Annotated in this window: 55 protein-coding genes; 22 read left to right on the forward strand and 33 right to left on the reverse strand. The window is 62.6% G+C overall.

Annotated elements, in window-relative coordinates:
* Positions 1-57: 57 nt before the first annotated feature.
* The 7 genes from QRN04_RS16870 to QRN04_RS16900 form a co-directional block, all read right to left on the reverse strand.
* Positions 58-1,503 (reverse strand): GMC family oxidoreductase, encoded by a 1,446-nt coding sequence (locus QRN04_RS16870; protein WP_284977185.1) that lies wholly within the window; start codon positions 1,501-1,503, stop codon positions 58-60.
* A complete protein-coding gene (locus QRN04_RS16875) occupies positions 1,500-2,018 on the reverse strand; it encodes a tautomerase family protein (RefSeq protein ID WP_284977186.1) in 519 nt (172 codons plus the stop codon). Before QRN04_RS16875 ends, QRN04_RS16870 begins: the two co-directional genes overlap by 4 nt.
* 142 nt (positions 2,019-2,160) lie before the next feature.
* Positions 2,161-3,132, reverse strand: a complete 972-nt coding sequence (locus QRN04_RS16880) for an ABC transporter substrate-binding protein (RefSeq protein WP_284977187.1) — start codon at positions 3,130-3,132, stop codon at positions 2,161-2,163.
* A 265-nt stretch (positions 3,133-3,397) separates the two neighbouring features.
* Complete coding sequence (gene dmpG, locus QRN04_RS16885) at positions 3,398-4,426, reverse strand: 4-hydroxy-2-oxovalerate aldolase (protein WP_284977188.1); 1,029 nt, start codon at positions 4,424-4,426, stop codon at positions 3,398-3,400.
* The gene (locus QRN04_RS16890; RefSeq protein WP_284977189.1) at positions 4,423-5,379 is read right to left on the reverse strand and encodes an acetaldehyde dehydrogenase (acetylating); all 957 of its coding nucleotides are present in this window, start codon (positions 5,377-5,379) and stop codon (positions 4,423-4,425) included. The genes dmpG and QRN04_RS16890 overlap by 4 nt, the downstream gene beginning before the upstream one ends.
* Positions 5,376-6,176, reverse strand: coding sequence for a 2-keto-4-pentenoate hydratase (locus tag QRN04_RS16895; RefSeq protein ID WP_284977190.1), 801 nt, complete (start codon positions 6,174-6,176; stop codon positions 5,376-5,378). The genes QRN04_RS16890 and QRN04_RS16895 overlap by 4 nt, the downstream gene beginning before the upstream one ends.
* 32 nt (positions 6,177-6,208) lie before the next feature.
* Complete coding sequence (locus QRN04_RS16900) at positions 6,209-7,069, reverse strand: alpha/beta fold hydrolase (RefSeq protein WP_284977191.1); 861 nt, start codon at positions 7,067-7,069, stop codon at positions 6,209-6,211.
* Between the two features lie 121 nt (positions 7,070-7,190).
* Here QRN04_RS16900 and QRN04_RS16905 point away from each other — a divergent pair, with 121 nt between their 5' ends.
* Together QRN04_RS16905 and QRN04_RS16910 are read left to right on the forward strand one after the other, a co-directional pair.
* Entirely contained in the window at positions 7,191-7,955 is a 765-nt protein-coding gene (locus QRN04_RS16905; protein ID WP_284977192.1) for an SDR family NAD(P)-dependent oxidoreductase, read from the forward strand.
* A 16-nt stretch (positions 7,956-7,971) separates the two neighbouring features.
* Positions 7,972-9,171, forward strand: coding sequence for an MFS transporter (locus tag QRN04_RS16910; RefSeq protein ID WP_284977193.1), 1,200 nt, complete (start codon positions 7,972-7,974; stop codon positions 9,169-9,171).
* A 12-nt stretch (positions 9,172-9,183) separates the two neighbouring features.
* Here the strand turns inward: QRN04_RS16910 and QRN04_RS16915 are convergent, their stop codons facing one another.
* The 3 genes from QRN04_RS16915 to QRN04_RS16925 all read right to left on the reverse strand — a co-directional run bounded on the left by QRN04_RS16915 (position 9,184) and on the right by QRN04_RS16925 (position 11,862).
* Complete coding sequence (locus QRN04_RS16915; RefSeq protein WP_284977194.1) at positions 9,184-10,362, reverse strand: alpha-hydroxy acid oxidase; 1,179 nt, start codon at positions 10,360-10,362, stop codon at positions 9,184-9,186.
* A gap of 177 nt (positions 10,363-10,539) precedes the next feature.
* Positions 10,540-11,307 (reverse strand): IclR family transcriptional regulator, encoded by a 768-nt coding sequence (locus QRN04_RS16920; RefSeq protein WP_284977195.1) that lies wholly within the window; start codon positions 11,305-11,307, stop codon positions 10,540-10,542.
* A 9-nt stretch (positions 11,308-11,316) separates the two neighbouring features.
* Positions 11,317-11,862, reverse strand: a complete 546-nt coding sequence (locus QRN04_RS16925) for an IS110 family transposase (protein WP_350224950.1) — start codon at positions 11,860-11,862, stop codon at positions 11,317-11,319.
* A 474-nt stretch (positions 11,863-12,336) separates the two neighbouring features.
* On the opposite strand from QRN04_RS16925, the gene QRN04_RS16930 reads away from it, so the two are divergent.
* Positions 12,337-13,686: a ParB/RepB/Spo0J family partition protein gene (locus QRN04_RS16930; protein ID WP_284977196.1), complete on the forward strand. Its 1,350-nt coding sequence runs from the start codon at positions 12,337-12,339 to the stop codon at positions 13,684-13,686.
* Between the two features lie 325 nt (positions 13,687-14,011).
* Here QRN04_RS16930 and QRN04_RS16935 read toward each other — a convergent pair whose 3' ends face one another.
* Positions 14,012-14,335: a hypothetical protein gene (locus tag QRN04_RS16935; RefSeq protein WP_284977197.1), complete on the reverse strand. Its 324-nt coding sequence runs from the start codon at positions 14,333-14,335 to the stop codon at positions 14,012-14,014.
* Between the two features lie 10 nt (positions 14,336-14,345).
* Entirely contained in the window at positions 14,346-14,606 is a 261-nt protein-coding gene (locus QRN04_RS16940) for a hypothetical protein (RefSeq protein ID WP_284977198.1), read from the reverse strand.
* Positions 14,607-15,026: 420 nt separating this feature from the next.
* Here QRN04_RS16940 and mobC point away from each other — a divergent pair, with 420 nt between their 5' ends.
* The 3 genes from mobC to QRN04_RS16955 are packed head-to-tail and all read left to right on the forward strand — an operon-like array spanning position 15,027 to position 17,785.
* Entirely contained in the window at positions 15,027-15,419 is a 393-nt protein-coding gene (gene mobC, locus QRN04_RS16945; RefSeq protein WP_284977199.1) for a plasmid mobilization relaxosome protein MobC, read from the forward strand.
* On the forward strand, positions 15,419-16,978 hold the full coding sequence (locus tag QRN04_RS16950) for a relaxase/mobilization nuclease domain-containing protein (RefSeq protein ID WP_284977200.1): 1,560 nt from the start codon (positions 15,419-15,421) through the stop codon (positions 16,976-16,978). Before mobC ends, QRN04_RS16950 begins: the two co-directional genes overlap by 1 nt.
* Before the next feature lie 18 nt (positions 16,979-16,996).
* Positions 16,997-17,785, forward strand: coding sequence for a hypothetical protein (locus QRN04_RS16955; RefSeq protein ID WP_284977201.1), 789 nt, complete (start codon positions 16,997-16,999; stop codon positions 17,783-17,785).
* A gap of 62 nt (positions 17,786-17,847) precedes the next feature.
* Here QRN04_RS16955 and QRN04_RS16960 read toward each other — a convergent pair whose 3' ends face one another.
* The 3 genes from QRN04_RS16960 to QRN04_RS16970 all read right to left on the reverse strand — a co-directional run bounded on the left by QRN04_RS16960 (position 17,848) and on the right by QRN04_RS16970 (position 19,802).
* Positions 17,848-18,531 carry a helicase associated domain-containing protein gene (locus tag QRN04_RS16960; protein ID WP_284977202.1) on the reverse strand — a complete coding sequence of 228 codons (684 nt, stop codon included), beginning with the start codon at positions 18,529-18,531 and terminating at the stop codon, positions 17,848-17,850.
* A 169-nt stretch (positions 18,532-18,700) separates the two neighbouring features.
* Positions 18,701-19,405 carry an RES domain-containing protein gene (locus QRN04_RS16965; protein WP_284977203.1) on the reverse strand — a complete coding sequence of 235 codons (705 nt, stop codon included), beginning with the start codon at positions 19,403-19,405 and terminating at the stop codon, positions 18,701-18,703.
* Positions 19,406-19,409: 4 nt separating this feature from the next.
* Positions 19,410-19,802 carry a hypothetical protein gene (locus QRN04_RS16970; RefSeq protein ID WP_284977204.1) on the reverse strand — a complete coding sequence of 131 codons (393 nt, stop codon included), beginning with the start codon at positions 19,800-19,802 and terminating at the stop codon, positions 19,410-19,412.
* Between the two features lie 250 nt (positions 19,803-20,052).
* On the opposite strand from QRN04_RS16970, the gene QRN04_RS16975 reads away from it, so the two are divergent.
* Positions 20,053-20,538 carry a hypothetical protein gene (locus tag QRN04_RS16975; protein ID WP_284977205.1) on the forward strand — a complete coding sequence of 162 codons (486 nt, stop codon included), beginning with the start codon at positions 20,053-20,055 and terminating at the stop codon, positions 20,536-20,538.
* Between the two features lie 41 nt (positions 20,539-20,579).
* On the opposite strand, the gene QRN04_RS16980 is transcribed toward QRN04_RS16975, so the two are convergent.
* The 3 genes from QRN04_RS16980 to QRN04_RS16990 all read right to left on the reverse strand — a co-directional run bounded on the left by QRN04_RS16980 (position 20,580) and on the right by QRN04_RS16990 (position 22,876).
* Positions 20,580-20,978 carry a hypothetical protein gene (locus QRN04_RS16980; RefSeq protein WP_284977206.1) on the reverse strand — a complete coding sequence of 133 codons (399 nt, stop codon included), beginning with the start codon at positions 20,976-20,978 and terminating at the stop codon, positions 20,580-20,582.
* 178 nt (positions 20,979-21,156) lie between these two features.
* Positions 21,157-21,750 (reverse strand): hypothetical protein, encoded by a 594-nt coding sequence (locus QRN04_RS16985; protein ID WP_284977207.1) that lies wholly within the window; start codon positions 21,748-21,750, stop codon positions 21,157-21,159.
* 748 nt (positions 21,751-22,498) lie between these two features.
* The gene (locus QRN04_RS16990; RefSeq protein WP_284977208.1) at positions 22,499-22,876 is read right to left on the reverse strand and encodes a MerR family transcriptional regulator; all 378 of its coding nucleotides are present in this window, start codon (positions 22,874-22,876) and stop codon (positions 22,499-22,501) included.
* Positions 22,877-23,100: 224 nt separating this feature from the next.
* Here QRN04_RS16990 and QRN04_RS16995 point away from each other — a divergent pair, with 224 nt between their 5' ends.
* The gene (locus QRN04_RS16995; RefSeq protein WP_284977209.1) at positions 23,101-23,694 is read left to right on the forward strand and encodes a flavin reductase family protein; all 594 of its coding nucleotides are present in this window, start codon (positions 23,101-23,103) and stop codon (positions 23,692-23,694) included.
* Positions 23,695-23,696: 2 nt separating this feature from the next.
* On the forward strand, positions 23,697-24,269 hold the full coding sequence (locus tag QRN04_RS17000) for a flavin reductase family protein (RefSeq protein WP_284977210.1): 573 nt from the start codon (positions 23,697-23,699) through the stop codon (positions 24,267-24,269).
* Positions 24,270-24,667: 398 nt separating this feature from the next.
* Here the strand turns inward: QRN04_RS17000 and QRN04_RS17005 are convergent, their stop codons facing one another.
* Positions 24,668-27,592 carry an NACHT domain-containing protein gene (locus QRN04_RS17005; RefSeq protein ID WP_284977211.1) on the reverse strand — a complete coding sequence of 975 codons (2,925 nt, stop codon included), beginning with the start codon at positions 27,590-27,592 and terminating at the stop codon, positions 24,668-24,670.
* Positions 27,593-28,159: 567 nt separating this feature from the next.
* Between QRN04_RS17005 and QRN04_RS17010 the strand changes: the two genes are divergently transcribed.
* Positions 28,160-29,266, forward strand: coding sequence for a hypothetical protein (locus QRN04_RS17010; protein ID WP_284977212.1), 1,107 nt, complete (start codon positions 28,160-28,162; stop codon positions 29,264-29,266).
* 94 nt (positions 29,267-29,360) lie between these two features.
* On the opposite strand, the gene QRN04_RS17015 is transcribed toward QRN04_RS17010, so the two are convergent.
* Genes QRN04_RS17015 through QRN04_RS17050 form a run of 8 tightly spaced genes read right to left on the reverse strand, consistent with a single transcriptional unit; the run spans position 29,361 to position 37,608 of the window.
* The gene (locus tag QRN04_RS17015) at positions 29,361-29,783 is read right to left on the reverse strand and encodes a DUF4913 domain-containing protein (RefSeq protein WP_284977213.1); all 423 of its coding nucleotides are present in this window, start codon (positions 29,781-29,783) and stop codon (positions 29,361-29,363) included.
* Entirely contained in the window at positions 29,776-31,545 is a 1,770-nt protein-coding gene (locus tag QRN04_RS17020; RefSeq protein WP_284977214.1) for a type IV secretory system conjugative DNA transfer family protein, read from the reverse strand. The genes QRN04_RS17015 and QRN04_RS17020 overlap by 8 nt, the downstream gene beginning before the upstream one ends.
* A complete protein-coding gene (locus QRN04_RS17025) occupies positions 31,545-33,161 on the reverse strand; it encodes a putative type IV secretion/conjugal transfer ATPase (RefSeq protein ID WP_284977215.1) in 1,617 nt (538 codons plus the stop codon). Before QRN04_RS17025 ends, QRN04_RS17020 begins: the two co-directional genes overlap by 1 nt.
* On the reverse strand, positions 33,161-34,672 hold the full coding sequence (locus QRN04_RS17030; protein WP_284977239.1) for an SCO6880 family protein: 1,512 nt from the start codon (positions 34,670-34,672) through the stop codon (positions 33,161-33,163). The genes QRN04_RS17025 and QRN04_RS17030 overlap by 1 nt, the downstream gene beginning before the upstream one ends.
* Position 34,673: 1 nt before the next feature.
* Entirely contained in the window at positions 34,674-35,975 is a 1,302-nt protein-coding gene (locus tag QRN04_RS17035; RefSeq protein WP_284977216.1) for a TrbL/VirB6 family protein, read from the reverse strand.
* A complete protein-coding gene (locus QRN04_RS17040; RefSeq protein WP_284977217.1) occupies positions 35,975-36,700 on the reverse strand; it encodes a DUF8175 domain-containg protein in 726 nt (241 codons plus the stop codon). The genes QRN04_RS17035 and QRN04_RS17040 overlap by 1 nt, the downstream gene beginning before the upstream one ends.
* A gap of 12 nt (positions 36,701-36,712) precedes the next feature.
* Entirely contained in the window at positions 36,713-37,000 is a 288-nt protein-coding gene (locus QRN04_RS17045; RefSeq protein ID WP_284977218.1) for a hypothetical protein, read from the reverse strand.
* Positions 37,001-37,014: 14 nt separating this feature from the next.
* Entirely contained in the window at positions 37,015-37,608 is a 594-nt protein-coding gene (locus QRN04_RS17050; RefSeq protein WP_284977219.1) for a DUF6668 family protein, read from the reverse strand.
* A gap of 167 nt (positions 37,609-37,775) precedes the next feature.
* Here QRN04_RS17050 and QRN04_RS17055 point away from each other — a divergent pair, with 167 nt between their 5' ends.
* From QRN04_RS17055 to QRN04_RS17090, 8 genes are all read left to right on the forward strand, one after another.
* The gene (locus QRN04_RS17055; protein WP_284977220.1) at positions 37,776-38,048 is read left to right on the forward strand and encodes a helix-turn-helix domain-containing protein; all 273 of its coding nucleotides are present in this window, start codon (positions 37,776-37,778) and stop codon (positions 38,046-38,048) included.
* A gap of 34 nt (positions 38,049-38,082) precedes the next feature.
* Complete coding sequence (locus QRN04_RS17060) at positions 38,083-39,165, forward strand: CHAP domain-containing protein (protein WP_284977221.1); 1,083 nt, start codon at positions 38,083-38,085, stop codon at positions 39,163-39,165.
* Entirely contained in the window at positions 39,162-39,677 is a 516-nt protein-coding gene (locus QRN04_RS17065) for a hypothetical protein (protein ID WP_284977222.1), read from the forward strand. Before QRN04_RS17060 ends, QRN04_RS17065 begins: the two co-directional genes overlap by 4 nt.
* Positions 39,678-39,683: 6 nt before the next feature.
* Positions 39,684-41,135 (forward strand): chromosome partitioning protein ParA, encoded by a 1,452-nt coding sequence (locus QRN04_RS17070; protein WP_284977223.1) that lies wholly within the window; start codon positions 39,684-39,686, stop codon positions 41,133-41,135.
* 1,242 nt (positions 41,136-42,377) lie between these two features.
* Complete coding sequence (locus QRN04_RS17075; RefSeq protein ID WP_284977224.1) at positions 42,378-43,421, forward strand: hypothetical protein; 1,044 nt, start codon at positions 42,378-42,380, stop codon at positions 43,419-43,421.
* A gap of 810 nt (positions 43,422-44,231) precedes the next feature.
* Positions 44,232-45,002 (forward strand): ParA family protein, encoded by a 771-nt coding sequence (locus QRN04_RS17080; RefSeq protein WP_284977225.1) that lies wholly within the window; start codon positions 44,232-44,234, stop codon positions 45,000-45,002.
* Positions 45,003-45,199: 197 nt separating this feature from the next.
* Positions 45,200-45,325 (forward strand): hypothetical protein, encoded by a 126-nt coding sequence (locus tag QRN04_RS17085; protein ID WP_284977226.1) that lies wholly within the window; start codon positions 45,200-45,202, stop codon positions 45,323-45,325.
* A gap of 375 nt (positions 45,326-45,700) precedes the next feature.
* Positions 45,701-45,820 carry a recombinase family protein gene (locus tag QRN04_RS17090; RefSeq protein ID WP_284977227.1) on the forward strand — a complete coding sequence of 40 codons (120 nt, stop codon included), beginning with the start codon at positions 45,701-45,703 and terminating at the stop codon, positions 45,818-45,820.
* A 430-nt stretch (positions 45,821-46,250) separates the two neighbouring features.
* On the opposite strand, the gene QRN04_RS17095 is transcribed toward QRN04_RS17090, so the two are convergent.
* From QRN04_RS17095 to QRN04_RS17120, 6 genes are all read right to left on the reverse strand, one after another.
* Complete coding sequence (locus tag QRN04_RS17095; RefSeq protein WP_284977228.1) at positions 46,251-46,478, reverse strand: hypothetical protein; 228 nt, start codon at positions 46,476-46,478, stop codon at positions 46,251-46,253.
* A 2-nt stretch (positions 46,479-46,480) separates the two neighbouring features.
* A complete protein-coding gene (locus QRN04_RS17100) occupies positions 46,481-46,666 on the reverse strand; it encodes a hypothetical protein (protein ID WP_284977229.1) in 186 nt (61 codons plus the stop codon).
* Positions 46,667-46,901: 235 nt separating this feature from the next.
* Positions 46,902-47,126 carry a hypothetical protein gene (locus tag QRN04_RS17105; protein WP_284977230.1) on the reverse strand — a complete coding sequence of 75 codons (225 nt, stop codon included), beginning with the start codon at positions 47,124-47,126 and terminating at the stop codon, positions 46,902-46,904.
* Positions 47,127-47,262: 136 nt separating this feature from the next.
* Complete coding sequence (locus tag QRN04_RS17110) at positions 47,263-47,601, reverse strand: hypothetical protein (protein WP_284977231.1); 339 nt, start codon at positions 47,599-47,601, stop codon at positions 47,263-47,265.
* A 634-nt stretch (positions 47,602-48,235) separates the two neighbouring features.
* Positions 48,236-49,126, reverse strand: a complete 891-nt coding sequence (locus QRN04_RS17115; protein WP_284977232.1) for an alpha/beta fold hydrolase — start codon at positions 49,124-49,126, stop codon at positions 48,236-48,238.
* Positions 49,123-50,079 carry an alpha/beta fold hydrolase gene (locus tag QRN04_RS17120; RefSeq protein ID WP_284977233.1) on the reverse strand — a complete coding sequence of 319 codons (957 nt, stop codon included), beginning with the start codon at positions 50,077-50,079 and terminating at the stop codon, positions 49,123-49,125. Before QRN04_RS17120 ends, QRN04_RS17115 begins: the two co-directional genes overlap by 4 nt.
* A 215-nt stretch (positions 50,080-50,294) precedes the next feature.
* Between QRN04_RS17120 and QRN04_RS17125 the strand changes: the two genes are divergently transcribed.
* From QRN04_RS17125 to QRN04_RS17140, 4 genes are all read left to right on the forward strand, one after another.
* The gene (locus QRN04_RS17125; RefSeq protein ID WP_284977234.1) at positions 50,295-51,656 is read left to right on the forward strand and encodes a M20 family metallopeptidase; all 1,362 of its coding nucleotides are present in this window, start codon (positions 50,295-50,297) and stop codon (positions 51,654-51,656) included.
* A gap of 63 nt (positions 51,657-51,719) precedes the next feature.
* Positions 51,720-52,265 (forward strand): VOC family protein, encoded by a 546-nt coding sequence (locus QRN04_RS17130; RefSeq protein ID WP_284977235.1) that lies wholly within the window; start codon positions 51,720-51,722, stop codon positions 52,263-52,265.
* Between the two features lie 215 nt (positions 52,266-52,480).
* Positions 52,481-53,344, forward strand: coding sequence for an ABC transporter ATP-binding protein (locus tag QRN04_RS17135; RefSeq protein WP_284977236.1), 864 nt, complete (start codon positions 52,481-52,483; stop codon positions 53,342-53,344).
* Positions 53,341-53,937: ABC transporter permease (locus QRN04_RS17140; protein ID WP_284977237.1), on the forward strand; the 597-nt coding region annotated here is incomplete at its 3' end. The genes QRN04_RS17135 and QRN04_RS17140, both read left to right, overlap by 4 nt.

The following is a 53,937-nucleotide window of genomic DNA, read 5'->3' on the forward strand; positions in this document are numbered from 1 at the left end:
GCCGTTAGCAGGAGGGGCACTTTTCTGGACGTTGCTTTGGTGGCCGGAACAACCAACTCAGGCGATGTCCTCGACTAGGTACTCAGCCAGCCGGGTGGCGAGCATGAGGATGGGGAGGTGCGGGTTCGCCGTGGGGACAACAGGCATGGCTGAGGCGTCGATGACCCAGCAGTTATCCCAGCCGATGACTTTTCCGCGACCGTCGAGTACCGCCTGTGGATCCTCCACCGTTCCCATCCGAGCGGTTCCACCCGCGTGAGCTCCTGACAGTGAGCTCGTGACCCAGGACTGATAGAAGTCCTCATCCCTGAGGCGATGCGCATGGGTTCCGGCGTCGTCGACGCAGGCTTCGGAGACGACCCTGGTGAACTCGTCGGTCTCGAGGAGCCTCATCGCCAGGTCAACGCCCTCGCGCATCGCTGCGCGGTCACGGGCTGTCCCGAGCATGCGCTGGTCAACGCTGGGAGGCTGACACCCGTCGGAGGACGTCAATCTTACGGTGCCACTGGACTCTGCGGCCATTAGCTCGATGATGATGCGACCGTCAAAGCCTCCGGGTGTCCCTGCCGGCAGCCCGTGCACCGGCAGAAGGTGAAGGTCGCTCTGGCCGGACGTCGACGACACACGTAGGGCGGCTCCGATGGTGGGCTTGGTTCTGTCGACGATGCGGAATCCCTCGCGGAGCTTCAGGAGGATGCTCACCGAGGGGTGGTCCAACAGGTTGGACCCCACCCCTGGACGGCTGGAGCCACTGCGCAGGAGAATGGCAGGCGTCTCGAGCGCGCCGGCACAGAGGACGACGAGGTCCGCATCGACCTCGGAACCGTCGACAAGCCGGACCCCAGTGGCTGTGCCATTGCGAACGATGATTCGATCCACCCGTGCGCCCGGTCGAACATCGAGGCGCCCAGATCGCATGGCGGGTTTCAGGTATCGCTCGCGACTAGAGTGCCTTCGCCCCTGAACAGCATTCAGCCAGAGTCGACCAGCACCGTCGTCGGCACCGAGCAGGTCGGCATCGTTTTCGAGTCCCAGCTCGGGGGCGGCTGACAGCAGGGCTTTATCGAGGGGTGTCAACGACGCGTGCGGTGCCACCATGAGGTCGTGTTCCAGCTTCGTGAACACTGGTCCAACCTCTTTCCAGGACCAATCAGACAAGCCAAACTCCGAGGCCCATCGGTCGTAGTCAGCCGGGAGCCCCGGCATCGCGATCATCGCGTTCAGCAAGGCCGTACCCCCCAGACCTCGCCCTCGCCGGTACAGGCGAGGCAGATCAGTAACGTGCCGGCGGGCCGTGAGGTCCGGGACGAAGGCCTCGGTCGCCTCAAGAGCGTCAAGCCAGTTCCAGGACGACAGCTTGGCGTCGACGCTCTCGGTCGAGTGGTCAGGGCCGTCCTCGAGAAGCACGACCCTGAGGTGAGGTTCCTCGCTGAGGCGAGCTGCAACCAAGCACCCTGCGCTCCCAGCGCCGACTACAACGACTCGACGGGTCAAGGCTGTCATCTCGAAGCGTTTCCCCACGTGTCGGCGACGGTGCCGCTGGCCAGAGTCTTCGCGTCGGCGACGATGTCCGCTGCTTCATTGAGGAGCTCTGCGTGCATGCTCATGAACTCCTGCCGAGCCTGCTCCGTGCGCCACCGCTCCATAACGACGAGCCGGTCGGCCTCGTCCTCAGGCAGCACCACCGAGGTCGTCAAGAAGCCTTTGGTGACTGCCAAGTTCGGGTACAACCGCGTTCGTCGCCAGTCGAGATAGCTGTCCCTACGCTCATACCCAACTTCCAAGGAGGTGATGTGCTGATAGGGCATCGAACGGACAGTTGGGGGTGGGGGCTGGCTCTCTGACAGCAGGCGGGGCCCGATGGCCCATGCCTGTCGTTCGAGATCCGTGAAGAGGACGTGAATGCCGTCCGGCGAGACGGCAGCGAACTCAGCGATTGAGTCCACGACCCCTCGCGCGATGAACGCCTTGACCGTCTCGTCACGGCCTGCAGTGAGAGTCACTCTGACGATGGGCACGGTGGCTCCTTGAGTTGCCGACCTCCCGGACGAGAGGGCGAGTGGACGTACACCTGGGCCGAGACGACGAGTCTTGGCCCAGGTGCTCAGGCTTCGCCTGATTTCGATTTTTCAGGGACAGAGGAAAAAGTCGCGGTTCGGCCTACTTCACGTGCTGCGGGTACCAGCCCTTGAGGATCTGCGAATCGGTAGGACCCGCCTTGATCTTTCCTTGGCTGACGAAGAATTCAGTTGCCGATTTCACCTGCTCCGCATCCTTTACACTAAAATCGCGGAAGGTAAAGTCCGTGCTCTTGAGCACCCTGAGGGCCTCCTCCGTGGGCATTCCGAGCTTCTTAGCAGTCAGGGCTGCGGCCTCGTTAGGGGATGCCTGGACGTACTTGCTCGCGTCCTGCAACGCGCCGAACACGCCAGCTGCCTCGTCCTGGTGGGTCGCGAGCCACTTGTTCGAGGTCGATAGCCACAGGGCGTAGTACGCGCCGTAGTCACCAATGTCGCCCACGATCTTTCCGCCTGCCTGGGCGACGATACGGTCGGCCCACGGCTGGATCGCAATAGTGGCATCCGCATCACCGCGGTTGATGATTGCGGGGATATCGGGAAAGGCGGCTGTGACCAAGTGAATGCTCTTCGGGTCGATGCCCTGGCTCTTGAGGTATTTGTCCGTCATGTATGCCGCCGAACCAGGCACCACTGCCATGGTCTTGATGTCCGATGCAGCCTTGATGTTCTTGCTGAACACGGTGAAGAAATTGGTGCTCGACTGCCCGACCACGCCGAGGGCGACAAGGTCCGGGTTGGCGCCCATGTTGCTCACCGAGGTCAGGTCCGTCCCGTACGCGAAGTCGGCCTGGCCTCCGGAAATGGCCTGGATCATCGACGGCCCGCCCTCGGTCTGGACCAACGCCGCATCGACCCCGTGCTTTTTGAAGTAGCCCTGTTCCTGCGCAACGTAGACCAGCGCGTACGTCGGATCGAGTCCTACGGCGATTCGCGCCGGCTTCAGGGCGGCGGCCGCCGTAGTGCTCGGTACCCCGGCGCCACACGCGCTGGTGAGCAGGACTGACGCGATCAGCGCACCCGAGAGAACCGTCGCTTTGATCGTTTTGAGCATGTGTACTCCTGTAAATTCCTATACCGCACATTGCATTCACATTGCGCGGGTGGCGCACTAATGGGATTTGTTTGCCCTGCTTTTGTGTTTCGAGCACAGCGATCTTTTGTGAAGAGGGCGTTCACGTAGGCTGAGAGTAGGCCTGTTCCAATCCTGTTTGGGAACGATTTTCGTGTACCGGAACCAGGTTTCACGTCAATTCCCACGGTCAGGAGTTACGGGTAGAAGCCTGCGAATTGAACCACCCCCTCGCGGTCGAGATTGGTCATGACACCTGTCCTTGGGAGCGTCTGGCGAGTGCCAGCTCGAGCGCGATGTCGACGAGCTGGTCCTCTTGTCCGCCGACCAGGCTCCGAGCACCCGCCTCCTTTAAGATGTCCCGTGCCTTCACCCCGTAGCGCTTCGCGTGTCGTTCCGCATGCCGGAGGAAGCTGGAGTAGACGCCCGTATAGCCGAGGGTGAGAGTGTCCCGGTCGACCTGGATGGGACGGTCGATCAGCGGCCTGACGACGTCGTCCGCTGCGTCCTCGAGCGCGTCCAGGTCGGCGGGGTGGTCCCAGCCGAGCAAGGATGCCACCGCCACGAACGGCTCGATCGGGCAGTTCCCCGCGCCGGCGCCGAGGCCGGCAAGCGACGCATCCACCCTGACAGCTCCTGCCTCGACAGCGGCCAGGCTGTTGGCGACGGCCAGGCTCAGATTCTGGTGTGCATGGACGCCGATTTGGGTTTCGTCGGATAGGACCGCTCGGAAGGCGACAACGCGCGCTGTGACCTCGGCGGTCGTGAGCCGGCCGCCCGAGTCGGTGACGTAGACGCAGTGTGCGCCGTAGCTCTCCATGAGCTTCGCCTGTCGTGACAACTCATTGGGCCCGCTCATGTGGCTCATCATGAGAAAGCCTGCGACGTCGAGTCCCAGCCCACGCGCATAGTCGATGTGCTGGGCAGCGACATCCGCCTCAGTGCAGTGCGTGGCGATCCGGATGGACCGCACGCCGAGGTCGGCGGCGCGATGGATGTCGTCGATCGTCCCGATGCCGGGCAGGAGCAGGGTCGTGAGCTTGGCCCTTCGGATGACCGCGCTGGCGGCTTCCAGCCAGTCCCAGTCGGTGTGGCTACCAAAGCCGTAGGTGATGCTGCCGCCGCCGAGGCCGTCCCCGTGGGCCACCTCGATCGCGTCCACACCGGCAGAGTCCAGCGCAGTGACGATCCGCTGGAGGTCACTGAGTCCCAGGCGATGGCGAAGGGCGTGCATGCCGTCGCGCAGTGTCACGTCCTGCAGGTAGAAGGTGTTCACGAGGTCCCCGTTCCAGTGGTTGATGCGTCCCTCGAGGTCGTCAGGGAGGCCAGCTCTTCGGCAACCTGCACCGCGGCAGCTGTCATGATGTCCAGGTTCCCGGCGTAGGCGGGAAGGTAGTGGGCCGCGCCTTCGACCTGCAGCAGCACGGTGACAACGTGCGTCCCGGCCGCTTCGTCACCGAGGGCCCTGATCGGGTCGTCGGACGCGATGGGCGTGAACTGCACCTCCTGCGTGCGCCGGTATCCCGGCACGAACTGCGCTACGCGCGAGATCATCGCATCGATCGAGGCGGCGACCTCGGCGTGGTGGTCCGGTCCGATCAAGCAGGCCACGGTGTCCCGCATGATCACCGGCGGCTCGGCGGGGTTGAGCACGATGATCGCCTTGGCTTTTGCGGCACCACCGACGGTCTGGAGCGCCTCAGCCGTCGTCTCGGTGAACTCGTCGATGTTTGCGCGTGTACCTGGCCCAGCGGACCGGGACGCGATGGAGGCAACGATCTCCGCGTAGAAGACCTCCGTGACCGCAGAAATCGCGGCAACGATGGGGATGGTCGCCTGACCGCCGCAGGTGACCATGTTGACGTTGGTTGCGCCAACGTGTTCGCGGAGGTTCACGGTGGGGGCCACGAACGGGCCGATCGCGGCCGGTGTCAGGTCGATCATTACCTTGCCGTAGGGCGCCAGGAGGGCCGCGTTGGCAACATGGGCCTTGGCGGACGTCGCATCGAAGATCAGGTCGATCTCATCGAAGCCGTCGAGGCCGATCAAGCCTTCCACTCCATCCGAGGTCACCGGTACGCCCATACTCGCGGCGCGGCGGAGGCCGTCCGACTTGGGGTCGATGCCCACCATGGCAGCAACTTCCAACACGCCTCGGCCCCGCAGGATCTTGAACATCAGGTCCGTTCCGATGTTGCCCGAACCCACGATCGCCACCTTCGTGCTCATCGCGCTGTTCCAACGAACTCGACCGACACGGTGCCCAGACCGGTGAGGTCGGCGCGGACGGACTCGCCCGCTGCCACAGAGTGCATCGGCCCGAGCGCGCCGGAAAGCACAATCTCGCCGGCGCGCAGGGGATCCCCGACGTCTCTCGCCCTGTTGGCCAGCCACACCACGGCGTTCAACGGATCTCCGAGGCAGGCGCTTCCGTCCCCGAGGGAGACGACGTGATCGTTGGAGGTCATTCTCATCTGCGCGCTTCGGGGATCGAATTCGCGCAACGAGAGTGCTTGGTCCCCGAGTACGAAGCGTCCGGATGAGCCGTTGTCAGCGATGGTGTCCACGATCGAGATGTCCCAGTTGTCTACCCGGCTGTCGACGATCTCCAGTGCAGCACAGGCGTGCGAGAGCGCTGCGAGCACCACGTGGCGGTCGATTTTCGGGAGGTCGAGGTCAGAGGCCAGGACAAATGCCACCTCCGCCTCGACTCGCGGTTGGATCAGATCGTCCACCATAACCACACCGTGCTGAGCAACCTGCATGTCGTCCAGGAGCACCCCGAAGTCCGGCTGGTCGACGCCGAGCTGCTGCTGGACCGCTGCAGACGTCAGACCGATTTTCCGGCCGACCCTGCGGGCTCCGCCGGCAACCATGTTTGCCACGAGCCGGCGCTGGATGTCATATGCGTCGTTGACGTCGAGGCCGTCCACGTCGTGGCGAATGGGCGGGATGGGCCGTGCATCGCGAGCTGCCTCGCATAGCGCATGCGCGATGCGGTCAGCATCGCGTTCTGTTATTGGCACGGTTGTTCTCCATATCGTTTGTCGGGTGAATCTCAGTGCTGGCGGCTGAGGAAGCCTTGCACCACGGCGACGTAGTCCTCGGGGCGTTCCTCCTGCGGGTGGTGGGAGGCGTGGTCCATGACATAGAGGTTCCCGTTGGGAACCAGGCGAGCCAGCATGAGGGCGTACTCGGGCTTGAGGAACGCGTCCTGCATGCCCCACAGGAAGAGGACGGGAGCCTGAATCATGGGCAGTTCCGCGGTGAGATCCTGCCACTCACCTCGAGGGTTGGCCGATCTCGCCAAGGCGATCTCCTCGGGGTTGAGGCTGTTCCGCCAGCGCAACTCGACGGTCTCTTCCGGCAGCCTTGAGGCGTCGTACCACTCTAGGGTCCCGATCAGCTCACGCATCTTCTCCTTCGTCGGCCCCTCGCCCCCGTAGTAGAGCTCGCGTGCTGTGCGGAAAGACCGAATGCGCACGTCGCGACCGGTTTCCGGGAGCGCCGGGGAGGGCTCTCCTTCAAAGACAGGCATGCTGCCGGTGATGACCAGAGCCCGTGCTCGCTCGGGATATGTCGCTGCGAGATGAAGGGCGATCGTGCCGCCCCAGGAGTTGCAGACGAAGTCGGCCCGATCGATCCCCAGCTCGTCGAGCAGCTCGACCATCTTCTTGGAATGGTGGTCCCACATCGGGCCGTGGATCTCAGACATGTCGGATTTGCCGTACTGCAGGAGATCGACCAGAACCACGCGGTACTGCGATGCGAACATTTCAGCGACCGGTCCGAAGTCCGTCCAGGCTGTGCACCCAGGTCCGCCGCCATGCAACAGCAGCAGCGGTGTACCCGTGCCCAGCTCCGACACCGAGAAGGTGGTATCACCAACGCTGACCAATCGGCTTGATAGTTGTTTCATATGCCCATCCCAGACAAACGTCGCCGCAGGCACAACACGAGATCCGCGTGGCAGAACTTTCTCACTCGCTCCACCGCTTGACCCCGCAGAATCAACACATCATGACCAGAGGAGATTTTGAATGAGCGACAACAAGAGCGAGTTTGGCACGGGCCCGGTACTCGTCACGGGAGGCAACAGCGGCATCGGCCTGGCAGTCGCTGAGGCGGTCGCTGCGGCAGGTCGACCGGTTGCCATCGTCGGGAGGTCTCCCGAAAAGTGCGCTGCCGCCGCCGAGCAGGTGAGCCGCGGTGGCTCACGGGATGTGGTGGGTATCGCGGCCGACGTCAAGAGCCCGGATGACCTCGACCGCGTGGTCCAGGACGTGACTGAGCGGTGGGGGACGATCGAGGGACTCGTCACGGCTGCCGGCGTGCTCCTTCCCGGCGGGCTGCAAGATGTCGATCTTGCCGACTTCCGAAACGCGTTGGAGGCTAATGTCCTCGGCACGTGGTTGGCCGTGCGCACGGTTACCCCGGGGATGCTCGAGCTAGGGTTCGGGAGGATCGTGACCATTGGTTCGATACTGGCGACGGTAGGGGCCCCTCAGCGCGCCGCCTACGCGGCGACCAAGGGGGCGGTCACCGCGATGACGCGTTCACTGGCGCTCGAACTCGCAGGTTCCGGCGTCACGATCAACTGCATCTCGCCAGGTCCGGTGCGGAGCGCGATGAACGCGGCCGCGGCTGGGAGCGAGACGCAGCGGGCATTCACGGCGAAGATTCCAGTCGGCAGGTGGGGCGCTCCCGACGAGATCGCCCATATGGTCCTCCCGCTGCTCGCGCCGGGAGCGGCCTTCACCACTGGTTCCGTCGTGCAGGTTGACGGCGGGTACACCAGTCAATAGCGAGGACCACAACATTATGAGCAAGGGCGCTGTCGTGGCCAGCTCCACCAGCGAGCAGGCCCGGGTCATCGGGGCAGTGTGCGCCATGATTTCGGTGGCCGCGCCACCCTTCCTTGTTGCGGTCCTTGCTGTGCAGATCGAGGACCAACTCGGATTCAGCACTACCGAGCTAGGGCTGGGAGTCGGAGGGTATTTCCTTATCTCGGCGGTCATGTCGCCGGTTATGGGCCGCATCGTCGGCCGGTGGGGTGCGGGACGCCTCCTACGACTGGCGTGCGCCCTCGCCACCCTGGGCTTGCTCATCATCGCCGCGGCGCCTAACGCGGCCATTATCGTGCTGGTGCTTGCCCTACTCGGTTTCCCCAACGCTGCTGTGCAGCCGGCGGCTACTCATGTCATCATTGGCGTTCGCGGTACCCGAGCTCAAGCGTTCTCGTTCGGCTTGGTGCAGGCCTCTGTGCCAGCGACCACGTTGTTGGCTGGCTTGGTGCTCGCTGCCTTCCCCGGCGTCTCATGGCGCGTCACTGTCATGGCAGTAGGCTGCGCGACCGTGCTTGCCCAGGTGGCCGTAAAAGGCGTGCCGCTAGATAATGATCAGCGAGAGCGCAAGCGAGCCTCGTGCGAGCTCGTCGGTACGAGGGAGACCGGGGTTCCGGTCGCCAAGGCTCGGCGCTTCATCGTGTTGATGGCCTTAGGTGGCTTCTTCCTCTCCTTCGCGGCACAGTGCCTGCCCTCGTTTCTCGTAGTGACGGGCATCCGCGCCGGCATGCATCCCACCGCCGTCGGGACGGTTCAGGTGGCCGCGAGCGTGGCCTCCATCATGGCCCGCATCGCGGTAGCCGGCCGTGCCGGGCGTTCGTCGGGCACAAGTGACGTCAGGGGCCTCTGTGTCCTCGCCGTGGCGGGGACGATTGGGTTCGTGATGCTGGCCGCTGGCGATGCCACGGCATTCTTGGTCGGGGCGCTGCTCGCCTATGGGTGCGGTTGGGGCTGGAGCGCGTTGTTCAACTTCAGCGTCGCTCGCGCGCGCCCGGACAACGCGGCAGCTTCTGCTGGAGTGACGCAGGCGGGAGTTTTCTTCGGTGGTTCCACGGGCCCGGTCGTCTTCGCGTCGATTGTCACCATCTCGAACGTCCAGGTCGCCTGGTCCTGCGCTGCCCTCGCATCTGCCTTGGGGGCATGCCTTCTGTTTGCTGCGCGGCGTCAGTGGAGGTGAGGCGGGACAGGGCTACCGGGGCGGCTCGACGAAAAAGTTGTCCCGACGCACGATCGCGTCCGAGCGTCCGATGTCGGCGACGCTTGCGGTGCCCATTGCGTCCATCGCTTCGACCACCCCAGAACGGACGATCTCGAGCACGCGATATACGCCTTCTTCGCCGCCGACCGCGAGCCCATACGCAACCGCGCGGCCAAGCAGCACAACCTTGGCCCCCAGAGCTACCGCCTTCACGACGTCGGTGCCGCGTCTGACTCCACCGTCGATGGTGACCGGCACCCGGCCGTGGAGGGCTTGGGCGATCGCGGGGAGGTATCGGATCGCGGCTACGGTGCCGTCGAGGTGGTTGCCGCCGTGGTTGGACAGCCCAACGGCGTCCGCCCCCAGCTCCTCTGCGATCCGCGCATCGCGAAGCGTGTTGATCCCCTTTACCATCAAGGGACCACTCCACTTCTCTCGCAGCCAAGCGAGATCCGCTCGGGTCGGGGGAGTCGCTCGCCGCATCATCCCCAGTGCCTCGGGAAAGGTGGGTTCCTGACCGTCCGCCCCCGCCAAGTTCGGGACCCTGAGGCTGGGAAGCGTGCCGCGCCGCAGGTATCGCATCAGCCACACTGGTCTTGACACGCCGGAAGGCCCATGGCGAAGGAGGCTGCCGACGGTCCAGCTGGACGGGAGGGCCGGAGTGGCTGCCCAGTCCCGGCGCGGTGCGGAACGTGAAAGGTCGACCGTGACGATGAGTCCTTTGGCTCCAGCCGCAGCGGCCCGTTCGAGCCGGGCCTCAATGTCCGCCCGACTCCCTAGCCAATACAACTGGAAGTGCATGTTCTGGGTGATTCGGCCGATTTCGGTGACCGACATGCTCGCGAACGAGCTCACCGACATCGAGATGCCGATGCGGGCCGCTGCATGCGCGATCGCACGTTCACCGTCAGGGTGAAGCCCGAGGGCTCCCACCGGGGACACGATGGCTGGGAAACTGATTCGCTGACCGAGAAAGCTCGTTGATGAATCAACGGTCGCCGGCTTGTCGAAGACGGATGGGACAAGGCCAAGCTCGCCGAATGCGTTGCAGTTGTCCTGCAGCGATACGCCCTGTTCACGCCCTCCGTGTAAGGAAGAGAAAACCGGCTTTGGTAGCCGCCTGCGTGCTAGGCGTTCAGCTTGAGCGACTGTCTCGAACCGCGTGCTCATAAGTACCTCCTTGCTCGGTACACTACGTAACTCTGCGCCAGCGTCTCGTGTCCGTTCCGTCCAGCAGAACCTTCGCCGTCGCTCGCTCCGCCGCTATTCGGGGACAGCCACGCGTTCCACTAAGACGGCCGATCAGTCCAAGCCGGTCTCGGGACTCATCAGCTCCGTCGTTGAGGCCTAAACGGGCCGAGACAGGTCGTAACGCGAGAGCTCGCGAGTGATGCCTGCTGCGGCGGTCTTTACCGCCGCCGAAAGTCGACTGGGTACGAATTCGTCAGCCGACACGGACACGGACAGAGCTGCGCGGATGCGCCCATGAACCAAGATCGGGGCAGCCACGCAGGCTCCGCCCACGGCTGCCTCTTCGCACTCGGTGGCGAAACCAACGATGCGGATTTCTGGAAGCTGTCCTCGGAGAACTTTTGGATCGGTGATCGATCGCGAGGTGAGCCGACGCAACGGGCGTGATAGCACTTCCTCGATCACGTCTGTCGTCGCGTAGGCGAGCAAGACCTTGCCCACAGCCGTGCAGGTCATGGGTAGTCGTCCGCCGATTCGGGACGGGAAGTCGGTATCCTGGCCGGACCCGAACTTTTCCACGTAGACCACTTCCAATCCATCACGTACTCCCAGATGGACTGCCTTGTTCGTGCCTTGGAAGAGGTCCCTCATGAACGGCACCGCTGCGTCGCGTAACTCTCCCCGCACCGGTACCAAATCCCCGATTTCGAAAGCCGCCATCCCGATGCTGAATCGGCCATCGTGCTCGGCCAGCATCTCGAGTTCCACCAGCGCCTTGATAAGCCGGTGTGTTGTGCTTTTGGGCATACCCGTCCGAGCCACGATCTCGGAGAATCGCAAGGATCCTTCGCTGCGGCGGAACGCCTGCATGATCCTCATCGACTTCTCGAGCATGCTCGAGGTGTCGTCATGGGCGCCTGACATGCGCTCATTCTAGTCCAAAGCCCTTGAGGTTCCGCGCCAGGTGCCTGACGTCATGTCAACTGCCGGCGGAGGCTCTACAACCCGCAATAGCGTCTTGTCCCCTCCGACCCGTGGTGAACCAGGGTTACACTGCCCTGGGAGCAACACTCCCTGGGCTGCATTGGTGGAGCATATGCGTGCTTCCCCGACGGCGAACGCCCTTAGGCATCCAGGGGATCGGATTTCCCTTTGAGTCGGCGGGCGGCCCGGTTCGGGCGGTGGACCTCCAGCACGGTGAGGCCTTTCACTCCGGAGGGCTCTGGCGAGTTCGGCGCCGTAGGAGCCTGTTCCTTCGACACCTATGGCGGTGACTGTGCCGTAGGAGGTGATGAAGTCGATGCTTTTCCGGTATCCGGATCCCACGGCCAGGAATTCCTTGTCCGCGAGGGGTTTGCCGTGTTGGTTGATGACGGCTACGTGGTGTGTGTCGGCGTGGGTGTCGATACCGCGATGACTTTTGTTGGTTCGCTTGCCAAGATGGAAATTGCCCCTCAGTCGCGTCGAATGCTGATTGATCGGGCGCGGGCCAGGTGGGCAGACAAAAAGGTAATGGGACTGGTCGTATCAGGCTCCTATGAGGTCATGTCCGCCTGGCTCGACACCCCTTTTAACGGACCTTGAGCCGGCGGACAGATCGTCGGAAAGACAGTGCCGCCTGGTACGTCAGTTTTTGGCTGGGTTACGCCGGCTCAAGGACTGTTCCAGTATTACCGTTTTGGCTGCTGTCCTGACGGATTGTACGTGCCCGCTCCGGCCCGTCCAGCCCCTCCTTCGTCGGGGCCTGCGATGCGGAATTCTTCGACGTCGCTCCTTCGTCGCTGATTTCCTTACGAAGAATTCCGCTCCTTGCCCTTGCGTGTGGACAGGCCTCCGTCGGGCACAGCTCCGCAAGCTTCGCCAGCAGCCAAAACAACGCGGGGGAGAGGGGAGCTGGCCGGTCATCTGATCGCCCCACCCACCCCACTTCTCGGACAAGAAGGAACCAACACCATGACTGCAACCCCCGTATTGGAAATGCTCGACCCGGCGACCCTGAACGTGGACGTCAATGTCAGGAAGGATGCCGCTCTCACGGCGGATTTTGTTGCCAGCATCGCCGAACACGGCGTGATGGAACCGGTGATCGCTCACCGCAAGGACGACGGTACCGTGCATGTGTTGATGGGTCAGCGCCGCACCCGCGCCGCCGTCGAGGCCGGACGGACCCTGGTCCCGGTGATGATCATCGACTCACCCGAGGAAGCGGAGCGGATCGTGACGCAGGTGGTGGAGAACATCCAGCGCGCGGAACTGACCGAGGCGGATGAGGCGGAGGCTTACCACCAGCTGTCCCTGATCGGGGTTTCGGCGGGCGCGATCGCGAAGAAGACGGGGCGGACGAAAAGCAGTGTGGAGAGCGCCTTGAAGGCCAAGTCTTCCGACGCTGGTGCCGCGGCCCTGGGCAAAGGATGGTCCATAGACGAGGCGCTCCTGTTGGCTGAGTTTGAAGGCGACGAGGATGCGACCGAGGAATTGGAATCGGTCATCAGGGATGAACCTGACCAGCTTCACCATGTGGCCCAGCGGCTGCGCGACCGGCGCGAGAGCGCCGCCGCCCTCGCCGCTCTAACGGCCGAGCTTGTAGCCCAGGGCAAGACCATCGTCGATGATGCGGGGCACTACGCCGATGAGGACAACCTCTACGTGACCGCGGCGAAAAGGGCTGACGGGGAACCGGCCACCGAGGACGATGCCAACGCCGTGCTGATCACCACGGACTACCGGGGCGAGCACCGCACCCACGCGGTGATTAGCGGCTGGCAGGAGCTGGGTTTCGCCCCGAAGTACGAACGCCACGGTGGCGGCAGCCAAGCCCAGAAAGGCCCCATGACGGAGGAGCAGAAGGCTGAGCGTAAAACCCTGATCGAGCGCAACAAAGCCATGTTGTCCGCTGAGGTGGTGCGCCGTGATTTCGTGACCGGCCTGTTGGCGAAGAAGCAGGTACCGAAGGGCTGGCAGTACTTCACCGTCCACGCCCTCACCCATCACCCGGAGACGGTCAGCGGTTATGACGCGAAGGTCGCCGCCGGGATGGTTGGTGCGAAGTTCGACGACACCGACCGGTGGGGATGGAACCCTCTGCGGGAGCATGTTGCGAAGTCCACGGCCCGGCCGGAGTTTTCGATGATCGCGCTGGTCTGCGCCGGGTACGAGAAGACCATCGCGAAGGACTCGTGGCGGTCCCCGTCCCAGACCCACCGGGACTACTTGGACCAGTTGGTGGCCTGGGGGTACACCGTGAGTGAGGTTGAAAAGATCATCCTTGACAGCGGTACCCCGGCCGAGAACGAAGCGGCCTAAGAGTGTTCTTGCCGGGCGGCCGCTAAGGCCGCCCGGCAAGGACCCGTCCACTCGTCCTTCGGGGCTAAGGAGCCTTCCAGAAGTCGGGCGGTCCGCCGCCGCGTGCGAACCACAGCAGCCACTCACCGGCGGCGGACCGCCGCTCACGCACGACCCGCGATCAGCACCTGTGTGCCGCGCTGCACCATCCGGTGCTGGTAGGGTTGTGACCAGATTTCCTTTGTCCGAGGAGAACACGAAAGGGCCGGCATAGCCGGCCCTTTTTTGTGTCTTCATTGCGCCCCTGCCAGGGGCAGGAGTGCCACCCGGTTGAGGGTATTTGACCTTAGTTCAGTGACGCTGCGTGCTGTTCGTCCGGCTGCGGGGCGTCAACCTGACGTGCTGCGGGATCAGCAGTTTTTGATTGGGTCTTGCGGCGCCGTCCTGCGGCGGCGGGTTCGAGACCGAGCTTCTTGAGTTCCTCGGGGCTCCAACCATCACGCGTTGCCTGAACGTAGGCGCGCTTGTCCTCACGTTCTGCCGAAGCGAGTTGGTCTTTGAGGTCGGTAATACGCTGCCGGGTTCGTACCAGAGTGGTGACTGACTCGATGCGTGAGTCCAGAAGTGCGCGGGCCTGGTTTCGTGTCTGTTCAATGTCGAGATTCGCCATGGGATCCAGCCTAACGATCGTCCCGGCGCGGGCTCCGCCGGACGCGCCCGTCCTGGCACGAGCCACGCACTCTGGCAGGAGACTCCCCGGACAGGAGGCCGGCGTTGTTGGGGTCGTTGAACCAGTCCCGCAGATAGTCGTCAGCGTAGCTGACGGTCCGTGCAGTGAATTGGAAATACTCGGGACCGATCCCGCGCCGCCGCCACTGCCGCAGCTTCGCTGCGGGGACACCGTATTGCCTGGCCACTTCGGTCGGTGAGATGAGAGCCAAAACTGTACCTTTCGCTAACCCTATGCCGCGTTCCTTTCGGCACGCTTGCCGAAACTCGGCCGGTGAAGGAATTGGCCAGTCGGAGTGGCCGGACCGTGGAATACCGGAGCGGAGCGAGGATATGCCGCGAAAGCCGGCCGCGCAGACTTGCCAAGGAAGGACCGGGCAGTAGCCTCACCCAGCCGAAACGGAACGACGCAGTCGTTTCAACAAATCAGACGCGCAGCGTCCTCCAGGGCAGTACCCGGCAACCACAAAAAGCACGAAAAACCGGCGCAGGTGCTTTTTCGGAGCAAGCTATGTGGTTATGTGCCATAACCCGCGTGTCGATCCACGCCCTGCGTTCGTTGATCGGCGACACTGGGGTGTCGGCCCGGTATTCTCCGGGGCGCTGCGCTGGGCATGGGGGAGGGGAGTTGGATGAGCGAAGAGCCGAAGTCCCCCCGCCGACTCGGTCGAAAGCGTCGCGCCAACATCGAGGGCGAAACGCAGTACGTGCGGGTGTCGATGTCGGAGTTCGAGCGGGCGCAGTTGAAGGTCCTGGAGGAACGGACGGGGCGGAGCCCGTCGGAGATCCTGGTCAGTGCCGCCTTGTACGCAGAGAATTTTGAATCCCTGGCTGAACGCCGCGCGATGGCGGTGGAGTTCATCGCCGCCCGCCGCTACCTCGCTGCCCTGTCGAACAACGTCAACCAGCTGGCCCGGCGCGCGAACGCCACGGATGAATTCCCGGAAGCTGCCCGAACCGTGCTGACCCGCGTCCGGGCGGTCGCCGACCGGATCAATGCGATGCTGGATTCGATGGTGCGCTGATGATTCCCAACATCACCAAGGGCACCCGCATGCACGGGCTCATCGCATACCTTGCCGGCCCTGGCCGGGCGAACGAACACACTGACCCTCACCTTGTCGCGGGCTCACCGTCGATCATGGCCTGGCACAACGATGATGAGCTCAACGCCGACGCCGTCGGCGTTATTGCCAAGGAACTCGATCGCGCCCGGAACGTGCTGGGTGTGGAGATTCCCGGCGGCCATGTCTGGCATTGTTCGCTGTCGCTGCGCGCCGAAGAGGGAGACCTGACCGATGAGAAGTGGGCGGCCATCGCCCAGGACTTCATGGACGAAATGGGCTTCACCGAAGCCAGCGGCCGTGCACCGGCACAATGGGTAGCCATCCGTCACGGCCACAGCAAAGCCGGGAACGACCACATCCACATCGCCGCGTCCATGGTCCGCGAAGACGGCACCAAGTGGAGCAGCTGGCGGGACTTCCCGCGCGCACAACAAGCAGCCCGCGAGCTTGAGAAAAAGTACGGCCTGGAAGAACTCTCACCCACGCATTCCACCCGCGGTCTGCGTCCCGGTGAGCGCGAAGCATCCGCACGGCGCGGCGCACCCGAACCGGAACGCCGGTCCCTGGAACGCAAGGTCCGCGCCTGCGCGACCGCGGCCCAGGATGAGGCAGAATTCGTCCGCCGGCTCCGCCGTACCGGTGCCTTGGTCCGGCCACGGTACGCGTCCGGACGCGACGACGTCGTGGTCGGCTACAGCGTGGCCGAACGTCCCCCAAAGGGTGGCCGGCCAGTCTGGTTCGGCGGGGGCCACCTCGCCAAAGACCTCGCCCTGCCCAAGCTCCGCACCGAATGGCAGGACACCCCGCAAGGGGCGACTGAAGCCGTCGCCGAATGGCAGGCAGCAGCCCGTGGCCGGCGCCCTGTCACGATCGGCCGTGAAGCTCACGAACCGGACCCGCAACTGTGGGAGCAGTACAGCGACGAAGTCGCACGGCTGCGCGAAAACCTGCGCTCCGTTCCGCTGGATGACCACGCCACCTGGGCGCAGGTAGCCCGCGAAACGTCGGGGGCGTTTGCTGCCTGGTCGACAGCCACGGAACCAGCGCCCGGACCCCTGGCAGCGGCAGCCGATGAACTGGCTAAGACGGCGCAGCTCCGCCGCCACCCGGTCAGGCCGATCCGCAGCGTCGGACCATCGGCCCGGGGAGCCTCGCTGATGCTCATGGCGGCCACGATGGGCGGGACGGGAACCGCAGCCCAGGCGATCATGCTGCGCCAGCTGCTCAACGTCGCCAAGGCCGTCCACGACATGCACAAGGCCTCAAACGATCTTCGCCGGGCACGGCAGATCGGCCACATGGTCAGGCACCAATTGAGCCAGGTCGCCGCCGCGCTGCCCAGCACTCCCGCGCCGACACCGGCGGTAGATAGTGAAGCGACCGAAGCTGTCCGCACGAGCACTGCCGGCCAGACCCCGGGACGCCCTGCCGGTTCGGTGCTGCCACCGAAGTACGAGCAGGCACGTACCCACACGACCAGCCGGGGCGGGAGCATCCGCCCGGACCTTGAAAGATGACCACCAGGAGGGGGAATCATGAGTGAATCTGACGGCATCGAGGAAGCCATCGAAGGAATGACCCGGGTCGGGCTGACCGTCGCCGGACGGCTCGGTGAGCAGCTGGCCAGGACACGCGAACAAGAGCTGCGCCGTGCCCAGGCGGCCGAGGAACAACAAGCCCGGGAACTGCAGGCCCGGTACGACGCCGAGCGGGCTGCTGCCCGCGCGCAGATCGCCCCGGTCATGGACAACCGGTGGTGGGACACCGCCAGCGGCCGCGACATCGAACGGGTCCACGAGACCGCCACCGCGTGGAAGGACCACGACCCGGCAGCGCGCGAGGCGGCCGACGCAATCCGCGACCAGGTACAGAGCCGTTACGGGTTGGACGTGGACAACCTCGGTGCCGACGAGGCGTCGGTGGCGGAAGCCCTGGCTAAGGCTGAACGGAACCGTGAACAGGCGGAACATGAACGCCACGCCGGCCGTGACGAAGCAGCCCAAGCTGCGGCGCTGCTGGCCGAGGTTGACCGGGAAGCTCGGGGCCGTGAACGAGAGGCAGACGAAGAGAACCAACGCCCCGAGACGCTGCGGGAAGATGTCGGCATCAAGTATGACTCAGCGGTACGTCGCCAGGACCTCGCGGCCAGCTTGGAAGGCGTAGCCGACCGCGAGGCCGTGCAGGCACGACTCAGCGCCGACCAAGACCAGGGCGCGCCGCCCAGCGCAGCGGTGGCCAAGGGAGCAGGGCGCAGCCCGAAGGCCCGCAAAACCCGCGGAGCCAACGGCCAGACCAAGCTCCTGCAAAAGAGCATGGGCCGCTGACGAAGTGCGCAGGTGCGCGATTCCTGTACGGGTCCGGCGCGCAGGGACAGTGCGGTGAGAGGTCAGGGCTGTGGCCGTCGGCGGCCGCCGGTGCGTGGCCTGCCCTCGCGCCATCCCGGCAGGAGTTGATCCAGCTGCGACTTCTTCTCGGGCGCCAGCTTGCCCTCGCTGTCGTTGATGCGCTGGCCGTGCAGCCACACTCCGAGGGTCCGCTCAACCGGATCATCGGTCTTTTGGTGTCGCGGCAAGGCGCCGCCGGCCTTGCGGAAGGCCTCAACTTCCCTCAGACGCCGCTGCCACCGGGCCTCGTCCTCGACCTTCCGCGGCGCCTTGTCCCAGCCGGGGATGACGCTCAAGCCTTCGCGAAGGGCGGGGGAGAGGGTACCGGCCTCTGATTCCCGACGTCGTCGATACAGCCAACTGCCCAGGGCCTGCTCACCGGAGGAGGCCGCGTGAACTGCAGGCAGGCGCCCCTCCGTTCGGTAGAAAGAGATCACGCCGTGCATCCGTTGCAGAGCCGCAGCGGAGGGGCGCTTTACGGGCGCTGCCGCGGCGTGCTGACCGCGAAGGGCGGGCTCTTGTTTCGCCGCGATCTGCAGGTGGTAGCGGACGGTGTTGGCAGCGGCGCCGCAGACCTCAGCGATCCGCGCCGGCTCGATGCCCCGTCGGTACATCTCCACCCACTCCCAGTACGGGGCAGAATGCCGGCCATGCGGCACCACTTCCCTAGCCTGATCCACGCTCACCCCCCAATGGTCTCGCCCTTCACGCTAACCCACGGACGCACCAGCGAGCATGCGCCGCCGTGTCGGCATTCACGTACGGACAAGGCAGACCCTCGCCGGGCACTGATCGCACATGAGCGCTGGTCCTTGGGGGCGGGGAAGAATGTGCAAACACTGTCTGCACGTTCCTTTAGTCGTTCTCCCAGTGGAGGCCGAGGAGGCCGAAGGCCGTGAGGAGTGCCGGAGTATCGTGCTGCAGCTCCTCGAGTTCCACATCGTGAACTTTCGGGGTGACGGGAGGGTCGTCAGGACGTTCGAACACAGCCCACAGCTGCAGGTCATCTCCGTGCCGGGACGCGAAGGTGACGCCGTCTAGATCCGTCATTTCGTAGAGCCAGGAAGCAACCGCCTGCGTCAGACGCCGCGGCCGCGCGTCCTTCAGCGCGGCCGCGTCGAAGTCCTCGAGTCCCAAGCTCAGGGCCAAGCCAACGAAGCGCGGGTGCAGGGCCGCCACCGTAGAGGAGGCCGTCACGGGACAAAACCGGCCCGAAAGTTCCGCCGAGGCAGCGGAGCGTTCATCAAGCCACTCCTTGGGGACACTGCCCGGCACGATGGTGGGATACAGAACGGCGTCCTCATCATCCTCGACAATGAGCTCGAGCTCCAGGTTGAGCCTGGCGTCCTTGCGGAAATGCGCCAGTACTTCCAGAAGACAGGCGAGCAGGCTGGAGCCGGCGTAGACGGTGCGGAAGTTGCCATGTAGGTCATCCCAGCGGCCGGGGAATCGGCCGTCGGTGGCCCATTCCCAGCCGCTCCAGGCCCACGGTTCGGGGCGGAATCCGACACGCCAAACCCGTCCCGCGGCGACAGCCGCGGTTAGCTCATCAGACACCATCCGATCAGCCCGCTGCGGCAAAAGCCCGGGCGGCGGCCAGGACCAGCGGGCCGGCGTCCTCGAGTTGGCCTTCGCGGAGCAACCGCGCAGGAGGGGTATCGTCCAACTGCGGATTCATCCCCTGGAACCACGCCTGAACCACAGCCCGTGAATCCCGCTCAGCGAGCAGGGCAGCCACATGGTAGGCAGTCCGAAGCCGCTGCATGACCTCCGCCGAGGGCTTCCGATCCCCGTCCGCCCATTGCCGAACGGCACGGGTCTCCTTCACTGAACCGATATAGGCGACAAGCTTCGCACCCAACAGATCCCGCAAATCGCGGACCAGCTCCGGCTCGGGCAACCGAATCGAATCCTGATGGGCCTTCAACCCTCCACGTGCACCTGTCACAGCAGTCATACCCTCAGTCTAGGACACGACGCGCGGATTAACCACCAAATCACACCCAATATTACAGTTCATAGCGCGGTGTTTATCCCTTGTATGCGCTTCTTACTTCCGCTAGATTCGTATCATCACAACTAGGGGCTAGGAGGCGAGCGTCGGCACCAGATTTCCAGGCTCATCCGGATCCTTCCGGCTGAGCGTCGGAGCCCACTGACCCCGGCGCAATGGCAGCTAAGCCCATGAAATGTGGAGGAGAGCTGCCATGCCGAAGGATCAGAACCCCCATCATGATGATGCCAAGCCTGAGTCGGAGCACTCTCCGCCAACGGATCGAGGTGGTCGGAGCTGGAAGATCGGCGTCACGATCGGATATGGCTTCGTTTTCTCCGCAATGCTGGTTTACTCGATGGTCCACGATAAGGACGTTTTACTGACCTTCTTAGCCGGCGCGGGAGTACTCCTCCTTCTTATCCTGTTCGTCTGGCATCCGCACATCATCGGCAAGCTCAACCTCAGGGTGAACATCAACAGGTATGTAGGGTTTGCCAGCAAACTCAAGGCGCCTCAGCAAAGGCGTGACCAAAATGCAGTGGATACCAAGCGGATCACGCGTCTTGCGGAATCAGACCCTCGTGAAGTCCTTCGTGGAACTGAAGAACTTGCGGCCCGAAAGGATGAGCAAAAGTCCAAGCGGAACAACGGGAACAGTGCCATAAGGAAGGGACAGAAACGCAGGAGCAGTCGCTGACTCAGTGCGAACGGATCAGAGATGGGTCTGCTGCTGGAAGCCTACGCGTCCTGGTATCTCGACTCACCTAGATTTTTGAGTAGATGGCTGCTGAGGTTTTCTACATGGCGAGCTATCGATAACAATCTCTTCACATACTCGTCATTGACCTCTTGCCCGTCCTGATCCTTGAGTACCATCCCGTCATCCAACAGTGTCTGGGTGTGATCAAGGGCTACCGCTAGTTCATCCAGACCCTCTCGCCACCAGGTAAAAACTTCTTCTACCTCGCGGGGATCCAAACCATCACCGAACTGTTCACGTAGCAGTGGGTGAACCGGCGCTGACTGGGGGTCTCGTGCAACTTCGAACCAAGCGAGGAAGTTTAGGCGAGCACCAGCAAACTGCTCCGTAACGAAGCGGCGGAATGTGTAGTCACTGACATCCTTGCGCCTGCTCAATGTTTCACGCCTTTCGGAGTGATCCGTCGTGGACGGGATGTACTTCTATTTTCCCGAATATACCTACAGGGACATCAGACTACGTCAAGACCTGCCGCCCCAACAGGGTCTTTAGGGGTAGGACCGTTAGAGATGATTGTGTATAGCTAGGGATAACCGGATGGGGGCGCCGATGGGCTTAGCCGGCTTGGGGATGGGCGGCGGAAGCGGCGGACGGGGTTTCCCAGCGCTTTTGGGCCCCCTGTCGGCTGATGCCGAATGCTCGACCGATCTTCTCCCAGGACACGCCCGTTGACCTGGCCGCGGCCACGGCGTCGTCGAGCTGTGCCTCGAGCTCCTTCAAGCTCCGGCTTAGCGTGCTGATGGTGTGCAGCGACAGATCCGGGGCCACATGACGGTGCCACACATCCAGGAACACCGGCTCCAAATCCTCCCGGTCACCCATATCCGCAGCGTCGGCGCTGGCCGGCGGCCCGGCATAGAGACGCCCCGCCGTGACGTCCTCGTCGACCGGATCCCAGACTCGCGTCCACAACGGATCCAGGATGGCGTGCTTCCGGAACGGATCGCAGCTGCAGGCGACCCGCCAGCCAACCACCTGCGACGGCGGGCGCCACGCCTGACGGGTCGGATCTCCTTCATGCCCGACCGGTTGGCCGTCCGGGGTCATCAGGTTGATTTCCATCCACCTGCCGCCGGATCCGTACATACCATCCGCGAAAACGCACACAACATAGCCCTCATGGTCGCTGCCCTCGGTAAACCAGCCCATCGCGCTTCCCTTCATCCGCCCCGAATTGCTACAGTCACAGTATGCATGTCTGCAACTTTCATTGACAATCGGGGATCGCATGTCAACTTAGGTTGACATAATGTAGACTATCGGCTCTTTAGAAGGGTTGGGGGAGCAGCGCGAAAAGGGGCTGAGTCATGATCCGGCGAGAGTCATCTCGGCCGGCGGCGGCGCTGCTTTCGGGGCCGCGTCGACTGATGTGCTGCCTCTCCTGTGCTGCTGGAACAAGCCGCAGCCCGGCTCGGCGCCAAGCTCGCTGCCCATGCTCAGGCCTAATTCACCTGCGGGCTTCCATGGTGTGCAGGCCGTAGAGGCCGAGCCCTGTCGGACCGCGGTAACAGCGTCCCAATTCATCCACCGCCCGTTTTGCAGGCTGCACCGCATTACTCCTTAGATGGGGTGACTTCTCCCCCGGGGCAGCATACAACCTGACGAAACGTCCATTATCGGCTAATCAAATATGGGAGGAGCGCGTCTACGAGGTCGGCCGGTTTCACTCCTTACCGGCTTTGAACGTAACGACAAATGGATCCAGGGGACGTCCCCTTGCCTTCCACTTCCAAGGCTCGTCCGCACGCCAAGCTGATACACCCACCAAACTCCCACGCTGGCCACCCGATTCGGTGCAGGTCATGTGATTGGTCGCCAGTTGCGACGTCTCTTATCCCAATGGGTTTCGAGACACCGCGGTTACGAGATCCCGCGACTCCGAGGATCGTCCCGAAAGTCACACTTGCGCGAGCAAGTCTGAGTGGTTTGTCCGCTGCAGGAAGTCAATGACGGCATCACGACTCTTCTCCAGGCAAACAATCCTGTTCTCCACGACGCGCAGTTCTCTGGCAAGCTCTTCCGCCAAGGAACGGTTGCACTCGTCTGGTTGATCCTGCGCCGCCGGAGCCTCAATGTTGAGGACAATCTTAATCATCCGCGTTGACAGGCCGGCTTCTACAAGAGCGCGAACATGCCTGGCATGCTCAACCTGATCGTCGGAGTAGTCGCGGTAACCGTTGGTCGAACGGGACGCTTGAATGAGCCCCTGCTGCTCGTAGTAGCGGAGCATCCTCGTCGGTGCGCCCACCTTCTTGGCAACCTCCCCGATCTTCATCGCCCACTTCCCTTCTCTTTCGTCTCCGATTTGACCTTGACACTGATGTCAAAGTTTACGCTGACAAGCGTGCCCGTCGACGCGGCGGTTCCTCAACAGCCTCGGCTCGTGAACTACCGGACTGAGTGCTCTTGCAATCCTTGAGATTCCAGCCATGTCCTCGTGGCTGATTTTCGATGGCTATGGAAATCACGCACTACGTAGAGAGATAAATTTAACCTGAAATGAGCAACATGAAAGACTTGACTGCGCGAGAATTCGGCTACGGTCATCCCACGCCACTCTTCATGATAGGTACCTATGATGAAGTCGGGAGAGTGAATTTCATGAACTCCCACTGGGGCGCACTTAATCACGGCGGCTACATCAACCTCAATATCAACACGAACAAGAAGACCCATCGAAACATTGAGGCAATGAAAGCCTTCACAGTGACACTGGCAACGGAGGACTTGATGCCGTATGCCGACTTCTTTGGCACCTATTCCGGGTATCAGGTACCTGACAAGTTTGAAAAGACAGGCTTGACCGTCCACAAAGCCAAGCATGTCAACGCGCCGATCATTGATGGCAGCACGTTGGTGATCGAGTGTGAGTTGGCGGACGTCCTGTACGAACAGCACATCCACACGGTCATTGGCCGAATTGCCAACGTCTCCGTCGATGAATCGGTCCTCGATGCGAGCGGTCGAGTCGATGCAGGCAAGTTGGGCATGATCTTCTTCGACTCCTTCAGTCGAGGATATTTCACACTAGGCAACAGGGTCGGCGACGCGTGGAGCGAAGGCCGCGTCCTCTCCGCTCATGGAGGACGTTAGAAATGACAATTCGACCTGTTGAATTGAGCAAGGCCTACCGGTTGCTCCAGCTCGGCGCAACGACCATGCTTTCCGCCAAGCACCAAGATGATGCAGACGTCATGGCGGCGGCATGGGTCGGCCTGGGTGGGCCGAACAAAGTGATTGCCTATCTCGGCACGCAATCCTACACGCGAAAACTGGTGGAGAAGAGCGGCTACTTCGTGGTGCACATTCCGACCGTTCAGCAGATGGAAACCGTTCTGTATGTAGGTGGGCACAGCAAATTCACATCACCCAAAAAGCTGGAGAATATGCCACTTTTCTACCAGGACGGCTGTGATATCCCCCTGGTGACCGGTAGCGCTGGCTACCTGCTGTGCAAAGTTGTCCACAATGCACAACAAGAACAACAATTTGATTCTTTTATGGGCGAAATCGTGTCGGCCTGGGCAGACAGTCGTATCTTTGATGGCAGGCACTGGCTTTTCGACGAAGCGCCCGAAGAACTTCGCACCGTGCACTATGTCGCCGGGGGCCAGTTCTATGCGATGGGCCGGGGTACGAAATTCAACCACGGCCCTGGACAGGATTGACGGACTGAGCGGGCCTTCCAGACGGTGGGAGAAAGGCTCGCGGTCCGGCTGCCGTAGACGGTATTTTCCCGGTCGTTGCGGCGCTAAGGCGTGCTCTTTCTCCCGTCCAAATAAAGCCCTGCGTAAAGCTCCAGTACACCCCAACCTGACGTCAGACTGTCACGCCGAGCCCGTAAGAATAGGGCCGCAGCTCGACATACCGGACACAAGGGATGCAACTTCTTAGAACTCACCCTGACACAGGCGGCTTGAGCTCAAGGCTGATCGCGGGGAACGTGAAGTGGCTCGTTCAAAGACTGCGCTTGTAGTAATCGCTGCGCGTACCCGATCGCCTCAAAAAATGGTTCGCCCACGTACCCCGGCGAACACGGCGCCTTGTAAAGATTTTTGAGCCGGCACTAAGGTCGTGGCGGAGTTCTATCTCTTGCCGCCGGCGATGGGACTTGCGGCCTTCGAGGACCCAAGCCGAATTGGGCGTCGAAATTCAAGGGAGGAATATGCCGATACTTAACCCCCAATGGATCATCGTCGAAGACGCTGAAATCGACTAGATCGGTCCCTCCGTTAACCCAGTCCTGTAACCGGCTGGGCAGGTTCGAGAGAGCCGGGCCGCTCAAGATCGGGGACCTCAGCTTATTCCTCCGTCGTTGGGATGAGGCTCGCCCTGCGAGGATCGTGGTTAGCTCAGGCCAACAGCGTGCCACTGCAGTTAGGAGTTCCGACTCACCCTCGCGATCCTCCGCTAAGGCGAACACGATATATGCGAGCAGAGTTCTCGCTGTCTTTTCGAAATCACCTGGTCGATCAAGAGGGATCCAAGGCCTTCTGTGTGCTTGAACGTCCTCCAGAGCCCCGCGGAGCCGTGCAATAACTGACTGCGGGATTGCTGCTCCCCGGTTTAGTTCATCGACGAGGCGCTCGACTACGAGTCTTGTGGAAGCACTTGGCACGACTGGGATATCTGTATTGAATACCCCGTCAACCAGCCACCACGCGATGCCAGGAGCCCATCCATAGAGAGTGAAACAAACGAAGTACTCCCATACATCTAAAGTATCTCTTGCAGCGAGACCTGAACCCAGAAGCCAGTTCATGACAACAGGGTCTGGAAGCTCAGCGAGTTCCTCAGCGTATGTCTCCACCATTTCATCAACAATTGGTGACCACATGCTGTTGAAACGGGTGCTCGACCCGGCGAGCTGAAAACTTGCCCACCCATAGAGGAACTTCCTTCGCGCAATCGCGCTCTCAGTGGGGAGGAGGTATTCTGACTGAAATTGATCCCTGGCGGGGCCGCTTACTTGAAGCAAGGCTGTAAAGACTTCGGAATCCAGCGTGAGATTCCAGCCGTGCATGATTAGTGCAAACCCCTTTGACCGAGCAAACGAGGCAAGGTTGGCTCCGTCCATCAGCCGAAGAAGAAGCGCAGGAGGCGCTCCATTGTCGCAAAGACTGATGAACACGTTTGTAGCCCCTCGCGCCCGCGTCTGGTCAAAGCTTTGAATGAGAAGCTCAGGGAGCAGTGAAGTGCTGTCTCGTTCGTAGGCTTTCCGCAGCAGCGCTGCCATGTCCGTTGCATTTTCGGCATTCCGCGCGAACGCTTCCGCAGCGAAGAACTCGTAAAATGTCCTGTGCGTAAAGGAGAAAATTCGATTTCCTCCATGCTTACTCGTGCCGGTCACCCCCAGGAGCCAAGCTCGGCCGGCACAGAAGTCAAGAAAGTCCCTTGCCGTAGGTTCAGCCTTACTTGGCAAGAATCCGAGGTCCGACACCATGTACTGGGACATGGTCTTCACAATGATCTGTTCTTCAAGACCTGTCTGAGCGGAAGGTGAGGTGTAGATCCATCGTGCGATCTCTTCCATGAGACGGTCGGTGTAGTCGGGCAACACTTCGAAGTGCTTTATCTGTCGGTGTGCGTCCCACTTGTGGAACAGAAGTTGTGCACATTGACTGTAGATACCTCGTCTATTGGCAGGTATGGCGCCGCTGTCTCGGTAGAGGATGCAGAGCAAGGATAAGAGCAGTGGATTTGCTCTCAGATCGCTAACGGCCTCAGATTCTGCAACGAAATGTTCAACCAAATGATCCTTGCTATTCTTGGCAAACCATCGCTGGCAGTATTCCTCGACCTGTTCAAGACTAAATTCTTGAAGACGTACGCTTCGGAATACCTTCGTACTTAGGGCGGCACTGTTGTATCCAACTTCTCTTGTCGTGACGAGTACAGATGTCGTCGGAAACTGGGACGTGAATCGATGTATGCGCTTCACCATGTCTTGGCGACGAGGTAGATCCGTGATTTCGTCAAGGCCATCGAGTATGACTGCTATCTTCCCAGTAAGCAGCAAACCTTCCAGGTCTGCATCCGACACCGGTCGGAGATCGGCTGTCAACTGCTTGGACGCGAAGCTGACCAAGGAGCCCGAGAACCCTTCCCGGGCATATTCGCGACATTTAATAACTACGCTCGGGAGAGTAGGGCTTCTTAATTCGGGGTTGGATAAGCTAGCCGTCAAGAATTTGACGAAGGTTGATTTACCTGCACCAGGAGAACCCATTAAAAGCACCCGGAAAGGGATCCCGGAAGACACTAGTCCGCCTGAATCCTCTATGGATTCAGAACTAACATCTATGAAGTCCCGACTTACATAGAGATCGTCAAAAGTGACGGGACTATCGACTTCGGCGTGCCCGATAATCTGTTCTCCATCACCGGCGCGGATTGCTTCGGCTAGTTCTTCCGACAGCGTCGAAGTTTGCCTCAGCGCGTCCAGGTCTGTCGTAAGAGCAAGTAGACGACCAACGTAGGTTCGGTGCGCCCCCTCATTCTCCTTCCCCTTTAAGGGTGTTCCGATAAAATCGGAGTAAGCCTCGATCTCTTCAGTAAGTTCCTCGGAATGGCTTGCGTTGGGCAGGACACCATGGAAAAGCTTAACAATGGAATCGAAAATCGCATCACTCTTGGCCGCCCAGGTGGTTTTGGACTGAATGGCCCAACGCCGGCTCTCATTGAGGAATGCAGTACGCGCGCCATCTATTACCTCGTCAGCATCGCCAAGGACCGTGCCGAGGGCAAGCAGAGCGAGAATGGGTTTGACTGCGTCGCTGGCGAGAAACAGATGGACATCGGTAAGTTCGGCGGCCGTAAACGATGCATTCTGACCTGAAAGAGCGTCTAGCGTTAGCCATTCCTGGTCTATCGTCCCGCTCAACCGTGCCCGACGGTAGGCTGAGCGAACGCCCTTATTAGCGGCCTGCAGAACTGCAGACGTTCCGCTGGCGATTGAGACAGATGCCGCAACGGTGGAGATTGGTTCCATACCGAGACTCTATACAGCCCTAGTCCCGCCTATAGACATGCCATTGCCTGCAAGAGACTTTTTGTTAATCAATCTAGCGGGAGGCTATTAAGATATCGTCTACGCCCGGCCACACACCCTTGCGAAGTCTCTTATGTTGTCGCCGGCAGCATCTGTTCTGCTGTTTACAGTCGGGGACATTCCTGATGGGTTATCCACCGCTACTGCTGCTGAGGGAGCTTTCCCGGTGGCTCGCGGATTTCAGCCGTGAATAACCCGGATTGACCCCAACTATGGACAGCCTGCGTGATCACCTCGAGGGCCGGCTGACAACAGCTGACGCGTGGTCCCTCGCGGGGATAGGCCGAGTTTGGTGCAACCATTGAAGAGGAAAAGTGCGAAAGGTCTGCGTGCGGTGTCGGCGTGACTGAATCCTTTAGGTGGGCGGCAACTTCGATGCAGCGATGTTAACCCTCGCCACTGCGACAAGTGTCGTAAAAGTTAGGGGCGGCAGAGACAAGGTGTAGGTGGGAGATTAGCAACGTGGACCGAACGGGCGATGACGAAGCAACAGCTACGAAGCCACATATGGGTTGGGTTATCGGAATAGGCGTGGCGGGCCTTGCTTTGATCGCGTGGCCATTGGCCACCGCGGGAGATGGACTTGCAAGTGTATGGCAGTCAGTCGGAGTCAATGTGGGTACAGCGCTGCTGCTCGCGGCACCTTTGGTCTACATCGAGCCGCGTTTCAAGACGCGTATTGCCAAGGCTGCTGCTGAAGGCGCCGATTCCAAGTATGAAACTCGTGTCGAAGAGCTGACAGGGAGGGTAGACGACCTGCAGGCGAGCACCCGAGAACTTTTCGAGCGTTATGGGGCCGTCGAGGACCAAAAGGTAGCTGAGATGGTCTCCCGACCAGACTTTTACACTGTCTCTTCTGCGTTGGTTGAAGCAAACAAGTCCCATGCCATCGATCGCATTCTCGGTGTGACAATCCCAGCGGTAGGAGGTATTCCAGAGATCCTTGTCCGATTCCGCTATATGAGCCCCACGTCAGCGCGCCCGGGGTATCACGCGCATGACTTCCTTGATGTAACACCCGTCGTGCTGACGCCGGCGCCAAATGGGCATTTCTGGCCTGTAGAGGAACGCTGGCGTGTGGAGGAGAGTGCAGACCAAGTTGGTGCTCGCCTGATGAAGACACTTCAGGATGCTGGTTTGAAAAGCGTGACCGACAGAGTGGACTGGAAGAGCACAATTGACAGGCTGGGCACTGCACTTGACCTAGCCTTTGAGTCCAAACGAAGCGATGGCATGCTGGTCGGCCACATCATTGAGATGGGTCCGGAAGGGTGGTTCCTCACTAGCGCCGGCATTGAGCATCTTGAGCAAGGTGTCGTCGTGGACGTTAAGGAGTTCCCTCCGAAGTGGGAAGGGGCGTTGGGCGTGGCCGGCGCCCTTTTGTCGGGACGACCTCCAGAGTCAATTGATGAGCACTTGAACAGGTTCGATGAATCCCCCGAGTGGGCGGACTCCGATGAATGGAAATACGTCCTAGGGAGGGCTCGCGCAGTATTCCCTGGTTTCAACAAGAAAGACGGAACAATCCCGCCAGCCCTACCGTCCTTAGTTCCCCCAACCAGGCCGGAGCCTAAGCGGAGTGTCTCACCAGCGCCACATGTGATCAGGCATTGAGGTCTAAATTGAAGGGACGAAATACGTCCCCGCCTCTTACTGAATCCCACAGCATTGTTCAAGCTCCCTCCAGTGGGTGCCCCAGCGGGCGAATCTAAAACAGCCCTGTGGGCGGTTCCTCGCAGGGTAGTGGGGCGAGTTTGGAGCGGTGGCCGTCGTCCGGTGTGCAGCCCCGGAACGGCCCATCTGTTGAGAGCAACACGGACATGTGGTGGTCTGCGTGGTCGCGCCACCAGACGCTCATCCCTGTGGTTCCGTCGAGGCGCAGAAATTCCCAGGAGCGCCAGAGTGCTTCGAGGCGGCTGATTGCTTCGGCGTGCTTCCACCATTGCGGGCACCAGGTCACTCCGCCTTGGACGTTGAGCTGACGACGATATGTGGTGGCCAGCTTCTTGCTGACGAACTCGGCGACGTTCGGGTAGAACAGCTCCGGAGCGTCCGGCTCCTCCTCGGCAGGCTCAGTGGGGTCTGTGGGTTCCTCCAATTCGTCGTCCCACTCCCCTAGGCCCTCACTCATTCGAGGCACCCGAGGCGATCCACCGGCTCCCGGACGCGGCCGTGGGCCTATTCGCTGGGTCGTGTGCGGTGATGGAGGCCCGCACCGTATCGGCCTGAGGGCCGCTCATCCACGGTACGGTTTCGAGCAGCGCTGCTGGGGCGCCGGAGGCGAACATGATGGCGCGGCCGCGGGGGAAGGCTGCCAGGTCTGAGACGTCGAGGGTGCGTTCTTTGCGGTCGTCGTCGTGGCTGTAGGAGGTGCCTTGTTTGGAGCGGCTGCGGGTGGTGTTGGAGTACCGGTACTCCCCCACGAGCTGCGCGAGCTCGTTCAAGAATTCGGCTTCGGCGACGCCTCCGCCGTAGACCTTGATGTTGGAGGCGCTCCAGAGTTTGCGCATCCCGTCGCGGCCCCACACTTCAACGCCTTGGGACCAGGACTGGAGGATGGTCATCAGGACGATGCCGCGGGAGCCGTAGTGGCTGTAGAGGTTCGGGAGCTCGCGCCAGCGGCAGACGTTGGCTGCTTCGTCCAGGACGCCGACCATGGGGGTGGCGAGCCGGCCGCCGGGTGAGTGGACGGCGAGTTCTTCGGCGGCTTCGACCGTAGCCACAGTCAGCGCCGTCACCAGTGGGCCGGCGGTGCCTTTGCCTTCCTTGGACAGGCTGTACAGGGTGCCCTTGGACCGGACGAATTCTGCCGGATCGAACTGGGGCCGCTGGTCGTTTCCGTCTTGGGGTGTGACCCAGCGGGCGACTTGGCGGTTGGTGAGGCAGGAGGCCATTTGCAGGGCCGTTCCGTACACGCCGCCGCGTTGTTTTTCGGGGGCGTTGATGACGCCGCCGACGGCGTTCGCGGTCTGGGTGAAGCCGTGGGTTTTGAGGATGTCGACGGCTTCGTCGTCGGCAGGGCGGGTCAGCCAGGTGTGCACCTGGGTGATCGGGCGGCCGTCGAGGGCGGCGGCGAGCAGGAGGCCGGCGAGGAGATCCTGGCCGGCGGGATCGAAGTAGGCGTCCGTTTTGGCGTCCGGGCCTCGGGAGCCGGCGGCGAAGTGGTCGGCCAGGCGTGCTGCTTTCACTTCGTCGGTGACGTAGGAGAGGGGGTTCCACCACCAGGAGGGTTCTTCGAGGGCGACGGATTGCGGGTCGAAGACCCAGACAGGGCCGTCGGCTGCGCGGACGTCGCGGGTTCCGTCGACGATGTCGCGCTTGTTGGAGGTGACCAGGGCGGCGCCGGGGGCGGCGAGGATCGCCGGGATGGCCCGGGAGGTTGTTTTGCCGGTGCGGGGTCCCCAGATGTCGATGTGCATGTCTTCCCAGGAGCCGTAGAGCATCTGCCCGCCGAGGACTGTCTTGCCGACCGGGACGCCGGGTGAGCCCTTCACCCCGAGGCGTTCGGCGGTGGCCGTGGCACCGTGCAGGCTCAGGGCGCGCAGGTCCCGGCCTTTGGCCATGTGCCGGGCGGCGGCGTCCACGCGGGACCGCTTGGACCGTCGGCGCAGGACCGCACGGACCGCGAAGGCGGCCGGCACGGCGACGAGAGCCGCCAGGCCGGTCAGGACCCAGGTCGCGGCCGCGGTCCAGGTCACTTTGTGGGAGATCAGGCCGAAGACCAGTTCGAAGGGGTTGGCCGGGAGCTGCTGTCCGTCACCGGAGAGCATCGATCCCAGGTGCACGGCTCCGGTGACCGTCCCGACTCCGAGGACGACGACGGTGATGAAGGTCCAGAGAAGGACAGCTTCGGTGTCGAGCCCGGAGCGTTTGCCGCTGCTTGGTGCACCCATCAGTTCTCCCCCTCGCCGTCCCGGTTAATCGACCAGCGCTTATTTGTATCGTGCAGCCGCTCTTCGACGCTGGTCAGCTTGAGCGCGACGGGAACCCCTGGCCTGCCGCCGACTTTGAAGAGGAACTTGCCCAGCCCGGGCCGGACCCGTTTGCGGGATCCGCCGACATCGGTCCATGAGCCGGGGTCGGCCCAGGATATGAGCCGGGCTTGTTCGGCCCGGGAGAGGGTGACGGCCTTGTTGAGTTTTTCCATTTCGGCTCCGGGCAGGGCGCCGGCGACGACCATGCCGGAGCGTTCGACGAAGCCGCGGGCTTTCATCCGTTCGGATTCGGTAGGCAGGGCTTCGAGGTCGCTCATGGTGTGCGTGATCATGGCCTGCCCAACACCCTCGGTCCGGTTCAGGCGGGTCAGCGAGTCGACCCGGTCGACCATGCCTTCACCGGAGCGCAGCGCCCGCCAGAGTTCGTCCATGACGACGAAGTAGTTCCGGCGCGGTTCCAGGCCGGCATCGGCCAGGGTGTGGGCGACCTGGACGGTCGCGAACCCGGTGGACCAGCAGGCAAGCAGGCAGGCGGCCTGGATGTCGCGCTGCGTGTCGGAGATCCCGGACAGGTCGAAGACCACGGGTTTAGTCAGGTCCATCGGCTGGTCGGTGGGCTTGGAGAACATGTCCGAGAACCGGCCCGACCCGTCGAGGGAGTACAGCGACTGGCGCAGCTGGTCGGTTGCATCGAGGTAGCGGCTCATGTCGCCCCGGTCCAGGGCAATGGCCCGGAGTTCGTCGGGGGCGTCTTTGATGACCTCGATCAGGTCACCGATCAGAGGGACCCGGTCCAGCCGATCGTCCAGGATATGCAGGGCCCGGTCGATCAGGGATTCCTCATGGGCGCTGGGCTTGGCGTTCCGCACGATGGTGATCAGTGCCGTGATCATGTTCAGGCGCCGGTTGTGCGAGTCGGCCATCAGCTGTTCGGCCAGCTTCTCCGCCTTCACCGCCGCGGCCTGAAGTTCCGGGGCCGCGGCCTGGCCGGCCTCTGGATCGTTCAGGGCCCTGTCCGCGGCGGCACGGTGCTCTTCGGCTACGGCGAGCAGCCTCACTGCTGCGCCGGTCGCCTCCCCTGGGTCCAGAACGTTCAAGTGGCCGCGTCCGGGGCCGAGGCTGATGACTTGGCCGCCGAGGGCTTCGATGAGGTCCACGTAGTCCGGTTTGAGGTCGCCGAGGATCAGCGGGTTGATGTTCCGGCCGGCGAGGCCGAGGACGATGTGCCGGACCAGTGTGGATTTGCCGTAGTGCGGCAGGCCGAGGACGAACATGGAGGGGTTGTTGATCATGCCGTGCATGAACCAGCTGATGGGATCGGCGCCGAACGGTGCGCCGGTGTCGGTGTGAACGCCGATCGGCACTCCCAGGATGGGGGTGCCGGATCCGCCGACGAAGGGCCAGAGACCGCAGACCTGGACCGAGGTTCCGCGCCATTCATCGGCGGCGGTGACGTAGACGGCTTCGCCTTGTCCGCGGCCGCGCCAGCCGCGCAGGCCCGGGCGGCGGGCGACCGCGGGCGCGAGCTTCGTGGATGGGGCGGTGTCCTGGTGCTTGTTGCGGCTGCCGAACATTACATGGCCTCGCGGATCTCTTCGGGGACCTTCAGGTGCTTGGGCAGGACCAGGCCCAGTGGCAGGGACGCGGCGAAGGCGGAGTCCTGTGAACCGTAGGCGCGTCGCAGCAGCAGTCGTGCGGACGGGCCGAGGTTGCCCTCCACGACGGCGACGGCGTCCTCAAGGTCGCGGGCGGACAGGACCGTGGCGGTGACGACCATGCCGAAGTTGACCAGCCCGGCGCCCTTGGCCTCCTCCGCTGCAGTGGCCTGCGCCGCGCGCGCATCCACCAGGGCGCGGGCGGTGGGCCGGGTGGTCGAGGAAGCCCGGGTCAGGGCGCTGGTCTGATCGGATTCGACGATGGTGGCCGCTCGGCCGGCATCGATCGGACGGTACAGCAAGGTGACGCGCTTGCGGGCAATTTCCCCGTGCGGAGCCATGAGTCGGGCCAGTGCTGATGAGAGGATGTGGCCGCGGGGTGCGCCTGTCATCGTCCAGGAGACAGAGTGGCCGGAGTCGTGGCGGTAGCCGTCCCAGTCGGCCTGATGGGCGGACGGTCCGACCTCGCCCCAGTCCAGGTCAACCGGCGTGCCTTGGTAGTGGGCTTCATCGATGAGCCTCGCCGCTGCAGGGTCGTAGGCGACCCGCACGACCTCGCACAGTTCCTGGGCGTTCAACGGCGCACATGCGCCGGCGCCGGTGGATTCGAGGCGCTCGGTCAGGCTGGGGAGACGGGAGGCGAGATCCTTGGCGATCTCTTCCGCGGTGCGCCGTTTACCGCCTGCCCGGGCGGCTGCGCTGAACGTCAGCGCGACCCAGGCCCGGATCGTGGCCGATCCCTGCGGGTAGGTGGCCAGGGCCTCCCGGAGCATGGCTTTGGCGATGTCCGGAGCGTCGTCGTGGATGTTGGACTCGACTTCCCGGCGCAGCCGTGCCCCGGAATCGGGTGCTGTTTCGACAGTGACCGATGAGGCGACGACGGCAGGTTCGTTCGAGAGCGATGCGAGCCAGCCGCCCCAGTTGGCGACCCAGGCATCAATCTGCTCGGGATCGACCAGCGATGCCCCGTCGGGTTGGGTGCCGAAGACGACGGTGTAGTGGGCGGTGGAGGGAAGGTGGATCAGGGCGAACGGGCGGCCGTAAGAGTCGGTGAACTCGTACAGCTTGGACCCGGCAGAGATGCCCGGAAGCTGGAACTCGCCCCATGGTGTCAGTCCCAGCGGGCCGGAGCGGTAGATGTTGGCCCTCTTGCGCTGCGCGGAGCGGAACGCCAGCCGGGCGAAGGCCCGCTCCCCTACTGACTTGTTGTGTTTGTCGGTCACCGAGACGACGGACAGGAGCACTCCGAGAATGAGGAGTGCGACGAGTCCGGCGAGCCAGCCGCCGACAAAGAGGCAGATCACCGTGATGATGAGGCCAACAAAGAGTCCGGCGGTGGCCAGCCCGCCAAGGGTGCCGAGACCTGCTTTGCGCGGCCGCCGCCAGTGGCTGTAGGTCGGTTCCCGGTATGTGTTCTCGATAGCTGCCATCTCAGGCACCCCCCGTGGATTCTTCACTCATGTCTTTGATGGCCCCGGACGCGGCCTGTCCTGCTTCAAGGCCCTTTTGGGCAGCCAGCACGGCGACGCCGCCCGCGCCCGATGCCACAGCGCCACCGCTGGCGGCCGCTCCGCTGCCGGCGGCACTGCCCGCACCGCTGGGTGCTGCCGCGCCAGAGGTTCCGCTACCCCGGGAACCGGTCTTCCCTGCCATCCCGGACGTTCCTGCCGATCCTTGGCTTCCGGTCGCCGAGAGACCGTCCGCTCCCGGGCTGTGGCTCGTGGTGCTGCTGGTCGTCATTGAGCCGGTGGCTGATCCACCGCCCCGTCCCGCGCTGCCCATGCTGATTGCCCCCGATGCCAGGGCGCCGACCGTTCCCGCTGCCATGCCCCCACCGCCGCCGGTGACGGCGCCGACCATGGGGGTGACGAAGCGCATGAGGGCTGGCATGGCGAACAGGGCGATGATCATCAGAGCCAGCCCTGTGACGGTTGTCAGGAGTGCGGAGCCGAAGTCTTTGCCGTCGCCAGCGTTGCCGAAGATCTTGGTGCCGCTGAGTTGGAAGGCTGTGGCGTAGATGATGGCGGCCGCGGGCTTGTAGAGGATGAAGGCGATCAGCCAGGCCGTGCACTTCTGGAACCAGCCCCTGCCGGCCTCGGTGTTGGTAAAGGCCGCCGCCGTGGGGAAGATGCCCGTCAGGATGACGAGCAGCCCACCGCGGATGATCATGAGCACGATCTGCATCACGGAGGCCAGAATCGCGATCAGCCCCAGAAGGATGATCATGATCGCCCCGATCGGGCTGGTCGCCGACAGTGCCAGCATGGCGGTGATGTTGTCGTTGAAGGAGGTCCCGTTCGTGGAGTTCTTGATAATCCAGGCAGAGAACTGATCCGCGGCGACCGTCAGCAGGCCCACTGCCGCCACGCCCGCCCCGGAGACGACGATCAGGGTCGCGAGCGAACGCACCAGATCCCGCAAGGGTGCACCCCTGCGTTCGATCACCATCTTGGCCGCCCCCACGAGTACAGAGAGCACAGCAAGGGAGGCCGTCCAAAAGTAGAGACTGTTCTGCAGGAACAACACCGGATCACTCCCGGCGGACCCACCCGGCGCAGAGGTTAGGGCGGGAGTTCCGACATTCACCCAAAATGTGCCCAACGTCTGCACGGTCTGTCCCACGGCGTCAGCAATGGCTTTAGCCATGTTCTTGACCGAGTCGTTTGCGACGTCCTCCAGCGCTGCACCGGCATGGCAACCGATGCTGAAGGCGTCCCATCCTTCGCAAGCCATCAGACACCAGACCAGGGAATGAATCCGGACAGGTCGCTTATTTGCCCCCCGCCCGTGCTGCCGGTTGCCGGAACAACGACCTTCCAGTCGCCACTGAGCCACTGAAGTGGGACAGGGACGGAAACAAGCGCGCCGTTGCTGCCCTTGGCTGCGATCACGATAACAGCGCGATCGGAGTCATATGAGCGAACCTGGAACCCTGCGATCTGCGCTGTCACAGTTGATGTCTCTTGTGGCGCGGGTTGATTCAGCAGTGCATCTCGTTCGGGGCTAGGGACTGCCAGTTGTTCGTAGACGAGTCGAGCCTTCCCCGTAGCGGACAGTACGGAGATGTTTGCTGCTGCGTACAGGGCTCCTGTGGGTGAGTGTGCGAAGCAGGAGCGGAGGCCGTTGGCTTCGGTCTTACCGGGCCCGTATTGCGTGGGCGCTGTGGGGGCGGCGATCTTTCCGACGAGTTCCCATTTGGTGTCGGTGGGCGTGGTGGCTGGTTTGGCCTGGTCGCCTGAGGGCAGGCCGCAGACACTGGCGGCCGCTGCCTCGCTGGCCGGGATGCTGGCAGTGGTGGATCCCGAATGGCTCGGCTCGGCTGTCGGGGTTCCTCCCCCGCGAGGGAGCAGGGCCAGGATGATTCCGAGCGCGACAATAATCGCCACGACAACGGCCGAGATGATGAACTTAGGTTTGGTCAGCGGGTTCTGGTCTTCGTTCATGGTCGGTTCAGTCATGGCTGTCGCTCCTTAGACCAGGGCGCCTACGACACCGCCGGCGGAGGCTGCCAGGATGCAGCCGCCCAGGACCCATGCCAGGCGGCCGGCGTGCTCGCCGCCCTCGCCGCGTCGGTTGTTGATCATCATCGTGCCGGCGGTGATGAGGATGCCGGCGACGGCCAGGCCGAAGACGATCCAGGCGATCCATTTGAGGATCGTGAGCAGGCCTTCAGAGCCGGGAGGGGCCTCACCCATGCCGGGGTTCGGTATTTCGGTGATGGCAAAGCTCGACCATTCGAGGGCTTTGGAGAACAACATTGGGTTTCTTCTTTCTACTTGGCAGGGAGTCCAACAGCGGCAGTTACGGCGAGGCGCACCTGCTCAAGGACGGTGCGGGCTTCTTTGGGAAGGTCTTCAGGGGCAACGTCGTGGCCGTAGCGCCATGGGTCGACCCAGGGGAAGTGCCAAATGTGGGGCACTCCCCCGCCAACGACGCGGGCGAAGTCGCGGATTTCTTTGGGCAGCCGTCCGGGAGCGTCGGCCATGACCACGAGGCCGGCGACCTGGGTCCCGGGAAGGGACCGTGAGGCCCATTCAGTTGCAGCCAGGCGTGCTGCGCGCAGGCCAGAGATATTGGACCGGGCAACGAGGACAACGACGGAACCGGCTGCTGTGACCGGCCAGTGGTGTCCGGCGGCCTTGGTGTTCTTGTCCAGGCGGGCAAGTGAGGTTTCGCCGGCGCCGCCGTGGACGCCAAGCCACCAAAACCCCGGCTCCTTCCCGGAGACGTCGCGTCGGGGAAGCCTGTCCGCGTGGTCTGGCTGGGGAACACTTAGCTGGGGTCTCGTCGCCCCCGTAGGAACGAACGGCGGCTCTTCCGGGATGGCCAGAGTGGGTTCGTCGATAGTGTCTGCGCCGGGCGTCACCCAGCGATTCTTTGAGACCGGCATTTCACATCCCCTAGTAATGTCCGCAAAGATCGTATCGGTACCATCCGACACGAAAGGCCAAAGGTGACCCCGAACAACAGCTTTAATACCTTTCAGTCACTCCCAGTACATCACAGTACCAATTTATGGTCTACGATGGCTTCATGCGGTGGGACGGACTGAGCGTGGACCCGAAATACCTGGAAGCTCTCTTCGCCAAGTACCCGGAGCGTCTGACGCCCCAGGACCTCGAAGAGATCTTCGGGCTCTCCCGAAACACCGTCTACCGCTGGCTCCAAACCGGAGTGATTCCTGCTTACCAAGTCGAGAAGACATGGTTGATCGCCAGAGATCAAGTCAAAGACTGGGTCTGGGAAAACCGGAACACCCTCCGGAAGGGCCAGACACCGGAAGTGACCGAGGACCAGCAGCAGTAGCGCAACAGCGGCCGAGCGAATGTGAGGGGGACACATGCAGTCAAGACACAACGCGCCCGTGCTGGCTGCCGGTGCCGTCCTTGCCCCCATCGGGCTCGTGCTTTCCCTCATCCTGTTCGGCGGCGGCTCCCAGGCCGCGGCCGATGTCTGCTCACCGACCGGGCCCGGCGTCGGCGTTGACGCGAACCAGCTGCCCAAAGTAGCCATCGCCGGCTACGAGGGAGAGCAACTGAAGAACGCGGCCCTGATCATCAACGCCGGCAAATCCCTCGGCTTGTCAGTCCGGGGGCAAACCATCGGCGTCATGACGGCCATGGGAGAGTCCGGGCTGCGCGTCCTGGACCACGGTGACGGTCCCGGCCCGGACTCCCGGGGCCTGTTCCAGCAGCGCGATAACGGATCCTGGGGAACCTACCAGGACCGCATGAACCCCACCGCCTCCGCCACCAACTTCTTCAAGGCTCTGCAGACCATCAACGGCTGGGAACAGCTCGAACCCACCACGGCCGCCCACAGGGTCCAGCGCAACGCCGACCCGTTCCACTACCAGACCTACTGGGCCGGTGCCGTCGAGGTCGTGGCCGCCCTGGGCGATGTGGCCATCACCGACGCCGGGGGCACAAGCTCCTGCGGCATCCCGGGTCAGTCCGGCAAAGGCGATGACCTGCCGTGGCGCACCTCCCAGATCTACCAGGCATCCCCGTTGGGCATGTTCAACCGCGAATGCGTTGACTTCGCCCTCTGGCGCGTCAACCAGCAGCTCGGCAGCACGACCGCCCCCTACAAGGCCCTGAACGGCACCTTCCGGCCAGACGGTGCCCTCCTCGGATCCGCCCTGACCTGGAAGGACGGCTGGGACGCCAAAGGCTGGCCCACCGGCAAAACACCCCGTGTCGGTGCTGTTGTCTGGTACTCCCCCGGTACCGGAGGCGCTGACGGCACTTACGGCCACGTCGGAATTGTCAAAGCCGTCAACGGTGACGGCAGTTTCCTTGAAGAGGGTTACAACGGCAACCCCGCCCCGAACGACCACACCTACTACACCCGCACCGTACCGAACGGCATGCCCAGTGCCTTTCTCTACCTGCCCGGCAGCAACACACCGGAGGAACCATGAAACGCACCCTGACAGCCCTCACGGCCCTGCTCCTGTGTACCGCGTGCGCGCCGGCAGCCAGCACCACACCCGCCGAACCAGCACCCAGCACCGCCACGGCCGCAGGGGCCACGCTCAGCGCAGGCGGCAAACCCCAGGCCCCCGGCGGCACCGCCCCGGCCACCCTCGGCATCGCCTGGGACGAGGCCAGCAAAACAGCAGCACTGGACACCGCGACCAAAGCCATGGCCCTCTACGCCCGCCCCACCGTCACGGACAAGGAATGGATCCAGGACCTCGGCCAGGTCCTCACCGCCCAAGCCACCGCCGACTACCAATACGTTGACCCCGCCAACATCCCGGTCACCAAGGTCACCGGACCCGGCCAACTCAAGATCGATGAGACCAACGGCTTCGGCTGCCACGTCGTGTTCCCCACCGATGCCGGCGACTACGACGTGCAGCTGCTCCGCAGCGCCGCCGACAAGCCCTGGCAGGTCAACCGCTTCACACCCCCGAACGGCACAAAGTAAGGACAGATGATGGAAACCCAAGCACTCGACTTCCCCAAGATCAACGCCGTTCTCCGCACCAACGGCACCGGCGAAGTCACCATCAACGGCACCTCCCACGCGATCGAGGCCGACAACGAAGCCGCCGTCCTAAACGATGCCCTGCGCCTCATCACCGAAACCGCCGCCCAGCTCGGCCGCCCCGTCCGCGTCAGCACCACCGACCCCGACGGCCGGGGCCTCATCATCGTCTCCCCCGACGGCGTCGTCAGCGAAGCAACCCCAACTAAACCCACCGCCCGAAGAGAGCAGGAGACTCCGCCCGTCACGGCCGCCCCGTCACCCGGGCCGGCCAAGGTTCTGACCGCGCCCACGTCCACTCAGATTCCCGACGCCACCGCGATCGAGAAAACGCCTACACAGCCCACCGCCGCTGCGCCGGTGACCTTTGGTGCCGCTGTCACGGCCGTGCCCGCCCAGAAGCCCGCCATAGCCTCCAGGGAAGCGGTCGCTGAGCCTGCTGCCCGGCGCAGCCTCAAAGACACTTCCTTCCTCGTCAGCGCCCCCGTACTGCAGCCAGCCACGCGCGGCTGGCGCGGCGCCCTCAGCCGCCTCGGCTTCCGCATGGACCCCTCAACCGAAGAGCTGGCTGAACGCGACGACATCCGCACCGTCAGCCAGCACTGGCCCGGCCCCCGCACCGTGGCCGTCGTCAACCGCAAGGGCGGCGCGAACAAGACCCCCACCGTCGTCATGCTCAGCGCGATCCTGGCCCGCTACAGCGGCGCCGCGACCGTTGCATGGGACAACAACGAATCACAAGGCACCCTCGGCTGGCGCACCGAAAAGGGCGGCCACGACAACAGCGTCCTGGACCTCATCGACTCCTCCCAGACACTGCTCTCCCCCAGCGCCCAGGCAGCCGAGATCGCCCGCTTCGTCCACCACCAGACCGGCGACAAGTTCGACGTCCTGCGCTCAGACGAAAACGACGAAGGCGACCACGAAGTCACCGCCGAAGAAGTAGACATCGCCCACCAGGTACTCACCCGCTACTACCGGCTCATCATCATGGACTCCGGCAACACCGCCCGCGCAGCCAACTGGCGCCGCATGATCCACCACACCAACCAGCTCGTCGTCCCCGTGACAGCCATCGAAGACCGCGCCGAGGCCGCCCGCCTGACCCTCCAAACCCTCGAATCCCGCGGCGGCCACGACGCCGAACTGGCCCGCAACGCCGTGGTCATAGTCTCCGAATCCACCGACGCCAAACGAAGCATGAGCGGCGACGCGCTCAAACGCGCCAAAGACGAAGCCCAAAGGATCGCCGAAGCCTTCACCCCGCACGTACGCGCCGTCGTCCGCATCCCCTACGACCCCGCCCTGGTCAACGGACCCATCCGCTACGACGCCCTCCAACCCGCCACCCAACGCGCATGGCTCACCGCAGCCGCCGCCGTCGCAAAAGGTTTCTGAAAGACATGAAACCGACACGCCGATTCTTATGTTCAGTCCTCAGCGTTTCAGAAACTAACGTGAGGGACATGGCAATTCAGAAACGCACACGCGGAGGACGCCCTTCTAAAGGGGACCGTCATGTTCTGACTACCCGGCTCCCCGTTGCAGACGCAGAGAAGTTGTTCGCTGTCGCAGATCACCAAGGACAGTCGGCTAGTGAGTTCATCGCACATGCCGTTGCTGAAAAGCTCGCCGCCATCGATATGACATTCGTTGCCGGCCAGGGGGAACTGCCTATCGGCCGTATCGCCTCTTAAATGTTGAAGGCCCGCACTAGGCGGGCCTTCAACAAGTCTGAAGTCCAGATTCAGTTCTTCGCGGGACACGATCTGAACTTTTACAACACCCACTCCGTGGGTGCCATTTGTGTTACCTCGAAAGGAACTACTGCACACTATGGTACCGGAACCGGTATCGGCGTCAACGCATGCCCTTGTGGGTGTCGCGCCGTATGCGAAGTCAGAAGATGCATGGAGCCTTGCTCCAATGATTGCTGGCACCCCTTCTTACCGATTTGGTCGTTGGATTGGCTCGCGCTTTCAGTACCCCCGGCCGAGCAACCCACTGAAAATCACCCGGGTACTACCGGAACGTCCTGCGGCGGTAATGGTGCATGGCCCGGATGGCAGTGTTGCCACTTTGTGCTTGGACTTTGACACGTCCAAAGCCCTGAAGGGTGTGGTTGACGCGGATACTGCCCGGGTGGGTCGGTTGTTATCGGCGTGCGGAATGTTTTTTGTTGAGGACTTTTCCCCTAGTGGCGGCCGCCACCTTTACGTCCCCCTGCGAGATCGTTTGAGTGCCGCTGAAGCCAGGGAACTCGTCGAAGCACTCGCACTGACGGCGACGAGCCTGGACCCGAGTCCGCACCAAAACATCACGGATGGATGTATCCGTGTCCCTGGATCGGTGCACAAGACCGGCGGACACCAAATCCTAATCACTCCGCTTTCCCAGGCCTACGACATCTTGCGCCGCCGCAACCCAGCCTCTGCGCTGATAGAGCTTCGGTCCGCGCTGGCTCCCGAGCTAACCCGGAGACGCGCACTCAAGGCCCGTGCTGCCAAGACTGCTGCCGGACAGCGAACCGGGATTCTGCCGATACTACCGCTAAACGCTGGTAGTGAAGCGCCACTGCGCAAGGTCGCCCGAACCGGTCTGTACGACACAGCCACGTACAAGAGCCCCTCCGAGGCTCGTATGGCTGTATTGAATCACTTCAGCGCCTGCGGCTGGTCCCTACAAGACGTCGAGAACGAACTCACCGGCCAATTCCCCGGACTGGCTGCGCTATATGGAACCCCCCAACGCCAAGCTCGACTCCTGCCTTATGAGTGGACCAAAGCCCAGTCCCTCACCGCCGCAAACCAAGTCCTGCAGAAACGACTCCCCCGTAGTCACCGGAAGAAGAGTGCCCCTATTAACAACACAAGCCCAACTTTAACCACTGGGGGGGCGGGGAAACTCAGCAGCGCTGGCATACACCAGCTTGTAAATGATTTGGAAAATATCCTCTACGCTGTCCTCGACCACCGGCTACAAGCCAAAGGCCGGCAAGGCCTCAGCCTTCGCTTGCTCATTCGTGGATTGCTGGGCTATATGCGAGCCAAGGAAACTGATGTCCTCGATGTTGGATGTCGAAGTTTGGCTGTGGCGATGGGAAAACACCACGTCACCATTGCGCGGCTTCTGCCCATCCTGGCTGCTGTTTCTGATGGAATCCTGACCAAAATCGTGGACGCACGCCACAAAGCTGCCGACGTGTACCTTATCCAACTCCCCGAGCAGTACCAACAATTAGCTCGCGAACTAACCTGGCAAAAAGGAAAAATTCATGCCATCCGGCCTGTTTTTCGGGCACTCGGGGATGCAGCAGCACTGGTGTACGAAGCCATCGAACGCGGCCGCCATTTCCCCAGAACTGCGGACCTCGTGCGGGCCACCGGTGTCAGCCGGAATGCATGCTCGGCCGCGTTGGCAGAGATGGAAACCCTGGGTATGGTCCAACGCCAGGGACACACGTGGAAGACCACCACAGTCAACTTACGCATGCTGGCGACGCGACTCGGTGTCATGGATGACTATCTTGACCAGATCAGCCGTAACCGAAACGAACGCGCTGCCTGGCACGCCTATCTAGACCGGTTTCTTACTCCCAAGGTCAAAGAGACTGACCTGTTTGATCCAGAACGGGACGAGTACTGGCTACCACCCGACGATGCTGCAATTTGGCATGCAGCTTGAGGCGGAATGACAGGAAAGATTTAGGGCTGCATTGCGGTGAAGGCCGGCAAGCGAGTGGACGAGGATCTTCACGATCAAGCGTGAACCTTATTGACTGCCGCCCGCTGAGGAGTCTGCCTTATGGACAGCGACCTCATGTTCTCTTAGTCCTTTGCCGCGTGCCGTGAACTCCGCAGTCGATCAAAGCAGTGTGCGGAAAGAATCAATCTTGACGTATTTATTCGCGTGGAGCTTTACTGTTGCTGGCATGGCGGCGCTACGCATCAAACAACATCACTTTCTGTTGGTGTTGCGACGTTTGTTAGAAACCGCCCTCTATGAAGACGTCATCATCACGCAGTGGTCCTTTGAGTCTCGGTGCCACAGAGTACAGGGGCGTGCCCTCAGCCTTCTTGAAGCTAGCGGCATTCAAAATAAATCCAGACATATTTATCACCTTCTGATACGGCCAGTGGCCGCTAAAAGGTGCGTTCATGCAGTGCCTGGAAGTCCGGGCACTCCCCCGGACTTCTCTCTGGGGATCCACTGGTACCCGTGTGACGCCAAGGGTAGTTCCCCCATCGGCCTCCCCGAACCAGGCGTTGGATCGCGGAAACCCCCTGTAGCGTTTTTATGGGGCGACGCGCCGAGATAAATACGTCATGACGTAAAGATCGACAGATAGATTGATAGACAGATGTCCAGTTTGCGTCCCGGGGCGGGTGTATCCCGGCCAGGCACTAATAATACGTCATGACATAAAGATAGATTGATTGACAGATTGATAGATGGGCAGGCAGGCGGATTTATTAATTACAATTGAGGTAACTTGTGAAAGTAACTGCGATAGGGAACCGAAAGGGCGGAGTTGGTAAGACCTCTGTGACACTGGGTCTTGCCACTGGTCTGAAGTTGATCGGCAAAAAAGTGCTGGTGATTGATCTGGATCCTCAGGCTAACGTCACCGAAGCACTTGAAGGCTCCGGTGAGTTCGACGTTTTCGACGTGTTGTATGGGGGAGAGGCCGGCACTTTGGGCCAGGCCATCACGGAGACCTCTTGGCCTGGCATCGATCTCATCCCGAGCTCCGAATCGCTTGCGCGGCTGGAATCGGAAAGCCTCATGACACCAGAGTTGCGGTTGAAGACAGCCGCCTGGGGCGCTGAGGAATTGATGGCATACGATCACATTCTTCTGGATCTTCCTCCCGCACTGGGGCGCCTTACGCTCAATGGCCTTATTTGGGCTGATCGAGTCCTTGCCATAACGGAGCCCGCGGCCTTCTCGGTGAAAGGCGTCACGGAATTCTTGGAGACAGTGAAGAAAGTGCAGTCGTTGCCGCACCTGAATCCGGCACTTGAGTTCATAGGAATCATCATCAACAAGACCAGTTCGCCCCTGACAGGGGAGCATGCCTTCCAAATCGGCGAACTGGAGGCTGCCTATGGCCAGGACGTAAGGAGTCCTCACCTTCCGCTCAGGACCGCCATGCAGGACTCTGTCAGCTCAAGAGCGCCTCTTACAAAGCTCAACAGCAGAGGAGCTGTAATCATGACTGAAAAGTTCGTCGAGCATGCTCGCTTTATCGATGGAGCCAACTGATGCCAGTAGAGAGAAAATCAGCAATCCGCAAGGCACCCGCTGCGGACGTAGTCGATGTTCTGACCTCCCGAAGCGACAGCAGACAAGCGCTGTCTACTGAACCTGCGCGTGCACCGTCACCTGAACCGCTAGAGGTTGCTCCTCGAGCATCGTCAAACAGGCGGCCCGGGCCGGGCCGTCCTCGAAGCAAACGGCGGATGGAACCCTTCTCCTCAAAGATCGAAATCGAACTCAGAGATGAGATGGATGACTATGTGGCCGAGCACGGACTTTCGATCATCGACTTTCTGGATGAGGCAGTCAGGGACCGCCTCGAAAAATAATTATGTCTTGACGTAATTATTTGAAGCTGCATTTGCCCAATAGTCCACTGCACCAAGAGTCATCTTTTCCGAAGCCGCCTGCACCCGACCTCCAGGGCGGCCGACCATTACCGGCGCGGCGGACAGGGAGGCCAGGGCTGATGTTTACCAGCGAGGACCACGAGAAATTCCGGACCTTGCGCACCTGGCTGTACGGTTCGAGGAACTGATCACCGACGGGGCCAATGACCAGCTCACCCCCGAGCAGATCTTCCTCACCGCCGTCGATGACGCACTCGAACAACGCCGTGCCCACCGGATCGACAAGCTCATCCGGGCCGCAAGGTTGCTGATCTAACCAGGTTGGGCCGCAGTACCGCTGACTTGGCCGACATTGTGACCGTACTAGGACAGCGGGGGATAGGGTTCCGTTCTCTCGCCGAACCGTGGCTCGACACCACCAGCGCCCATGGAAAGCTCATCTTCGACATGTTCGCCTCCTTGGCCGGAGTATGAACGGTGTTGGCGGCCAATCGAAACTGCCCACCGGCGGCCAATAGGATTTCATTCATTCTGCACGGTATGGCCACGTGCAGTACCCGCTGGCGGCCAGGGTAATCGGTGCCGTACCACAGCAATTCTCTTCGCTAGGGCCGGTGCCAGGAAGGACTGCGCCTGCGGCCTGGGCCTGTCGCTCGAGGGCTGTAGGCGTATTCAGGAACCTACCCAGGGACTCGCCGGTGTAGCGCGGAATTCACGGCTTCACCCCCGCCATCATTGCAGCGAGTACTGTGGCGGTGAAGGAAGGAAAGACTCCTGAGGAACTCAGCGGAGATCATCCTGAGCGTGGCGGCCCATAATGAACGCATTACCGCAACCCGCGGGCGGCCCCTGCATGGCGGGCCTTTGTGTCTGTCCACTTCCCCTGCGGCTCCGGTAGGGAGTTTCACACGGTCGCTGGAACCCCGGCGGGCGAGTCCTCTTCCAGGGTCTGCCCGTAGGGGACTTTGGCGCTTACGGCGACGGTGAAAGTCGGGTTCCCGGTGCGGGTTACCAGAATGCCGTACAGGCCCAGGGCGTGCTGGATTGCCGCGTCTACTGCCGTGTTCAGATCCTCGTCGATGAAGCGAGGATCAGTGGCTTCGATGAAAAGGGACCCTTCGCAGATGAGCATGGTCAGGATGGGCTGACGCGTGTGCCGCGGCGCTGCCCGGTGCCGTTGCCGGCTTCCCGGCGGACGCTGGCGCAGGCTCCCGACTTATCCGGCCGCCAGATGGTGTGCACGCTAATATCGAGCAAATTCCGTTCGCCGCAGTCGTTGATGACCCAGACGAATCCGTGGTCGGGAAAGGGCAGGTCCACCCACCCGCGCCACAATGCCCGGTTTCGTGATCTCTGACAGCGATGCGGTGGCCGCGGGCCAGGGAGAGGAAGGTGTTGATTTCGCATTCCGTCAGCGACTCCTTCAACCCGTTTCTCCGCGGCGCTGCCTCGACTGCCGCCGCACGTAGCGAGCAGCCGGCCTCGCGGGCAGCAGGGCAGACCATATTAAACCCGATGCCGGGCGGCGCAGCGGAGAAACCCCGATGCCCCTCGCTCACCGCGGCCCGCTTCCCCATCTTTCGATGGTCATGCCTGGGGGGATGTCGGCGTCCAGACGCGCTTCATAGCGTCCCGGGGCGAGCCGTGTCACCGAGATGCCGACGTGTCCGGTCCTCGCCGCCGGCTTCAGGAGATCCACCGCTTCATCCAGGGCGGCGTCCAGTTCCCTTCGGGTGTGAACGGCTACGACGAGACAATTGGGTGCTGTGTGCATGGTCATGATTCCTTACTCTCAGGGCGGTGATCAGTACGGTGGACACGCCAGATGCTCCTGGCATGGAAGGGAGGACAGCCAGCCCGCCCGCATGGGGTCAACCGGGGCCTTGATCCAGGCGGCCGGTGGGCCCCGGCGGAACCTAGGGAACCAGGTCTCCGGCAGAAGAAGAGGCAGGACCCTGGAACGCCGCAGAACGGCGGCGGTTTACCTCCGACAGTCCAAGGATGGTGGCTTCAACATCTTCCAGGGACCGCTGGATCCAGGCGAGGGCGGCCAGGTCATCGGCGCTTAGGGCCGGGTCAATCGATGATGCCTCCAGGAGCACAGCCCGGCGGCTGATCCTGCCGGAAAGTTCGAGGATCAACGGCGGAATCATGGCCAGGGATTCGCCCCGCGATAGGTGCGCGAAAGCTTCCTGTCCAGCGCCACGGTCGGTGGCAGTGACCGTGAGGGCCAGGTCGGAGGAGGTGGTGGTCATGGGTCTTGTCCTTCAGGTTGTTCAAAGTCCTGGTCTTTTGGAAGTGCTTCCGGTGCGGCGGAAGGGGAGTTTTCGGTGGGTTCGTCCCGCCGTAGATCGTCCGCGCCGCAGGCACACCGTCCGCCACCGGAATGGGCCTGCGGCGCGGACGACCTGCGGCTCTACAAGCCCGGGCGCGCCTCCCGATCAACGCAGCGCAGACTTCCCCCGTGACCGCGAGTGGGCAGCCCGACTTGGCCGCTGACAGAACGGTCCCGGTTGTCTGAACGGACAAAGGCCGGCTTAGCGGCGGCGAAGTCCCGGGGCCGTCTCGGCGACCGCCCTCGAACCATGACTCCGTCCAATACGGCGGCCGCCCGGCAGCTTCGCAGACAGGGAAAGACTCTGAAGGAGACGGCCCAGATACTCAGTGTCAGTGTTTGCTCACTGACCCGTGCTTTTAGTCGCAGTGACATGCCGGAAGTCGAAAATGCAGCTGCGTAATGCTCTCTTCGTTTTGGAATAGCTCCTGAGATCCGGATTATGGCGGCTGCCCCGAGAGCTTAGCGATATCGTCCTAGTTCCAAGACCTTGAACATCACCGGTAGGCAGCCAGGCACGGCGGAACTCGGGCTGTCTACCGGTGAGGTCTCGCTCAGGAGGCGTCCAAGAATCCGTTCAGGAGCGCCTCGAACTCTTCTCGACGCTCGAACGGGACCCATAGTCCCGTTCGTCCGAAGACGTGCACCCTGGCGTCTGGGATCCGGTTCAGGAGGAGGAGGGCGTTGTCGTAACCCTGGACAACGTTGTTACGGCCCCAAACGATGAGGGTCCTGGCCTTGATGCGGTTCGCTTCCAGCCACACGGGCTCGTGCACCGCTGTGGCCTTGCCCTCGGGGGCGTGCGCGATGAACTCCGGATCCATGCTGGCCGCGTACCGTTCCTCGACGATTTCGTCGGTGATGAGGCTACGGTCGAAGACGATCATTTCCAGGTAGTCACGCATGGTCTCCAGCGTTGGGCCCGGCGCCTCGTAGTAACGGCCGATTCGCTTGGATCCTTCGGAAGGGCTGGGCGTGATCAGCGGCATGCCGCCGGCTGAGCTGACGAGGACGAGCCTGTCAACGAGATCGGGAGTGTCGATCGCCATCCGCATCGCGACGGCCCCGCCCGTTGCCAGCCCCACGACGTGGGCGCGCGGAATGTCGAGCTCTTTTAGGAGGGCAGCGAAGACCGTGGCCCCCAAGCGGGCACGGTCCCCGTCCGGTAGGCCGTGCTTCTGGGATCCGCCGTACCCCGGCAGGTCAACCACGAGCATCCGGTAGCGCCGGGAGAGAGTCGGGATGTTCGGGCCGAAGTTGCCCCACCCGAATGCTCCTGGCGCACCGCCGTGGATGCAGAGCAGGACCGGCCCTGAGCCGACATCGTGGTAGCGGATCCGAATCCCGCCAGCCTCGATGAACCGCTCGGTCTTGCTCGCAGTGGGCGCGGATGCCGTCATCGGCGATTCCGCTTCCTCATGGGCAGGGGGTGTCACCATGGTCATCGAGACAAGCCCTCACGAAGGAAGTTTGCGACCAATTCGTTGAACACCGCGCTCTGCTCCCACTGCGGCCAGTGGCCGGCCCCCTCGATCAGGGCGAACCGCGCCGCCGGAATGCGCTCAGCCATCTGCAGGCCCGCAGCGGCCGGACCTGATGGGTCGTCACTGGTCCAAACCACCAGCGTCTCAGCCCGGATCGCCGCGAGCTCGTCGTCGGTGATGAGGTTGCGCTGCCGGATCGTTGGGTCCTGAAGACAGAGGATGTGGCGCATCGATTGGGCGAACCCCGGCTGTGAGTAGATCGCCTGGCGGACCGCAACCAACTCATCCGTCACGCTTGCTGGGTCGGCCATGAGCCATTCCAAGCGCTTGCGGATCCGCTCCTCGGTGGGGTCGTCGGCAGCCGCTTGCGAGAGGTCCCGGATGCGGGCCATCACGTCGGGCGCCGACATTGTCCCGCCCGGCGTGTTGAGCACTATCCGTCGGACACGCTCAGGATGGGCGGCTGCGTACTTCGCCGCGACCCAGCCGCCGAGGGACTCACCGCAGAGGTGTGCCGACTCGGCACCGAACGAGTCGATGACGCCGTCCAGATGCTCAAGATAGGCCGGCAGCTCCAAGTCCGCCTGCGCCAGGCTGGTGAACCCGTGACCTGGCCAGTCGTACGCCACCACCCTGAACTGGCTGCCGAGCTTCGCGAGGTTGCGGCTGTACGCCTCGAGGTGACCGCCTGTGCCGGGGAGGAGGATGAGGAGCTCATCACCCGTACCCATTTCGAGGACCCGCGTGTTCCAGTTGCCAATCTGGCGGTGGGTGATGCTGAAGTCCGTGCCGAGCAGGGAACCCCAGATCCCCCGCGGGAGGCTAGCTTGGCTGGTCTGGGGTTCTCGTGTCGATGCCGCACCGACGGCGTGTTCTTCTTGTCCAACTCCAAGTTCTGTGCTGACTCCAGGCATGACTACTCCTTAGGCTGAGGTTTGAGTGATCGTACGCCCACCGGACACCTGGACGTGGCAGAGTTCCAGAGGATGGAACCGGTGGCCCGACGCCTCAAGGATTTAAGGAAGACGAAGACCCGGGGGCGCCGAGGAGGGTCCGTCTGGCAGAACTTTGCGGCCATTCCGTCGATGAGACGGTCACAATCAACCATCATCGACAAGGGGAGACCAGAGTGAGTGAGACAGCCCATCCGAGCTGGGGCGCAGGCCTACCAGACCGGATTCGCGACGCGTTTGACCAGGCGGCGGCCCTTGTAACGCAGGACCAAATCGCCTCTCTTGTCACCGAGTTCGTCAACGTGCCCAGCCCTACAGGGCGGGAGCTTCCCCTCGCCGAGCGCATCGTGCAGCTCATGGACGAGCGGGGTGTCGAGGGGCACCTAATGCGCATCGACGACGACCAGGCCAACGCTTGGGGTCGACTGCGTGGCAGTAACCGCAATGGGGGTCGGGTGATGCTCTATGCGCCAATCGACACGGTAACGACCGGTGACGCGGCATACGACTCACCAGTGGTGGGACCGATGACTACCGACCTCAAGACCAAGGCATATCCGCCTCGTGACGGTCTGCTCGCCGGGCTGGGGGCTTCGAATCCGAAGGGCCACGCGGCGTGCATACTCGCCGCGGCGGAGGCGATCCGCCGGGCTGACGTGCACCTAGAGGGCGACCTGCTCATCGCCTTCGGAGCTGGTGGGATGCCTGCCAACGCGCGCTCCGCAGGGGGACGGCGCAATGTCGGCCACGGTGTCGGCGCGTCGTTCCTCATCGAGCAGGGCGTCTGGCCCGATGTTGCCGTCATAGCCAAACCGGGCTGGGCGGTCACGTGGGAGGAAGTGGGCGTGACGTGGTTCAACCTCACCGTTCACGGTACGCACAGCTACGTGGCTGCACGACACAGGCTGCCCTACGACAATCCGATCAGGTCTGCGGCCCGCCTGGTCGAGGCCCTCGAGGAATGGTTCCCTCAGTACAGCGCAGCCCACGCCGGCGGCGGAACTGCACCTCAGGGTGTCGTCGGTGGAATCGACGGTGGTTGGGATCGGACGCCATCCTTCGTCCCTGCGACCACCGTCGTACGGGTGGACCTGCGTACGCCCCCCGCCATGACCCCCGTGATGGCTGAGCGGGAGCTCCGCACTGCGGTTGAGCGCATTGCGGCACAACTCGACATCCGCGTCGACGTAGAGATGGTGCTGTCGATACCAGGTGCCGACACGGGCGAAGACTCGTGGATAAGCCGGTCGTCCGTGGCGGCGTGGGAGGCCTTGGAGGGGCGCGCCCACGAACCGGAACGGTCACTCAGCGGCATGACGGATGCCAACCTCTTCCGCAGGGCGGGCATCCCGACGGCGCGTGTCGGTATGCCCAAGGTAGTCGAGCACGACCGCGAGGTCGGATTTGAGTACGGCATGAACTGTGTAGACCTCGACGATGCCGTCAGGTTCACGAGAAAGCTCGTCCGCATCGCCTTAGACACTGCGATGCGGACGGGCGTAGAGATCCGGTCCCTGTCAAACGGGGACGGGGGATGACCGTGGCCGGCCGAACGCAGGCCACGGCTCCGCGACCAACACACAACAGATAGAGAGAACACCATGGCCCACCCGACGCAGATCGCGCACGTTGTCTACGGGACGCATCGCTTCGATGAGATGATCGCCTTCTATGAGACCGTTTTCGGCGATGTCGTGCGAATGAACAACGGTAAGCACGCTTTCCTGTCCTTCGATCACGAACACCACCGTCATGCCCTCATCAACCTCGGACCCGTCGACGACGAGAACGCCCAGTCAGTGGCTGACTATGCGAAACGCCCTGGCGTGCGGCACGTGGCATATGCCTGGGAAGACGTCCCTACCTTGATGTACGTGTATGAACGTCTGCGCAATGAGGGGATCAAGCCCGTCAAGCACGTCAAGCACGGCCCCTCGCTGTCGTTGTACTACGAGGACCCCGACGGTCACCGCAGCGAGTTCTACGCGGACGTGATGTCGACCGAGGATGCGATCGAGTTCATGACGTCAGAGACCTTCGTCGAGGATCCGGTGGGTGACAACTTTGACCCCGAAGAGGTGCTTGCAGTCGTCAAGGCCGGAGAGGACTACACCTCCTATGTTCGACGGATCCCCGACCCCTCATGAGATTGAGGCCAGTCCGCCCCTTGAACGGGTGGGGGGGTTCCGTCGAACGGAACATCAGGGAAAACATCCCCAACACCGATCTAGCCTTGTCAGAACCGGCCCACCACCGGCAGCTGGCGAGGCTGTCGATCGGGTCCCGCGCACCGCGCGTAGCAACGGCAACCGGAATTGGAGCCGACATGATCCAACGGATCTTCAGCACTAAGGGAAGTACCATGACCAGTTTCGCTAACCCGAATGCAGCAGCAGCGGCCTCCACGGCGACGACCCGTGGCGACACGGGATCCAGAGGTGCTCCTGCATCAGTACGTGACGTGACGATCGCCTTTTCCTCCTACACCGCAGTGCAGGATGTCAGCCTCGATATTCATCCGGGTGAGTTTGTGTGCTTGCTCGGCCCGAGCGGGTGCGGCAAGTCAACTCTTCTCTCCACGCTCGCTGGCTTTGTGCCAGTGGTAAGCGGCGACGTGACAGTGGACGGTCGTGCGCCCGACAAAGTGGGCGTCGAACGCGGCATGGTCTTCCAGTCCACCGATGTCTTGTTCGAATGGCTGAGCGTGCGTGAGAACATCGCATTCGGCCCGCGGGTGAGAAAGCTCCCCACGAGTCGGCAAACCGAGCTCGTCGAGGAGTACCTGGCCCTGGTCGGTCTGAAGCACGCGGCGGATCGCCTTCCCTCGCAGCTCTCCGGTGGAATGCGGCAACGCGTCCAAGTGGCCAGAGTCCTCGCGAACGAGCCTCGCATCGTCCTGATGGATGAGCCTTTCGGCGCCTTGGATGCCCAGACCCGAGAGGTCATGCAGAACGAGATCGAGCGCATCTGGCGTGACCGCGGATGCACCGTGGTGTTCGTCACCCACGACATCGAGGAGGCGATCCGACTCGCGGACCGTATCGTGGTCATGACAGCCGGACCAGCCGCTGGCATCAAGTCGGTGCGCGAAGTGCACCTTCCCCGGCCGCGCCAGCTGGACGACCCCGCCGCCATCGCGCTGCGCAGGGACCTCCAGCAGGAAATCAGCAAGGAAGTCAGCAAGTCGCTGCGGGCGCAGGGCGCCGACGAGGAGGTTCTGGCATGACCGCCGTTGTGTTCCAGGGGACGCGAAGAGTCTCCGTAAGAGGGGTCTCGCGAATCGGTTTGGTGATCCTGTCCCTGTTGTTGGGGGTGGCGCTCTGGCAGCTCTGCGCCATGGCATACGGCCCCCTTCTCTTCGCTTCACCCGAGGAGACGGCCCTGGCGGCCGTAGAGCTCGCGAGCAATGGGACACTCCAGCAGGCCGCTCTCGTGTCGCTGAGTCGAATCGGCATCGGGTGGGCGCTTGGGCTCGTAGTCGGTGCACCAATCGGGATCTTGATGGGCCGGATTAAGCTCCTTCGCCTGATGCTCGACCCCTTCATCGAGTTCTTCCGGTTTATCCCGCCTATCGCCTTCGTGACTCTTGCCATCGTGTGGTTCGGAATTGGTGAGACATCGAAGATCGTTCTCATCTTCTACACAGGCGTCTTCATCGTGACCCTCAACACCATCGCCGGCGTCGCTTCGATTCCTGACTCGCGCCTGCGTGCAGCGGAAAGCCTGGGCGCCAATCGCTGGCAGGTTCTGACTCGGATAGTGCTCCCCTCGACGGTCCCGCACCTGGTGACGGGGGCCCGACTCTCACTGGCCAACTGC

Source organism: Arthrobacter sp. efr-133-TYG-104 (assembly GCF_030208915.1).
GTDB lineage: Bacteria > Actinomycetota > Actinomycetes > Actinomycetales > Micrococcaceae > Arthrobacter.

Bases quoted from the DNA above. Each gene is read 5' to 3' on its own strand.
- QRN04_RS16870 (WP_284977185.1), bottom strand. From the start codon at position 1,503: ATGACAGCCTTGACCCGTCGAGTCGTTGTAGTCGGCGCTGGGAGCGCA.
- QRN04_RS16880 (WP_284977187.1), bottom strand. From the start codon at position 3,132: ATGCTCAAAACGATCAAAGCGACGGTTCTCTCGGGTGCGCTGATCGCG.
- QRN04_RS16890 (WP_284977189.1), bottom strand. From the start codon at position 5,379: ATGAGCACGAAGGTGGCGATCGTGGGTTCGGGCAACATCGGAACGGAC.
- QRN04_RS16900 (WP_284977191.1), bottom strand. From the start codon at position 7,069: ATGAAACAACTATCAAGCCGATTGGTCAGCGTTGGTGATACCACCTTC.
- QRN04_RS16905 (WP_284977192.1), top strand. From the start codon at position 7,191: ATGAGCGACAACAAGAGCGAGTTTGGCACGGGCCCGGTACTCGTCACG.
- QRN04_RS16910 (WP_284977193.1), top strand. From the start codon at position 7,972: ATGAGCAAGGGCGCTGTCGTGGCCAGCTCCACCAGCGAGCAGGCCCGG.
- QRN04_RS16915 (WP_284977194.1), bottom strand. From the start codon at position 10,362: ATGAGCACGCGGTTCGAGACAGTCGCTCAAGCTGAACGCCTAGCACGC.
- QRN04_RS16920 (WP_284977195.1), bottom strand. From the start codon at position 11,307: ATGTCAGGCGCCCATGACGACACCTCGAGCATGCTCGAGAAGTCGATG.
- QRN04_RS16930 (WP_284977196.1), top strand. From the start codon at position 12,337: ATGACTGCAACCCCCGTATTGGAAATGCTCGACCCGGCGACCCTGAAC.
- QRN04_RS16935 (WP_284977197.1), bottom strand. From the start codon at position 14,335: ATGGCGAATCTCGACATTGAACAGACACGAAACCAGGCCCGCGCACTT.
- mobC (WP_284977199.1), top strand. From the start codon at position 15,027: ATGAGCGAAGAGCCGAAGTCCCCCCGCCGACTCGGTCGAAAGCGTCGC.
- QRN04_RS16950 (WP_284977200.1), top strand. From the start codon at position 15,419: ATGATTCCCAACATCACCAAGGGCACCCGCATGCACGGGCTCATCGCA.
- QRN04_RS16955 (WP_284977201.1), top strand. From the start codon at position 16,997: ATGAGTGAATCTGACGGCATCGAGGAAGCCATCGAAGGAATGACCCGG.
- QRN04_RS16965 (WP_284977203.1), bottom strand. From the start codon at position 19,405: ATGGTGTCTGATGAGCTAACCGCGGCTGTCGCCGCGGGACGGGTTTGG.
- QRN04_RS16970 (WP_284977204.1), bottom strand. From the start codon at position 19,802: ATGACTGCTGTGACAGGTGCACGTGGAGGGTTGAAGGCCCATCAGGAT.
- QRN04_RS16975 (WP_284977205.1), top strand. From the start codon at position 20,053: ATGCCGAAGGATCAGAACCCCCATCATGATGATGCCAAGCCTGAGTCG.
- QRN04_RS16985 (WP_284977207.1), bottom strand. From the start codon at position 21,750: ATGGGCTGGTTTACCGAGGGCAGCGACCATGAGGGCTATGTTGTGTGC.
- QRN04_RS16990 (WP_284977208.1), bottom strand. From the start codon at position 22,876: ATGAAGATCGGGGAGGTTGCCAAGAAGGTGGGCGCACCGACGAGGATG.
- QRN04_RS16995 (WP_284977209.1), top strand. From the start codon at position 23,101: ATGAGCAACATGAAAGACTTGACTGCGCGAGAATTCGGCTACGGTCAT.
- QRN04_RS17000 (WP_284977210.1), top strand. From the start codon at position 23,697: ATGACAATTCGACCTGTTGAATTGAGCAAGGCCTACCGGTTGCTCCAG.
- QRN04_RS17005 (WP_284977211.1), bottom strand. From the start codon at position 27,592: ATGGAACCAATCTCCACCGTTGCGGCATCTGTCTCAATCGCCAGCGGA.
- QRN04_RS17010 (WP_284977212.1), top strand. From the start codon at position 28,160: ATGGGTTGGGTTATCGGAATAGGCGTGGCGGGCCTTGCTTTGATCGCG.
- QRN04_RS17015 (WP_284977213.1), bottom strand. From the start codon at position 29,783: ATGAGTGAGGGCCTAGGGGAGTGGGACGACGAATTGGAGGAACCCACA.
- QRN04_RS17020 (WP_284977214.1), bottom strand. From the start codon at position 31,545: ATGGGTGCACCAAGCAGCGGCAAACGCTCCGGGCTCGACACCGAAGCT.
- QRN04_RS17025 (WP_284977215.1), bottom strand. From the start codon at position 33,161: ATGTTCGGCAGCCGCAACAAGCACCAGGACACCGCCCCATCCACGAAG.
- QRN04_RS17030 (WP_284977239.1), bottom strand. From the start codon at position 34,672: ATGGCAGCTATCGAGAACACATACCGGGAACCGACCTACAGCCACTGG.
- QRN04_RS17035 (WP_284977216.1), bottom strand. From the start codon at position 35,975: ATGGCTTGCGAAGGATGGGACGCCTTCAGCATCGGTTGCCATGCCGGT.
- QRN04_RS17040 (WP_284977217.1), bottom strand. From the start codon at position 36,700: ATGACTGAACCGACCATGAACGAAGACCAGAACCCGCTGACCAAACCT.
- QRN04_RS17045 (WP_284977218.1), bottom strand. From the start codon at position 37,000: ATGTTGTTCTCCAAAGCCCTCGAATGGTCGAGCTTTGCCATCACCGAA.
- QRN04_RS17055 (WP_284977220.1), top strand. From the start codon at position 37,776: ATGCGGTGGGACGGACTGAGCGTGGACCCGAAATACCTGGAAGCTCTC.
- QRN04_RS17060 (WP_284977221.1), top strand. From the start codon at position 38,083: ATGCAGTCAAGACACAACGCGCCCGTGCTGGCTGCCGGTGCCGTCCTT.
- QRN04_RS17065 (WP_284977222.1), top strand. From the start codon at position 39,162: ATGAAACGCACCCTGACAGCCCTCACGGCCCTGCTCCTGTGTACCGCG.
- QRN04_RS17070 (WP_284977223.1), top strand. From the start codon at position 39,684: ATGATGGAAACCCAAGCACTCGACTTCCCCAAGATCAACGCCGTTCTC.
- QRN04_RS17075 (WP_284977224.1), top strand. From the start codon at position 42,378: ATGGCTGTATTGAATCACTTCAGCGCCTGCGGCTGGTCCCTACAAGAC.
- QRN04_RS17085 (WP_284977226.1), top strand. From the start codon at position 45,200: ATGGAACCCTTCTCCTCAAAGATCGAAATCGAACTCAGAGATGAGATG.
- QRN04_RS17095 (WP_284977228.1), bottom strand. From the start codon at position 46,478: ATGCTCATCTGCGAAGGGTCCCTTTTCATCGAAGCCACTGATCCTCGC.
- QRN04_RS17105 (WP_284977230.1), bottom strand. From the start codon at position 47,126: ATGACCATGCACACAGCACCCAATTGTCTCGTCGTAGCCGTTCACACC.
- QRN04_RS17110 (WP_284977231.1), bottom strand. From the start codon at position 47,601: ATGACCACCACCTCCTCCGACCTGGCCCTCACGGTCACTGCCACCGAC.
- QRN04_RS17115 (WP_284977232.1), bottom strand. From the start codon at position 49,126: ATGACCATGGTGACACCCCCTGCCCATGAGGAAGCGGAATCGCCGATG.
- QRN04_RS17120 (WP_284977233.1), bottom strand. From the start codon at position 50,079: ATGCCTGGAGTCAGCACAGAACTTGGAGTTGGACAAGAAGAACACGCC.
- QRN04_RS17130 (WP_284977235.1), top strand. From the start codon at position 51,720: ATGGCCCACCCGACGCAGATCGCGCACGTTGTCTACGGGACGCATCGC.
- QRN04_RS17135 (WP_284977236.1), top strand. From the start codon at position 52,481: ATGACCAGTTTCGCTAACCCGAATGCAGCAGCAGCGGCCTCCACGGCG.